Origin of the sequence: Pedobacter duraquae, assembly GCF_004362245.1 — a bacterium.
GTDB lineage: Bacteria > Bacteroidota > Bacteroidia > Sphingobacteriales > Sphingobacteriaceae > Pedobacter > Pedobacter duraquae.
Window position 1 is genome coordinate 230,687 of record NZ_SNWM01000006.1, and the last position, 57,671, is coordinate 288,357.

At 41.4% G+C, this 57,671-nt stretch carries 49 protein-coding genes and 1 tRNA gene (2 of these 50 running past the window's edge); 23 read left to right on the top strand and 27 right to left on the bottom strand.

What is annotated here, in order from left to right:
- On the bottom strand, positions 1–666 hold the 5' portion of the coding sequence (locus CLV32_RS20665; protein WP_133558859.1) for a TIGR01777 family oxidoreductase. The gene continues 240 nt to the left of window position 1, outside the view; only the first 666 of its 906 coding nucleotides appear in the window; the start codon lies at positions 664–666; its stop codon lies beyond the left edge, outside the window.
- 155 nt (positions 667–821) lie between these two features.
- Between CLV32_RS20665 and CLV32_RS20670 the strand changes: the two genes are divergently transcribed.
- The 5 genes from CLV32_RS20670 (at position 822) to CLV32_RS20690 (ending at position 8,175) form a co-directional block, all read left to right on the top strand.
- The gene (locus tag CLV32_RS20670; protein ID WP_166641998.1) at positions 822–2,096 is read left to right on the top strand and encodes a DASH family cryptochrome; all 1,275 of its coding nucleotides are present in this window, start codon (positions 822–824) and stop codon (positions 2,094–2,096) included.
- Positions 2,097–2,167: 71 nt separating this feature from the next.
- Positions 2,168–3,046, top strand: coding sequence for a MerR family transcriptional regulator (locus tag CLV32_RS20675; protein ID WP_243732377.1), 879 nt, complete (start codon positions 2,168–2,170; stop codon positions 3,044–3,046).
- A 64-nt stretch (positions 3,047–3,110) separates the two neighbouring features.
- Positions 3,111–5,906 (top strand): 2-oxoglutarate dehydrogenase E1 component, encoded by a 2,796-nt coding sequence (locus tag CLV32_RS20680; RefSeq protein WP_133558860.1) that lies wholly within the window; start codon positions 3,111–3,113, stop codon positions 5,904–5,906.
- A gap of 20 nt (positions 5,907–5,926) precedes the next feature.
- The gene (gene odhB, locus CLV32_RS20685; RefSeq protein ID WP_133558861.1) at positions 5,927–7,156 is read left to right on the top strand and encodes a 2-oxoglutarate dehydrogenase complex dihydrolipoyllysine-residue succinyltransferase; all 1,230 of its coding nucleotides are present in this window, start codon (positions 5,927–5,929) and stop codon (positions 7,154–7,156) included.
- 128 nt (positions 7,157–7,284) lie between these two features.
- Positions 7,285–8,175 carry a hypothetical protein gene (locus CLV32_RS20690; protein ID WP_133558862.1) on the top strand — a complete coding sequence of 297 codons (891 nt, stop codon included), beginning with the start codon at positions 7,285–7,287 and terminating at the stop codon, positions 8,173–8,175.
- On the opposite strand, the gene CLV32_RS20695 is transcribed toward CLV32_RS20690, so the two are convergent.
- Together CLV32_RS20695 and CLV32_RS20700 are read right to left on the bottom strand one after the other, a co-directional pair.
- Positions 8,172–9,827 (bottom strand): M1 family metallopeptidase, encoded by a 1,656-nt coding sequence (locus CLV32_RS20695; RefSeq protein WP_133558863.1) that lies wholly within the window; start codon positions 9,825–9,827, stop codon positions 8,172–8,174. The two genes, CLV32_RS20690 and CLV32_RS20695, sit on opposite strands and share 4 nt — an antisense overlap.
- Positions 9,828–9,831: 4 nt before the next feature.
- Positions 9,832–11,706, bottom strand: a complete 1,875-nt coding sequence (locus CLV32_RS20700; RefSeq protein ID WP_133558864.1) for a CocE/NonD family hydrolase — start codon at positions 11,704–11,706, stop codon at positions 9,832–9,834.
- Between the two features lie 131 nt (positions 11,707–11,837).
- On the opposite strand from CLV32_RS20700, the gene CLV32_RS20705 reads away from it, so the two are divergent.
- From CLV32_RS20705 to CLV32_RS20720, 4 genes are all read left to right on the top strand, one after another.
- A complete protein-coding gene (locus CLV32_RS20705; RefSeq protein WP_133558865.1) occupies positions 11,838–12,254 on the top strand; it encodes a GtrA family protein in 417 nt (138 codons plus the stop codon).
- 3 nt (positions 12,255–12,257) lie between these two features.
- Positions 12,258–13,913, top strand: coding sequence for an ArnT family glycosyltransferase (locus tag CLV32_RS20710; protein ID WP_133558866.1), 1,656 nt, complete (start codon positions 12,258–12,260; stop codon positions 13,911–13,913).
- A gap of 80 nt (positions 13,914–13,993) precedes the next feature.
- Complete coding sequence (gene lpdA / locus CLV32_RS20715; protein WP_133558867.1) at positions 13,994–15,400, top strand: dihydrolipoyl dehydrogenase; 1,407 nt, start codon at positions 13,994–13,996, stop codon at positions 15,398–15,400.
- Between the two features lie 88 nt (positions 15,401–15,488).
- Entirely contained in the window at positions 15,489–16,664 is a 1,176-nt protein-coding gene (locus CLV32_RS20720; protein ID WP_133558868.1) for an MFS transporter, read from the top strand.
- Positions 16,665–16,735: 71 nt separating this feature from the next.
- On the opposite strand, the gene CLV32_RS20725 is transcribed toward CLV32_RS20720, so the two are convergent.
- The 5 genes from CLV32_RS20725 to CLV32_RS20745 form a co-directional block, all read right to left on the bottom strand.
- On the bottom strand, positions 16,736–19,945 hold the full coding sequence (locus tag CLV32_RS20725) for an efflux RND transporter permease subunit (RefSeq protein WP_133558869.1): 3,210 nt from the start codon (positions 19,943–19,945) through the stop codon (positions 16,736–16,738).
- A 24-nt stretch (positions 19,946–19,969) separates the two neighbouring features.
- Positions 19,970–21,037 carry an efflux RND transporter periplasmic adaptor subunit gene (locus CLV32_RS20730; protein WP_133558870.1) on the bottom strand — a complete coding sequence of 356 codons (1,068 nt, stop codon included), beginning with the start codon at positions 21,035–21,037 and terminating at the stop codon, positions 19,970–19,972.
- A 2-nt stretch (positions 21,038–21,039) separates the two neighbouring features.
- Positions 21,040–22,374 carry a TolC family protein gene (locus tag CLV32_RS20735; RefSeq protein ID WP_133558871.1) on the bottom strand — a complete coding sequence of 445 codons (1,335 nt, stop codon included), beginning with the start codon at positions 22,372–22,374 and terminating at the stop codon, positions 21,040–21,042.
- A gap of 19 nt (positions 22,375–22,393) precedes the next feature.
- Positions 22,394–23,002 (bottom strand): TetR/AcrR family transcriptional regulator, encoded by a 609-nt coding sequence (locus tag CLV32_RS20740; RefSeq protein ID WP_133558872.1) that lies wholly within the window; start codon positions 23,000–23,002, stop codon positions 22,394–22,396.
- Between the two features lie 112 nt (positions 23,003–23,114).
- A complete protein-coding gene (locus CLV32_RS20745) occupies positions 23,115–23,723 on the bottom strand; it encodes a TetR/AcrR family transcriptional regulator (protein ID WP_133558873.1) in 609 nt (202 codons plus the stop codon).
- A 142-nt stretch (positions 23,724–23,865) separates the two neighbouring features.
- On the opposite strand from CLV32_RS20745, the gene murB reads away from it, so the two are divergent.
- The 3 genes from murB to CLV32_RS20760 all read left to right on the top strand — a co-directional run bounded on the left by murB (position 23,866) and on the right by CLV32_RS20760 (position 25,944).
- Positions 23,866–24,885: a UDP-N-acetylmuramate dehydrogenase gene (gene murB / locus CLV32_RS20750; RefSeq protein WP_133558874.1), complete on the top strand. Its 1,020-nt coding sequence runs from the start codon at positions 23,866–23,868 to the stop codon at positions 24,883–24,885.
- Between the two features lie 164 nt (positions 24,886–25,049).
- The gene (locus tag CLV32_RS20755) at positions 25,050–25,580 is read left to right on the top strand and encodes an RNA polymerase sigma factor (protein ID WP_133558875.1); all 531 of its coding nucleotides are present in this window, start codon (positions 25,050–25,052) and stop codon (positions 25,578–25,580) included.
- Between the two features lie 136 nt (positions 25,581–25,716).
- Positions 25,717–25,944, top strand: a complete 228-nt coding sequence (locus CLV32_RS20760) for a cytochrome b5 domain-containing protein (protein WP_133558876.1) — start codon at positions 25,717–25,719, stop codon at positions 25,942–25,944.
- A 33-nt stretch (positions 25,945–25,977) separates the two neighbouring features.
- Here CLV32_RS20760 and CLV32_RS20765 read toward each other — a convergent pair whose 3' ends face one another.
- Entirely contained in the window at positions 25,978–26,898 is a 921-nt protein-coding gene (locus tag CLV32_RS20765; RefSeq protein WP_133558877.1) for a PfkB family carbohydrate kinase, read from the bottom strand.
- Positions 26,899–27,040: 142 nt separating this feature from the next.
- On the opposite strand from CLV32_RS20765, the gene CLV32_RS20770 reads away from it, so the two are divergent.
- Positions 27,041–27,114, top strand: a tRNA-Asn gene (locus tag CLV32_RS20770).
- A 142-nt stretch (positions 27,115–27,256) separates the two neighbouring features.
- On the opposite strand, the gene CLV32_RS20775 is transcribed toward CLV32_RS20770, so the two are convergent.
- From CLV32_RS20775 to CLV32_RS20785, 3 genes are all read right to left on the bottom strand, one after another.
- Positions 27,257–28,348, bottom strand: a complete 1,092-nt coding sequence (locus CLV32_RS20775) for an acyltransferase family protein (protein WP_133558878.1) — start codon at positions 28,346–28,348, stop codon at positions 27,257–27,259.
- Positions 28,349–28,513: 165 nt separating this feature from the next.
- Complete coding sequence (locus tag CLV32_RS20780) at positions 28,514–29,836, bottom strand: hypothetical protein (RefSeq protein WP_133558879.1); 1,323 nt, start codon at positions 29,834–29,836, stop codon at positions 28,514–28,516.
- 19 nt (positions 29,837–29,855) lie between these two features.
- A complete protein-coding gene (locus CLV32_RS20785) occupies positions 29,856–32,255 on the bottom strand; it encodes a TonB-dependent receptor (RefSeq protein ID WP_133558880.1) in 2,400 nt (799 codons plus the stop codon).
- Positions 32,256–32,332: 77 nt separating this feature from the next.
- On the opposite strand from CLV32_RS20785, the gene CLV32_RS20790 reads away from it, so the two are divergent.
- Complete coding sequence (locus tag CLV32_RS20790) at positions 32,333–33,331, top strand: helix-turn-helix transcriptional regulator (protein ID WP_133558881.1); 999 nt, start codon at positions 32,333–32,335, stop codon at positions 33,329–33,331.
- 109 nt (positions 33,332–33,440) lie between these two features.
- Positions 33,441–34,346 carry a metallophosphoesterase family protein gene (locus tag CLV32_RS20795; RefSeq protein WP_133558882.1) on the top strand — a complete coding sequence of 302 codons (906 nt, stop codon included), beginning with the start codon at positions 33,441–33,443 and terminating at the stop codon, positions 34,344–34,346.
- Here the strand turns inward: CLV32_RS20795 and CLV32_RS20800 are convergent.
- From CLV32_RS20800 to CLV32_RS20810, 3 genes are read right to left on the bottom strand one after another with little or no spacing between them, the layout of a single operon-like run.
- Positions 34,343–35,071 (bottom strand): esterase family protein, encoded by a 729-nt coding sequence (locus CLV32_RS20800; protein ID WP_166641999.1) that lies wholly within the window; start codon positions 35,069–35,071, stop codon positions 34,343–34,345. The genes CLV32_RS20795 and CLV32_RS20800 overlap by 4 nt on opposite strands.
- Before the next feature lie 40 nt (positions 35,072–35,111).
- The gene (locus CLV32_RS20805) at positions 35,112–35,723 is read right to left on the bottom strand and encodes a GDSL-type esterase/lipase family protein (RefSeq protein WP_133558883.1); all 612 of its coding nucleotides are present in this window, start codon (positions 35,721–35,723) and stop codon (positions 35,112–35,114) included.
- Between the two features lie 56 nt (positions 35,724–35,779).
- The gene (locus CLV32_RS20810; RefSeq protein ID WP_133558884.1) at positions 35,780–36,202 is read right to left on the bottom strand and encodes a VOC family protein; all 423 of its coding nucleotides are present in this window, start codon (positions 36,200–36,202) and stop codon (positions 35,780–35,782) included.
- 139 nt (positions 36,203–36,341) lie between these two features.
- Here CLV32_RS20810 and CLV32_RS20815 point away from each other — a divergent pair, with 139 nt between their 5' ends.
- Entirely contained in the window at positions 36,342–37,286 is a 945-nt protein-coding gene (locus tag CLV32_RS20815; protein WP_133558885.1) for a M23 family metallopeptidase, read from the top strand.
- Positions 37,287–37,350: 64 nt separating this feature from the next.
- On the opposite strand, the gene CLV32_RS20820 is transcribed toward CLV32_RS20815, so the two are convergent.
- From CLV32_RS20820 to CLV32_RS20830, 3 genes are all read right to left on the bottom strand, one after another.
- A complete protein-coding gene (locus CLV32_RS20820) occupies positions 37,351–37,884 on the bottom strand; it encodes an OmpA family protein (protein ID WP_133558886.1) in 534 nt (177 codons plus the stop codon).
- 125 nt (positions 37,885–38,009) lie between these two features.
- Complete coding sequence (locus tag CLV32_RS20825) at positions 38,010–38,654, bottom strand: DUF6266 family protein (RefSeq protein ID WP_133558887.1); 645 nt, start codon at positions 38,652–38,654, stop codon at positions 38,010–38,012.
- A gap of 11 nt (positions 38,655–38,665) precedes the next feature.
- A complete protein-coding gene (locus CLV32_RS20830) occupies positions 38,666–39,304 on the bottom strand; it encodes a DUF6266 family protein (protein WP_133558888.1) in 639 nt (212 codons plus the stop codon).
- A gap of 501 nt (positions 39,305–39,805) precedes the next feature.
- Between CLV32_RS20830 and CLV32_RS20835 the strand changes: the two genes are divergently transcribed.
- The gene (locus CLV32_RS20835; protein ID WP_133558889.1) at positions 39,806–40,918 is read left to right on the top strand and encodes a S41 family peptidase; all 1,113 of its coding nucleotides are present in this window, start codon (positions 39,806–39,808) and stop codon (positions 40,916–40,918) included.
- Between the two features lie 2 nt (positions 40,919–40,920).
- On the opposite strand, the gene CLV32_RS20840 is transcribed toward CLV32_RS20835, so the two are convergent.
- From CLV32_RS20840 to recJ, 3 genes are read right to left on the bottom strand one after another with little or no spacing between them, the layout of a single operon-like run.
- Positions 40,921–42,429, bottom strand: a complete 1,509-nt coding sequence (locus CLV32_RS20840) for a GH3 auxin-responsive promoter family protein (protein WP_133558890.1) — start codon at positions 42,427–42,429, stop codon at positions 40,921–40,923.
- Between the two features lie 19 nt (positions 42,430–42,448).
- Positions 42,449–43,183 carry an LPS export ABC transporter ATP-binding protein gene (gene lptB, locus CLV32_RS20845; RefSeq protein WP_133558891.1) on the bottom strand — a complete coding sequence of 245 codons (735 nt, stop codon included), beginning with the start codon at positions 43,181–43,183 and terminating at the stop codon, positions 42,449–42,451.
- Positions 43,184–44,893, bottom strand: a complete 1,710-nt coding sequence (gene recJ / locus CLV32_RS20850; RefSeq protein ID WP_133558892.1) for a single-stranded-DNA-specific exonuclease RecJ — start codon at positions 44,891–44,893, stop codon at positions 43,184–43,186. It lies immediately after the preceding gene.
- 152 nt (positions 44,894–45,045) lie between these two features.
- Here recJ and CLV32_RS20855 point away from each other — a divergent pair, with 152 nt between their 5' ends.
- Positions 45,046–45,810 (top strand): MBL fold metallo-hydrolase, encoded by a 765-nt coding sequence (locus tag CLV32_RS20855; protein WP_133558893.1) that lies wholly within the window; start codon positions 45,046–45,048, stop codon positions 45,808–45,810.
- On the opposite strand, the gene CLV32_RS20860 is transcribed toward CLV32_RS20855, so the two are convergent.
- From CLV32_RS20860 to CLV32_RS20870, 3 genes are all read right to left on the bottom strand, one after another.
- The gene (locus tag CLV32_RS20860; protein ID WP_133558894.1) at positions 45,811–46,209 is read right to left on the bottom strand and encodes a response regulator; all 399 of its coding nucleotides are present in this window, start codon (positions 46,207–46,209) and stop codon (positions 45,811–45,813) included.
- A 162-nt stretch (positions 46,210–46,371) separates the two neighbouring features.
- The gene (gcvP, locus tag CLV32_RS20865) at positions 46,372–49,248 is read right to left on the bottom strand and encodes an aminomethyl-transferring glycine dehydrogenase (protein ID WP_133558895.1); all 2,877 of its coding nucleotides are present in this window, start codon (positions 49,246–49,248) and stop codon (positions 46,372–46,374) included.
- 60 nt (positions 49,249–49,308) lie between these two features.
- A complete protein-coding gene (locus CLV32_RS20870; RefSeq protein WP_133558896.1) occupies positions 49,309–50,031 on the bottom strand; it encodes a pyridoxine 5'-phosphate synthase in 723 nt (240 codons plus the stop codon).
- 24 nt (positions 50,032–50,055) lie between these two features.
- On the opposite strand from CLV32_RS20870, the gene CLV32_RS20875 reads away from it, so the two are divergent.
- On the top strand, positions 50,056–51,048 hold the full coding sequence (locus tag CLV32_RS20875) for a polysaccharide deacetylase family protein (RefSeq protein WP_133558897.1): 993 nt from the start codon (positions 50,056–50,058) through the stop codon (positions 51,046–51,048).
- A gap of 48 nt (positions 51,049–51,096) precedes the next feature.
- Here CLV32_RS20875 and ahcY read toward each other — a convergent pair whose 3' ends face one another.
- Positions 51,097–52,413 (bottom strand): adenosylhomocysteinase, encoded by a 1,317-nt coding sequence (gene ahcY, locus CLV32_RS20880; protein WP_133558898.1) that lies wholly within the window; start codon positions 52,411–52,413, stop codon positions 51,097–51,099.
- 432 nt (positions 52,414–52,845) lie between these two features.
- Between ahcY and CLV32_RS20885 the strand changes: the two genes are divergently transcribed.
- Positions 52,846–53,256 (top strand): BrxA/BrxB family bacilliredoxin, encoded by a 411-nt coding sequence (locus CLV32_RS20885; RefSeq protein WP_133558899.1) that lies wholly within the window; start codon positions 52,846–52,848, stop codon positions 53,254–53,256.
- 67 nt (positions 53,257–53,323) lie between these two features.
- Here the strand turns inward: CLV32_RS20885 and cdaA are convergent, their stop codons facing one another.
- Both cdaA and folP read right to left on the bottom strand, forming a co-directional pair.
- Complete coding sequence (cdaA, locus tag CLV32_RS20890; protein WP_133558900.1) at positions 53,324–54,115, bottom strand: diadenylate cyclase CdaA; 792 nt, start codon at positions 54,113–54,115, stop codon at positions 53,324–53,326.
- A gap of 24 nt (positions 54,116–54,139) precedes the next feature.
- Entirely contained in the window at positions 54,140–54,997 is an 858-nt protein-coding gene (gene folP, locus CLV32_RS20895) for a dihydropteroate synthase (protein WP_208111070.1), read from the bottom strand.
- Positions 54,998–55,053: 56 nt separating this feature from the next.
- Between folP and CLV32_RS20900 the strand changes: the two genes are divergently transcribed.
- The 3 genes in view from CLV32_RS20900 to CLV32_RS20910 are tightly spaced (at most 47 nt apart) and all read left to right on the top strand, a layout consistent with a single transcriptional unit that may run on beyond the window.
- A complete protein-coding gene (locus CLV32_RS20900) occupies positions 55,054–55,596 on the top strand; it encodes a DUF1599 domain-containing protein (RefSeq protein WP_133558902.1) in 543 nt (180 codons plus the stop codon).
- A gap of 47 nt (positions 55,597–55,643) precedes the next feature.
- The gene (locus CLV32_RS20905) at positions 55,644–56,795 is read left to right on the top strand and encodes a BT_3928 family protein (RefSeq protein WP_133558903.1); all 1,152 of its coding nucleotides are present in this window, start codon (positions 55,644–55,646) and stop codon (positions 56,793–56,795) included.
- A gap of 1 nt (position 56,796) precedes the next feature.
- On the top strand, positions 56,797–57,671 hold the 5' portion of the coding sequence (locus CLV32_RS20910) for an ABC transporter permease (RefSeq protein ID WP_133558904.1). Its footprint extends 181 nt past the window's final position; only the first 875 of its 1,056 coding nucleotides appear in the window; it begins with the start codon at positions 56,797–56,799; its stop codon lies beyond the right edge, outside the window.

Here is a 57,671-nt window from a genome sequence, read left to right on the forward strand (position 1 = left end):
CGTCCCCATGATGGTGATGTCTTTCAGGGCATACATGTACATGGAAACCATATCGTCCAGGTGTATCCAAGGTACCCACTGTGTTCCTGTGCCCAGAGGGGCGCCTGCAAAAAACTTAATTGGTTGCGCCATTGCTGGCAATGCGCCCTGTTTTTTACTGAGAACAACTCCAGTTCTGAGCTTTACAATCCGTAGCCCCAGCGTCTTTCCACGGTCTACCGATTTTTCCCAAGCTACACAACATTCAGGTAAAAATCCAAATCCGGCAGGCGTCTCTTCTGTTAAAATCTCGTCTCCGCAATCCCCGTAATAGCCTACGGCAGACGCCGAGATGAATGAACTGACGTCGTGTTTGATTTTGCCAAGAGTCTGGTATAGCAAAGCCGTTGATTCAACCCTGCTGTTAATAATCTCTTTTTTGCGTTTCTCCGTCCATTTGCCATCAGCTATATTCTCTCCCGCCAGATGGATAATCGTTGTTACTCCTTGAAATGCACTTTCGTCAATAGCTGCCTTTTGCACATCCCAGAGAAATACATTCACCCCCGAAATCTTTTGCTGATGTCTGCTAAGAATTGATACCTGATGTCCTTCTTGCAGTAATTTTTTGATCAGTGCGGTACCGACCATGCCCGTAGCCCCTGTGAGTAAAACATGATTTCTCATCTTACTATAACTTTTAACGTTCTCAATGGTTTTAGAAAGACCTGATTAAATGTTTTTATGCCGATTTGTTTTGGCTATGTAAATATTACTATAGGTATGCCTGCTATGCATAAATTTCGTATATTTTTGCGAATCTAGAAAGACTATCATACAATATGGTGAAATCAAGGAAAATACTGGTTTGGTTCAGAAACGATTTACGGCTGCACGACAACGAGATGCTCGTTGAGGCAATAGCGAAATCTGATAGTATCCTTCCTGTTTATTTTTTTGACCCCAGGCATTTTGAAGGCAATTCAGAGCACCAGAATAAATCTGGTTTGATCCGGACACAATTTTTAATTCAGAGCCTGTATGCTTTAAGGAAGTCTTTTGAAGCTTTAAATGGAAATATTCTGATTCTTCAGGGACGCCCGGAAGATCATATTCCAGCGCTTGTTCAGCAATATGACATCGCCGAAGTCTATCACCATCGTGAAGTTGCGCCCGCCGATACCGAGGTTTCTGCAAATGTAGAAGATCGGCTGTGGAAGCTTAAGATCAACCTCAAGCATTTTATTGGGCACACACTATATAATAAAGAAGACCTTCCTTTTCCAATCAAGGATATCCCTGATGTCTTTACTCTTTTTAAGAAAAAGACAGAAAGAGATGCTATTATCAAGGCTTGCTTCCCTGCTCCCCAGGAGATAATTTTCGCTGAATCTGAAAATTGGGGAGATATTCCAACATTAAACGTTCTATATCCGGATACTGTTATTGCAGATCTTCCTTCAGACCTTCACGGAGGGGAACAGGAGGGGCTGCAACACTTGGATGCAATTTTGGCAGCCGGATCATCTATTTATCTAAAAGGTAACAAGGGGCCTGATAAAACGATGTATGTTTCCAGACTTTCACCATGGTTGTCTGTGGGATGCCTCTCGCCCAGACAGGTGTATTGGTGTGTGAAATCTGCAGAAGAACGTAATGGCAGCAACCCGAACTTTAATCAGATCTTTTTGGGCTTATTATGGCGCGACTACTATCGGTTTATGTTTAAAAAACATGGTATCGGTTTTATCAAAACGGCACTTGATCAGCTCAATGAATTGTCAGAGGTTTCCGATGAGGAAATTCTACTTGATCAATGGAAATCGGGAATGACTGGTCATACGTTGGTCGACGCTCTGATGCTGGAACTCAATAGTTCTGGATTTATCTCTTACCAGGGGCGCACGCTCGTTGCTACATTCTTGATCCACGTGTTAAAACTGGACTGGACAAAGGGAGCAATCTATTTCGAAGAAAAGCTTGTTGATTATGCACCGGCAAGTAATTGGGGAAATTGGGGAAGGATTGCGGAATCAGCTAATGAACCAAAACCGAAGAATGCATTTGATATAGAAAAGACACTGAAATTTCTTGCCTCTTTCGATCTTGTAAATTAGTATTTGTAAAAAAAAAAGATAAACAGAACTTCTTTTGTAAACAAAGTTGTTTAACATTTGTTGTGTAAATCGTGAGGAAATATTCAATAAGTGACATCGAAGGCCTGATCGGTATCAAAGCGCACACTATCCGCGCATGGGAAGTCCGCTACAACATTGTTCCTCCCAGAAGAACTCCAACTAACATTCGCTATTACGATGAAGATGATCTGAAGTCTCTTCTGAATATTGTTGCCCTGAACGAAAATGGGTATAAGATCAGCAAGATTGCTCAAATGAGTAAAAAGAACATAGCTGATCTCGTTACACAACTTAAAACAGACTGGAATAACAATACAGTACAGGTGCTCAACCTTTCTGATGCAACGTTGAAGTATGATGAGATCGCTTTTTCTGAAATCCTTGCCGGTTGTATTAAGGAGATGGGTTTAACGAAAACCATGGATATCGTATTGTTTCCTTTTATGAAGCGCATCGGAATGCTTTGGCAAACGGGGACAATTGATCCCTCTCATGAACATTTTGCTTCCAATCTGATCCGTGACCGGATTATCGTCGAGATTGATAAATTAAAAAAACCGATACTTAAAGACCCAAAACGCTTTCTATTGTTTCTTCCTGAGGCGGAAATGCATGAAACAGGTCTGCTGTTTGCCAGATATCTACTTAAACGCTGTGGTCATGATACCCTTTATCTCGGACAGGAAATCCCATATACCGATGTCAAAAAGGTAGTCGAATCATATAAGCCTGATTATGCTTTTATCGTGCTTACTTCTTTAAATCTTGGGAAAGATATCAATAAAATACTCGGAAAAGTAATGGACAACCTAAATGTTCCGTTATTAGTTGCAGGAAGTTTAATCTCAGAATTCGATATTCTGGTTGATGATCATTTAAAGCCACTTAAGAATGTGTGCGATATCGTCGATTTCCTTGAAGAAATATAAAGAAATTTGCCTGTTTTGTGAGGTAAAATCCTAATTTTGCAACACTTATACCAATTACAACATAATGGATAATTTATCTTATCTCAGTGGCGAAAACGCCGAATATATCGATTCACAATATCAAGCGTATAGACAAGATCCTGATTCAGTAGAATTTGGATGGCGTAAATTTTTTGAAGGCTTTGATTTCGGAAGAGAAACTCCTCAAGCATCGGTGAGTGCAGCAGCACCGGAGCATTTTTTGAAAGAAGTAAATGTATTGAACCTCATTAACGGATACCGTACCAGAGGGCATTTATTTACAAAGACAAATCCTGTTCGTGAGCGTAGAAAACATACGCCAACGCTGGAACTGGTAAACTTTGGCTTGAGTGATGCCGATCTGAATACCGTTTTTAATTCAGGTGTTGAACTAGGTATCGGTGCAGCAAAGCTTTCTGATATCATTGCTTTCCTTGAAAAAACATATTGTGGTTCTGTTGGTGCCGAATACAAGTTTGTGCGCACACCAGAAGTGCTCAGCTGGATCGAACATAAAATGGAGTCGGTACGCAATACACCGAGCTTCTCTATTGATGAGAAAAGGAGAATCCTTAAAAAACTGAATGAAGCAGTAAGTTTCGAGAATTTTCTGGGTACTAAATTTTTAGGCCAAAAGCGTTTTTCTCTAGAGGGCGCTGAAGCATTAATTCCAGCGTTGGATTCAGTTATTGAAAAAGGTGCTGAGCTGGGTATTGAAGAGTTCGTAATTGGAATGGCTCACCGCGGCCGTCTTAATGTGCTCGCCAATATCATGCAAAAAACCTACATGGATATTTTTGCGGAGTTTGAAGGTAAAGGATACAGCGCAGAATCTCCTTTTGGAGGCGATGTAAAATATCACCTGGGTTACTCTACCGATGTAACAACAAACAATGGTAATAATGTGCATTTGAGTCTCTGCCCTAATCCTTCTCACCTGGAAACAGTGAATGGGGTGGTTGAGGGGATGACGAGATCTAAGATCGATTTTAAATATGATGGCGACAATGCCAGAATTGCGCCGATCTTAATTCATGGTGATGCATCTATTGCCGGACAAGGTATCGTGTATGAGGTTATTCAGATGGCTGGCCTTGATGGTTACAAGACAGGTGGAACAATTCACCTGGTGATTAATAACCAGATCGGTTTTACAACAAATTATAAAGACGGACGTACCAGTACATATTGTACAGATATTGCCAAAGTAACCTTATCTCCTGTATTCCATGTGAATGGTGATGACGTAGAAGCATTGGTATATGCGATTAATCTGGCTATGGAATATCGTCAGCGCTATAAAAATGATGTCTTCATTGATATTTTATGTTACAGACGTTTTGGTCATAATGAAGCGGATGAGCCTAAGTTCACACAGCCGTTATTATACAAGGCTATTGAGAAACACGCAAATCCGAGAGATATCTATATCCAGCAATTGATTGGTGAAGGTAAGATGGAAGCGAGCCTGGCAAAGGAAATGGAAAAAGACTTCCGTAATATCCTTCAGGAACGTCTTAATGACGCCAAAGAAATTACTTCTACATATAAAGATGTTAAATTTGGTGGGGCATGGGCCGAAATGCGTATCGCTACTGAAAAGGATTTTGAAGTATCTCCGGATACTACAGTTCCTGAGGCCGAATTGCTTGATATTGCAAAGAAAATAAGCACACTGCCAGCAGAAAAGAAATTCTTCAAAAAAATTGAAAAGCTTTTTGACGAGCGCAGTAAAATGGCGACTACATCTCACATCTTTGATTGGGCGATGGGCGAGCAGTTGGCTTACGGTACTTTACTTGATGAAGGCAAGCGTGTAAGACTAAGTGGGCAGGATGTTAAACGTGGTACGTTCTCTCATCGTCATGCTGTGCTTACACTTGAAGATTCAGAAGAGGAGTATACACCGTTAAATAATGTTTCTGAAAAACAGGCTGCATTTGATATTTTTAACTCACATTTATCTGAATACGGCGTTCTTGGTTTCGAATATGGTTATGCCATGGCCAATCCGAATGCCCTGACGATCTGGGAAGCTCAATTTGGAGATTTCTTTAACGGAGCGCAGATCGTAGTTGATCAATATATTGCCAGTGCAGAAACAAAATGGCAGAGAGAAAACGGTTTGGTTATGTTGCTGCCTCACGGGTACGAAGGCCAAGGTCCTGAACACTCTTCAGCACGTATCGAACGTTTCATGGAGCTTTGTGCAGACAACAATATGCAGGTTGTAAACTGTACTACACCGGCAAATTTCTTCCATGCGATCAGACGTCAGTTTGCACGCGACTTCAGAAAGCCTTTGGTAGTATTCTCTCCAAAAAGCTTATTACGTCACCCTAAATGTGTTTCTCCGCTTGCTGATTTCACATCTGCTAATTTTAAGGAAGTAATTACTGATGCGAATGTTAAACCGGCTGATGTTACACGGGTATTATTCTGCTCTGGAAAAATCTATTACGAATTGCTTGAGAAACAACAAACAGATCAGATTAAAAATGTAGCAATTGTTCGTGTAGAACAATTATACCCTACACCACTTGCTCAGATGGAAGCTGTATATGCATCCTTCAAAAATGCAAATGAAGCAGTGTGGGTACAGGAAGAACCAGAAAATATGGGCGCATGGCCTTACTTGTTGCGTAAAACAAGAAAGACTACCTTTAATGACATCGAAGTGATCTCAAGAAAAGAGAGCAGTAGTACGGCGTCTGGCTATGCTAAGCAGCACGCCGATCAGCAGGCGTACATCATCGCTAAATCTTTCGAGGTTCCGGTAACTGAATCTGTTAAAAAGATTGCAAAGAAGTCAGCTAATAAAGTGTATAACGAAGATTAAAAAAATATAATACATCAGTTATGAGTATAGAAATAAAAGTTCCGCCAGTAGGTGAGTCAATTACTGAAGTTGTTTTATCCCGTTGGGTGAAAAATGATGGTGATGTTGTAGAAATGGACGAGATTATTGCTGAATTGGAATCTGATAAAGCAACATTTGAGTTAACTGCAGAGCAGGCCGGAACTTTAAGAACAGTAGCTAGCGAAGGTGACACCCTGGCTATAGGCGCTGTTGTTTGCAAAATTGAAGATGGTGGCGCTGCGGCACCAAAAGCTACTGAAGCGGCTCCTGCAGAAAAAGCTGCCGTTGCTGAAGATAAAACTTCGGCGGCCCCTGTTGCTGAAAAATCTGGTGATAGCTACGCTACAGGAACTCCTTCGCCAAGTGCAGGAAAGATCCTTGCCGAAAAAGGAGTGGATGCTGCGGCAGTAAAAGGTACAGGTGTTGACGGACGTATTACTAAAGAAGATGCCTTGAAAGCGGAGAGAGCACAAGCAAAAGCTCCTGAAAAGGCGGCTCAAGCTCCAGCTGCCCCAGTTGTTGCTGGTGCTAGAAACGAAAGAAGACAGAAAATGACGCCTTTGCGTAAAACTGTCGCTAAGCGTCTTGTGGCGGTGAAAAATGAGACGGCAATGCTGACTACCTTTAACGAGGTAAATATGAAACCGATCATGGACCTGCGTGGAAAATATAAAGATCAGTTCAAAGAAAAATATGGCGTAGGTCTGGGCTTCATGAGTTTCTTCACAAAAGCAGTTTGTGAGGCTATGAAAGATTTCCCTGCTGTAAACGCGCGTATTGATGGTGAAGAATTGGTTTACAATGATTTTGTAGATGTTTCTATCGCTGTATCTGCACCTAAAGGTCTTGTTGTTCCGATTATCAGAAATGCAGAGAGCATGAGTCTTGCACAGATTGAAAAAACTGTTATCGAACTTGCTACAAAAGCACGTGATAGCAAATTGACGATTGAAGAAATGACTGGTGGAACGTTCACGATCACTAATGGTGGGGTATTCGGATCTATGATGTCTACTCCGATCATCAATGCTCCTCAGTCAGCAATCCTTGGTATGCACAATATCATTGAGCGCCCAATTGCTGAAAAAGGTGAAGTGGTGATCCGCCCAATGATGTATCTGGCTTTATCTTACGACCACAGAATCATTGACGGACGTGAGTCTGTAGGTTTCCTGGTTCGTGTTAAACAACTATTGGAAGATCCTGCACGTTTGCTGCTAGGTATCTAACATAAATAAATCACAGAAAGCGGCTTTCCTGAATAAGGAAAGCCGCTTTTTTATTGACTTTTTTAATTTTTTGGTCATATAAAAACGAGCAGGTGATTTTCTGGCATTTTTTAATCTACTTTTATGACTTGAAAAAATGCCATTTGCTATTCTTTTTACTCGTATTTGGTAAAAGACTAAGCGCCCAGGAAAACCTGACTGCCGCCCCTTCAACCGTAACAACCGGTAAAAGTATCTTCTCTCCAAAGAATTCTAGAAATTTTTCACGTAAAGGAGACTTCTTTGCTTCATGGGGCTATAACAGATCCTGGTTCGGAACCAGTGATATCAATTTCCGCGGACCGGGATATGATTTCACGTTACGTGATGTGGTGGCGCATGACAGGCAATCTAAATTTGGTTCAGACTATTTCAATCCTGCAAAGATTTCTATTCCACAATATGACCTCCGCATAGGCTATTACTTTAAGGATAATTATAGTATCTCCTTAGGCTGGGACCACATGAAATATGTGATGGATATTCCGCAACGCGTGCGTATCGACGGCTATATCGATCCATTAATTTCCAGTCCCGGACATCCCAGCGGAAATATGGCTGGTACTTATAATGGGCAGGAGATAGACGTGAAGGAGGCAATGCTAACTTATGAGCATACCGATGGCTTTAACTATGCGAGTCTTGAGATCCAACGCGATGACGATATTTGGGTGTCTGCATCACAACGCAGATCTTTTACACTTGAGACAGGTCTGGGTGGAGGTGTGTTTGTTCCAAGAAGTGATGTGCATCTTTTTGGCCTGGGCAGAAACAACCACTGGAATCTTGCTGGCTATGGATTTTCTGCAAAGGCCGGACTGAAGTATTACTTTACCCGGGGTCTATACCTTCAGAATAGTACAAAAATAGGTTATTCCAATTTAACAAATGTGCATACTACCGGACGCGATGATATTGACCGCGCAAGCCAGAAGATTAACTATCTAGAAAACTATACCATCTTGGGTTACCAGTTTTAATCGACCTTTTTGATCTGTATATAAAAATCAGGATCCTGTGCAAAATCTGCTGCATCAATACTGATCTTCATCTTTTTCCAGCTTTCAGTGGGATAGATAATTGTGAATTGATCTTTTGCCGTACTCACCTTCACGGGCATGTCAAAGCCTTTAACATCTGTAACCCATCGGTAGCTTAACTCCTGACCAACAATCTTGTATTCCAGGGTTGGAATTGCTGCATGCCGCAGGTACTGATCAAAAACCTTGCTTAGTTTTAAGCCACTTTGTTTGGAAAGAAATGTTTCTACTTCTGCCGTAGTTACAGTCTTATGGTAGAATTTCTGATTCAGACCTCGTAATATTGACCTGAATTTTGAATCATCATTGATGAGCTGTCTGATCAGGTGGATCATGTTTGCTCCTTTATAATACATATCACCAGAACCTTCTTTATTTACGTTATAAGGGCCGATAATTGGCACATCATTACGGATGTTTTTTCGTATCCCTCTAACATATTCAGCGCCGGCCTGCTTGTTGTCTATGCATTCGGTAAACAGGGCTTCTGAGTAATTGGTGAAGCTTTCATGGATCCACATGTCGGCGATATCTTTCGAGGTAATGCTGTTTCCGAACCACTCATGGCCACTTTCGTGAACAGTAATAAAGTCGAACTTCATACCGAGGCCGGTTTTTGAGAGATCTCTTCCGAGGTATCCTTTTTGAAACCCATTGCCATAAGCAACAGCACTCTGGTGCTCCATCCCTAAATGTGGAGCTTGTACCAGCTTGTAGCCATCTTCATAGAAAGGGTAGTGGCCAAACCAATTTTCAAAACAGGAAAGCATAGGCTTCACATCGGCATCCCAGTGTGGTCTTGCTACTGCAGAGTCTTGTTTCAATGACCAATAATCAATACTTAGATTTCCTTTCTCACCAGCAAATTGATCAGTCCAATGAGCATAGTCTCCTATGTAAAAAGTAACATCATAATTATTGATGGGGTTGCTCACAAACCAGTTAAATTGTGTTGTTCCGTTATTTTTCTGAACAATGCTACGCAGTCTGCCATTCGATATTTCCTTTAAATTCTGAGGTACGGTAATGCTTATCAAAATACTGTCCACCTCATCACTTTGATGATCTTTGTTCGGCCACCAACAGCTGGCGCCTAAACCCTGACAAGCTACAGATACCCATGGCTTGCCTGCTTTATCCTTGCTGAAAATAAAGCCGCCGTCCCAGGGCGGTCTTTTTCCTACGATCGGCTGACCGGAGTAATATACTGTGAAAGCATCTTTTGATCCCTTTTTAACCACTTTAGGGAAACTTACAAAGACAGCATTAAATTCCCGTTTAAAGGGTAGTTCCTTTCCTTGATAAATAACCTTGTCAACATTAAGGTTTGCGAAAAGATCAAACTGCAGCCTGCTGAAATCCTGCGTAGCAGTAAAAACAAACTCATTACTCCCCTGGATAGATTTCTCATCAATGTTAACTGCTACGTCCAGGTGGTAGTAATTAATATCATAGCAGCTTCTCAAAGGTGTTAGCATGCCGCGCAGACTATCTGCACGTGTGTAGCTTTCTTTGTGCTGGAGAAGTTGTGCCTTGCCTGTAAATTGGATGAATAAGATCAGCAATAAACTAAGGCCAGTATATTTAAACATCTTGTTATGGTTTTAAAATGGTAACGGTGAGGGCAGAGGCGTGTGTCGCGTCGTGATAAATTCGATGTGTTGCTTTTTTGAAATCAGCGTCGCTGGCTTGGTAGATGTCCATAAATTGCTGTGGGTTGCGGTCTACCAATGGAAACCATGAATTCTGTACCTGGATCATAATTTTGTGTCCTTTTTTAAAGGTATGTGCAACGTCTGGAAGGGTGTAGTTAACCGCGGTGACCTTTCCGGGGATGAATGCTTCTGGTTTTTCGAAGCTGTTTCTGAACTTCCCGCGCATTACCTCGCCTCTGACAAGCATTTCATAACCACCCATCAACAGCCCTTTAGGATTGGGTTGTGGATCAGCTGCATCTTCAGGATACACATCAATAAGTTTTACTACGTAATCAGCATCCGTTCCGGTGGTACTGACCTGTAGCTTTGCCATTAAAGGCCCAGTGAATGTCATGTCTTCAGTTAGTGTTTGTGTCTGATAAACTTTAACGTCTGGTCGGCGGGCAGCAAAACGTTGATCATCGATCATGTATTCGCGACTGCGTCTTGCCCGTACACCATCCTGATGCGGAACAGGATTGGCCGGATCACTAACATATTCATCCCAACTATCACTTGTAGACGGAGCTGAGAAAGTGAGCAGGCCGTTTGGTTGGAAATATAGCGTTTTTTGTTCTATGTCTTGCGGAGGCCATGTATTGAACTTTTTCCATTCATTGCTGCCGGTAACGAAGATAGTTGCCTCTGCAAGATTTGACACGGCACCATCTTTCAGGTACTGCAGAAAGAATGGAAGCTCTACATTCTTCTGATACCAGTCGCTGGTAGGTTGTCCAAATTGGATATCGCCAAAAAAAGCACCAGTACTTCTTACCCATCCGCCATGGAACCAGGGGCCCATAACCAGATTGTTGTGTGTTGCCGGGCTTTGTTTTTCGATAGCTTGATAAGTATTTAGGGCGCCAAATGCATCTTCAGCATCAAAGAATCCACCAACAACAAGCACCGCCGGTGTGATACCCTTTAAGTGTGGCCTGATGTTGCGGACTTTCCAGAACTCATCATAATTACCATGATCCATCATGTCGTTCCAAAATTTCATGCTGTCTGCAAAATATTTCAGCTTTACATTTTTCAAAGCACCGATGCTTAAAAAGAATCTGTAATCATCTTTAATCGGGAAGTTAAATGGCTTAGGGCCTTTATCGGGCGTAATAGGTTTAGGTCTTGGCACACCAAAGCTGCTGTAGAAGTTAAATCCGTCGGCCAGGAAAAATGCACCGTTATGGTGGAAATCGTCACCTTGAAACCAATCTGTTACAGGAGCCTGAGGCGATACTGCCTTTAGTCCGGGATGGGCACCAGGAAGGGCCGCGGTAGAATAAAATCCCGGGTACGAAATTCCATATAATCCGGCTTTACCATTATTCCCTGGAATATTTTTAATCAGCCAGTCGATCGTATCATAGGTGTCCGAGCTTTCGTCAATATCCTGCTTTCCTTTTTTTTGATCAATATGTGGACGCACGTCTACAAACTCGCCTTCGCTCATCCATTTTCCACGCACATCCTGATATACAAAGATGAACCCTTCACGAATAAAGCCTGGCGAAGGGCCCAGTGTAGTTTTGTATTTATCCGCGCCGTAAGGAGCAACGGTATACGGTGTCCGATTGATCATAAACGGGTATTTTTTCGTCTGATCTTTGGGGGTGTAAATCGCTGTGAATAAAGTTTTTCCATCACGCATGGGAATACTACGTTCAATTTTTGTGTAGTTGTCTCTCACGTAGGCAGAGTCTGTTTGTTGCGCAAACAAGGCTGTCGCCGATAGCAGCAGCACACAAATGCATATAAGTTTAATGCGGGTCATGGGTTTTGATTTAGCATGATAAACCTACAAATAATAGGTGTAAATTTATAACGGGCTGCGGATATGATAGAATTAATATCTTTAGGAGCTGGAATGATTATATCTTTGCAGGCTAGTATTGATCATGATATATGGGTTTTAAAAAGCTCCCCTTCAGCTTTCTTTCTTTAATTAAATTTGGACTAACCGGACTGTCGGGACTCCTGATCGATTTTTCTTTGACATGGTTACTCAAAGAGGAATTACGTGTTAATAAATTTATTGCCAATGCTGTTGGGTTTACGTTTGCCGTGCTCAGTAACTATTTCATCAATCGATTCTGGACATTCGGTAGTGTAGATAAACAGCAAGTGAGCAAACAGCTTAGCGCATTTGTTCTGGTGTCCCTTTTTGGCCTGGCACTCAACTCTGGATTTATATATCTGTTTACCACGGTATGGATGCTTGATTTTTACATTAGTAAAATAATCGCCGTTGTACTGGTTTTTTTCTGGAACTTCAGCGCTAACTATTTTCTGGTATTCAAAGCAGGCAAACAAAAACAATAACATATGGAGCATACGATGAAGGCAAATGAAAAATGGTTGTATCTCTGTATTGGGCTGGCTGTGTTTCTCAATTTTACCGGACTGTTTGTCACCGTGATGGGTCCGGATGGGGCGCTTTATGCCTCCATTGCTAAGACTATGGTTTGGCGCAATAATTTTATAGATATTTTCGTTGATGGACGTGACTGGCTGGATAAACCGCATTTCCCGTTTTGGGTAGCTGCTTTGTCATTTAAACTTTTTGGTATAACTACCTGGGCATACAAGCTCCCAGCTGTTTTGTTTGTGTTGATGGGTGCTGTGTATACCTATAAATTCGCGCTCGAGCTATATACCCGGCAAATTGCACTTTGGGCTGTTCTTATTTTGCTTACAGCACAACATATCCTGATTTCTAATACCGATGTTAGGGCAGAGCCTTACCTCACCGGACTAATCATCGGCAGCGTCTATTATTTTTATAAGGCACAACAGAAAGCATGGTTGATACCGCTCGTAACAGGCGCCTTATTTGCGGCCTGCGCAGTCATGACTAAAGGTGTTTTTGCCGTCATTCCGATAGGTGCCGCCATCATTGGTCAGTTGTTGATCCATAAGGATTGGAGGGCAATGTTCCATCTCAAATGGTTGTTAGCAGTTGTGCTGGTTGGCTTATTTATCCTTCCTGAACTTTGGTGTTTGTACCAGCAGTTTGATCTCCATCCCGAAAAGGTAGTGTTTGGCCAGACGCATGTATCGGGACTAAAATTCTTTTTCTGGGATAGTCAGTTTGGGCGTTTTTTCAACAATGGGCCGATCAAGAAATCTAATGGTGACTTATCTTTCTTTATACATACAACATTATGGGCTTTTCTCCCCTGGTCGCTATTATTATATATTGGTTTAGTTCAGTTTTTCCGGTCAAAAGTTAAAAGCACACAACAGAAGGAATGGTATTGCATGTGTGGAGCAGGACTTACGTTTCTGGTATTTTCTATTTCTAAATTTCAGCTACCCCATTACATTACCATTATCTTCCCATTCTTTGCTATCCTTACGGCTCAGTATATTGTGAACGAAGGTTACCGTTTCAAATGGGTTAGGGGTATTCAGATTTTTGTAATGTGCGCTATGGTACTGATCTTAGGTTTGCTTCAGTACTTTTTCCGTCCTGAACAAATTGGCATCTTCGCAATGATCTGTTTTCTGGGAGCGATATTACTATTCATTGCCTTGAGTTTAAAAGGAGAAGCGCAAAGTCGGGTTTTCTTTCAAACTTTTGCCGTAGCCCTGCTTGTTAATTTATATTTCAATCTTGCCTATTATCCGCAACTGCTCAGGTATCAGTCCGACAGCATGGCTGCGTTCTGGATTAACAAGCACAATCCATCACACTTACCATTAGTGCAGGTAAAGAATGGGTCTTCGTATGCGCTGGATCTATATGCCGATCAAAAGGTATATCCTTACCATCTTGGCGAAAAGACAATACTACCCAAAAGGCCCTACCTTCTTTTTGCCGAGCGCGCTGCGCTCGATGAGTTGCGGGCCAAAGGACTGAAAGCTGAAATAGTCCAGTCATTCGAACATTTTCATATCACTTTGGTCAAACAAAAGTTTCTGAACCACAGCACCCGCGCTAAGGAATTGGGGTACGCTGATGTTGTGCTCGTAAAATAACAGTATCCTGCAATAAAGCAGGATTGCATGCGGAATTTCTTTGGAGGTTTATTAACTTTGTGTTACAAAAAAAACTCATTATGCAATACGATGTTGTCGTTATAGGTTCTGGTCCCGGTGGTTATGTAGGCGCAATCAGATGTGCGCAGTTAGGCTTGAAAACAGCTGTTATAGAAAAGTATAAAACTTTTGGTGGTACGTGTCTGAATGTAGGCTGTATCCCTTCCAAAGCGTTACTTGATTCTTCTGAGCATTTTCATAATGCAGCACATACGTTTACAACGCATGGTATCGACTTGAAAGATCTGCAGGTAAATATGCCTCAGATGATCGCAAGGAAAAATGATGTGGTAGCTCAAAATACCGCAGGTATCACGTACTTGTTCAAAAAGAATAAAATTGACAACTTTGAAGGTGTTGGGTCTTTTGTAGATAAAAACACGATCAAGATTACCAAAGCTGATGGTACCACAGAAACAATCACAGCAAAAAACGTAATCATTGCATCAGGTTCTAAACCAACTGCTTTGCCATTTTTACCTATCGATAAAAAACGTATCATTACTTCAACTGAGGCATTAAATATTGCAGAAGTTCCTAAAAATATGATCGTTATAGGCGGTGGTGTTATTGGTCTTGAACTTGGATCTGTGTATGCAAGACTCGGTACCAAGGTTTCTGTTATTGAATTCCTTCCGTCATTGATCGCTACGATGGATGCTGGTTTAGGTAAAGAATTACAACGTGTGCTGAAAAAATCACTCGGTATGGATTTCTTTATGAACCATAAAGTTACCGGAGCAACAGTTAAAGGTGATGTTGTTACCGTTACGGCAGAGAATGCAAAAGGCGAGCAAGTGAGTTTTGAAGCCGACTACTGTATTGTTGCTGTAGGTCGTACTGCCTATACCGAAGGACTGGGTCTTGAAAATATTGGTATTAAGACAGAAGACAGAGGTAATAAAATCCCGGTAAACGAACATCTGGAAACGAGTGTTCCTGGAGTGTATGCAATTGGTGATGTGATTAAAGGTGCTATGCTTGCACATAAAGCAGAAGATGAGGGTATTTACGTTGCAGAGCGTATTGTGGGTCAAAAGCCGCATATCAACTATAATCTTATTCCAGGTGTAGTTTATACCTGGCCGGAGGTTGCTTCTGTAGGATTTACCGAAGAGCAGCTTAAAGCAAACGGAGTAACTTACAAAACAGGTTCATTTCCTTTCAAAGCTAGTGGAAGGGCTAAAGCAAGTATGGATACCGATGGTTTTGTTAAGGTATTGGCTGATGCCGCTACAGACGAAGTTCTTGGAGTGCATATGATTGGTCCAAGAGCGGCGGATATGATTGCTGAAGCTGTTGTTGCCATGGAATTCCGTGCTTCTGCAGAAGATATCGCACGCATCTGCCATGCGCATCCTACATACACTGAAGCCTTAAAAGAAGCTGCAATGGCTGCTACGGAGAACCGCGCGATACATATCTAGGCGCAGGTTCATCATAAAATATATTTAATATTCTAGATAAAGCCTGCGGACAACCGCAGGCTTTATCATTTAAAGACGATTACACCATATGGATATAGAAAATCCTCAGCCCGGTAAACTTCTTTCATCACGCAACCGCACCCGCCTGGCGGTTTCGTTATTTTATTTCGGTCAGGGCATTTGTTTCGCCTCATGGGCAAGCAGGATACCTGATCTAAAACATACCCTTAATTTATCCGATGCTCAATTGGGTTCTGTGCTGCTGGCACTGCCCCTGGGTCAGTTATTTACGATGCCGATCTCTGGTAAGCTGGTAACAGCTTTCGGCAGTCGGACAGTACTGATTGCTACAGCTCCTTTATACGGCCTTGCGCTTACAAATATCGGTTTGTCTACTTCGATATGGCATCTTGCATTTTTCTTGTTCCTGTTTGGAGTTGCTGGGAATATGTGTAATATTTCCCTTAATACGCAAGGCGTAGCAGCCGAGCAGATGTATGGTAAGCCAATTATGACGTCGTTCCATGGCGCTTGGAGCTTGGGCGGCTTTAGTGGTGCTTTATTTGGGTTATTGGCCGTAAATCTGCACCAGCCCCCATATATCCATTTCTGGATAATTACTGTTGCTGTGTGGGTGCATATCCTTATTAATTATAGGTTTCTGGTGCCAGGACAGAAGCCTGTGGCCTCTCCAGAACGTGGCAAATTATTCCGAATGCCTGAGGGCATTCTAATTCAGCTCGGTGTAATTGGTTTCTGCAGTATGGCTACCGAGGGGGCAATGTTTGACTGGAGCGGAGTGTATTTTAAGGAAATCGTAAAAGCTCCAGTTGCCTACGTTGTGCTTGGGTACGCTTCTTTTATGATCATGATGGCTACGGGACGTTTCCTGGGCGATAAAGCGATTGCCAGATTTGGACGTAAACGCTGGCTTCAGATTAGTGGTGTCTTAATTTCTGGGGGAATGTTTCTTTCAGTGTTTTTGCCTTACCTCGTTCCTGCAACAATTGGATTCATGCTTGTCGGAGTTGGGGTTTCTGGAATTGTGCCTATGGTATATACTATTGCGGGAAACAATAAGACGGTTGCACCGGGCATGGCACTGGCCATGGTATCTGGTGTAAGTTATTTTGGATTTTTGTTAGGCCCTCCGCTGATCGGTTATATTTCAGCATTGGCGAGTTTAAGGTATTCGTATGCAATAATAGGTTGCTTTGGTATCTTCATAACCTTTATTGTTGCCAAGATAAGTGCGATCAGATAAACTTGTCTGATACAAACAAGTTAAACAAAAAAGGAGCCTGGTAGGCTCCTTTTTTGTTTAAACTTACAAATCTAAGATTTCGATGTACTATGAGCTGCATCTATATCGTATTCCAATACATCTTTATGATCGTAATGTTCAACCATCAGTTCGTCGATAGTTTTACCTGGTTTATTAAAGCCAAGTTTATCCAACATAATATCGAATATTAAATATACCACCGGTACCACAATCAAGGTTAGGAACAATGAGCTTGTTAACCCACCAACAATAACCCAGGCTAATCCGTTTTTCCATTCTGCACCTGCGCCACTTGCTAAGGCAATAGGAAGCATACCGAAGATCATTGCAATGGTTGTCATCAGGATCGGACGTAAACGTGCATGGTTGGCTAAAACTAAGGCCTCAATTGTTGATTTACCTTCTGCTTTCATGTGATTCGTAAAGTCGACCAGAATGATCGCGTTTTTCGCTACCAGACCCATTAGCATAATCAAACCTAAGATTGTGAAAATACCGATCGAATTGTTTGTTAATGCTAAGGCAAGGAAGGCTCCGATAAATGCCAACGGCAGTGAGAACATAACCACCAGAGGATAAACAAAACTATCATAAAGCGCAACCATGATGAAATATACCAGGATGATTGAGGCAAGTAATGCGATGCCCAGGGTACCAAATCCTTCACTTTGATTTTCCTGATCACCTGCCCAGGTGTAACTTACACCAACTGGGGTTTTAAGCTTGCCGTTCTTCTGTAACTCCGCTAGTTTTTCCTGAAATTCAGCAACCACCGTTCCTGTTGGACGCCCTATAGATTGCGCTTTAACAGATACAGAAGTGGATTTGTCAAGACGTTCTAACTGACTTGGTCCGGAACTTTCGGTTATGGATGCAAATTGAGAAAGCTTGATTGACTCACCTGTAGCGTTTACAAAATTTAGGTTTCTTACGTCATCAATGTTTTTACGGTTAAAATCCTGGTATTGGATATTAATGTCGTACTCGTATTCTCCTTTTCGATATTTTCCGTCGGTATTACCGCTAAAAGCCGTCTGCATTGTAGTACCTACAGTTTGCAACGTTAGTCCCAACGCAGACATTTTATCACGATCTACCTGTACGTTAATCTCAGGAGTTCCTTTTTCTACAGATAATTTAATTTCAGTTGCACCTTCTATACTGCCAAGTACTTTTTGCGCACCTTCGGCATATTTTAAAGCACTGTCAAGGTCGGAACCCATTACAACCAATTGAATAGGTGCATTTTCAGCGATACCTAGAATACTAATTGGAACAGTTTTTACTTTAGCTCCGACAAGTTGTTTAGCCAGTGCGCGACTGATTTTTGTAGCATAAATATCTGAAGAGACTCCTTCACGCTTATCGCGTTCCACCAATTTGACATTGATTTCTGATTTATATGCTGTAGCTTGTGTTCCACCAAAATCGCCACTCGCCTGACCAACAGTTGTGATCAATTGTGTGATTTCCTTTTGTTTATGCAAAAACTCTTCCGCCCTTTGGGTAAACCCATTTGTTTGTTGTAAAGAGGCATCTTTTGGCAACTCAATTTGAATTAAGAATTCACCTTTATCTGATTTCGGGAAGAACTCAGATCCAATAAATCCACCTACAGCCAGATACATGGCAGCAAAAAATAGAATAATAACTGTAAATATTGTTCTTCTTTTATGATTCAGCGACCAGGTAAGGATTGCTGTAATCCAAAGTGTGAACTTTTTGAGTTGTTTTTCGAACCATAAAATAAAACGGCCAAATACGTTTTTGCCTTCTATATGCTCGAGTTTACCGAATCTCGAGAATAACAATGGAACAATAGTAAACGAAGCCACCAAAGATATTAGTGTTGCGATAATAACAACCACACAAAACTGGCGTAAGATATTAGACACCAGCCCAGAGCTGATCGCAATAGGGAAGAATACAACTACAATAACAAGTGTGATCGATACAACCGTGAAACCAATTTCTCTAGTTGCATCAGATGCCGCTCGCACTTTGTTTTTACCCATCTCCATGTGACGCTGGATATTCTCGAGCACCACGATGGCATCATCGACAAGAATCCCGACAACCAGTGATAGACCGAGTAGCGACATGAGGTTTAAGGTAAATCCGAAAAGGCTGATACCGATAAAGGTCGCAATTAATGAAGCCGGTATAGATACCATTACGATTAGCGCATTACGCAAACTGTGTAGGAAAAATAGCATCACAAAAGCAACAAGTACTACCGCAAGAATTAAGTCGTGGATTACAGCATCTGCAGATTCAAGTGTAAAAATTGAGCTGTCGTTTACAATTTTGATATCGAGTTTATTTCCTGCATACTCAGTTTTTAGCTTCGCAATAGCAGCATGAACACCCTTACTAACTTCTACTGCGTTTGCATCACTTTGTTTTATGATTTGAATCGCGATTGCACCTTTTCTGTCGATTCTGGCAAGTTTTTCAGTTTCTTTTTGTGCATCCTGTACATCGCCTACATCTGACAAACGAATTTGTGCACCATCTTTACCAGTTGTTAAAACTAGATTTCTCAACTCGTCTATATTCCTATATTTTCCTGATAAACGAATTAATACATCAGAATTTTCCGTTTTGACACTTCCTGTAGGGAAATCCAAATTCGAACTTAGGATCATTTGCTGTACCTGAGGCACAGAAAGATTATATCCTTGAAGTTTGTTTGCATCTAAGGCAACTTGGATTTCGCGTTCCGATCCACCAATTAAATTTACCTGAGCAATACCTGAAACTCTAGAAATTACAGGCGCAATCCGCTTGTCAATTAAATCATAAAACGTAATATCGTCCATGTTAGCCGACGCCGACATTGTGATTACTGGTAAATCATCCAAAGAGAATTTACTTAAGGAAGGTGTTTTAACATCTTCCGGTAAATCAGCCAGAATCGCATTCACTTTACGCTGTGCATCATTTAAGGAGATATCGATATTCGCGTTATTCGTTAGCGTAATCGTTACTGTCGATAAACTTTCAAATGATACTGAATTAATTTTCTTGATATTTTCCATCGAAGATACCGCATCTTCAATTTTTTTAGTTACCGTATTTTCTACTTCATTAGGAGACGCTCCAGGGTAGATGGTTGAAATAGAAACAACGTTGTTTGAGAATTTTGGAAGTAATTCGTAGCCCAACGAAAAGTAACTAAGTAGCCCCAGCAAGGTAAGTGCAGTGAAAACTACAATTACAAGCGATGGCCTTTTTATAGATATATCTGTTATCTTCATTTTATTTTATTATTTCGTAAGGTGTTATTTCACTACACTAACAGCCATGCCGTTTGCCAAATTGATTTGACCGCTTGTTATTACGGTTTCACCTTCTTTTAGTCCATCAAGGATTTCTACATTCTCGCCCAAAATACGACCTGAAACTACAGTTCGGGTTTTTGCAGTATTGTTTGTTTTATCCAGAATGTAAACTTGATTGCTGCTTACGCTACCTACAAATGAAGTGCGTGGAATAAGGATACTTGGTGCCTGTTGAGGGAAATTGAATACGGCAGTTCCGTACATCCCTGCTTTTAAGCTGCCTTTATTGTTGTTTGCTACCTCAATTTCTATAGGAAAGTTTAGGGTCTCGTCGGCTTTAGAAGCAATGAAAGTTATTTTTCCGGAGAATTTGTCACTTGGAAATACAGACGATTTGATGTTGATCTTATCTCCAACTTTAAGGTTGGCCACTTGTGATTCATTCACATTGACTCTCAACTTTAAGCTGGAAACATCAACTAATTCGAATAGTTTAGTGCCCTGGGTATTCACAAATGCACCGACCTCAATATATTTTTTGTTTACTATTCCGTTGATTGGAGATTTAATGTTTGCATCACTTAGCCTTCTCTGCGATGCCTGTAAGCGCAGTTTTGCGTTTCTGGTAGTTAATTTTGCTTGATCTAACTGTTGTTGTGTTACTCCACCAGTGCTGAAAGAACTTTGATACCTAGCTTCATCCTTCAATGCATTCTGATAGGTTGCTTCGGCAGTTTCTCTGTCGGTATTTATAATCTCGGCATCAACACGAGCTAATACCTGACCCTTGGTTACACGATCACCTTCTTCAACATAGATAGCTTTAACGCGGCCTGCATTTTCCGACAAGAAGTCGATCTCTTTTTTAGGAATGAAGTTACCGTTAGCGCTGAAATCTAAGTCGACAACTTTTTTCTCTACATCTGCTACACGAACGGAAATAGCACCACTTCCTTCAGCAATGAATGCAGTTTTCTCGGCATTTTTCTTTTTGTTGTTTGTAAGCACGAGATAAATCCCGCCAAGGGCAACAACTAAAACTACGATTATGATAATTACTCTTTTCATGTCTATTTTAATAGTGATTTTATATTTCCGTTTGATTTGATTAATTGTATTTCGGCGATGCGGTAATTAAGCAGTGCCTGGGTATAGCTGTTTTGCGCATCAGTTAATGCATTTTCGGTATCCAGAAGATCTGTCAATGCTGCCAATCCATTGTTGTAGTTGTTTTGTGTGCTCTTGTAAATTTCCTGAGCAAGCGTAACATTTTGACGTTGAGAATTGATGGTGTTGATGCTGTTCCTGATTTGGATCTTTGCATTTTCGTAAGCCAGATTCAACGAGTTTGATGTTTGTCTTCTGTCTTCATCAGCCTTCAGGATATCAACATTAGCCTGTCTTACTTTAGATCGGGTGATGAATCCGTTAAAAATAGGAACTTTTAACGTGATACCGATTGCCGAAGCATCATACCAGAATGCTGTGCTGTTTTTGCTTTTGAAAAGATCAAATTTATCGCTCTGCCCGGTATAAGAATAGTTTCCTGTCAGGGATAGATTTGGGTAGTATTCAGAAAGGTAGGCTTTTCTTTGCAATACCAATAGTTCTCTTTGAATATCCAATAACTGCATTTCAGTTCTGCCTTTCATGTTGAGACTGTCAGGGAAAATTTCCGATGACTGCACCTCGGTCAATTCTGTTGCGGGAAGAACGATCTCTGTTGCTACCGGCATGCCCATATAGAATTTCAATTGATTTTCCAGTTGATTAACGCCATTTATCGTTTGCTCGCGTTGCGTTTCCAGATTGGTTAGGTTTACTTTGATCCTGTCTACATCAATCTTCTTGGCTAATCCATTTTGATATTGATTGGAAATGATCTTTTGAATGATTTTGACATTTTTGATATTGGTATCAATCACATTGAGCTGCTGCCTGTTTACGAGTACCTGATAATAAGCGTTAGCTACTTGTTCTATTACCTGTTCTTCAGTCAGATTTGCCGAAAGGTTGTAATAGCTTTCGCTGGTTTTCGCAGCTTTCAGGCCTGTAAATACAGTCTGGTTAAACAGTTGCTGGCTCAACTGAACACCTGCGGAGGCATTCCAGTTACGTCCGAGCTGGAAACTCATGTCGCCAACTACCAACTGCCCGATGATCGGGTTATAAGTAAGTGAACCATTACCAGTTATTTGTGGTAGCGCCTGGCCTCTGATTTCTTCCGTTTTGTAACGGCCGCCATCAATATCAAGCTTAGCCTTACGCACATTCACGCTGTTTTGTACAGCGTAGGTTACGGCTTCTTTCAAAGTTAGCCTTTGCTGTGCCCAGGTTAGGTTTGATAGCAGTAACCCCAGAAGTATGAGCGAGGTTAGTCTTATCGATTTAGTGATTTGATTCATTCTTATTTGTTTTGGAGTATTATTTTTTTAAACCGTTAATGAAAATGCCGGATAAAGCGATCTGCTTATCCAACATGTCTTTCAAGTCCTTTTTGTTAGGGAAAAGTTCTTTATTGCCATGCATAATACATAGAGAGGTGATGCCTGACTGACTAGCCAAATACAGTTCAGTTACTTTAGGCACGTCAATAGCTTTAATTTCACCCTTGTCTATGGCATTTTGAAAAATCTGACCGTGAAATTCCAGGCTTTTTCCTTTCATAGCTACGATATGCTCGCGGAGTTCAGGAGAATTTAACGAAGAATCTGGGCTCCCGCCACTTAAATGCAGCATGTAATACCGCTGGAAGTAATGATGGCCAGTATTGATGAAATTAACCAATGTCTCTTCAAGTGCTGCGTCACGGTGATATACTTTGCTTAACGCTTCGAAATAGTCTTTGAAAATTTTATCTACAACACCAAGAATCAAGCTGCTCTTGTCGGGGAAATAATAATATAAGGACGGTTTTGAAACCGAGAGATCATCTGCGATCTCATTCATCGTTGTTTTATTAATGCCGAAATGAATGAAACGCTTTATAGCCCCCTCAATAATCAGCTCCCTCTTTTTATCTGTCTCTACCATTCTACTGTTTTACTTTCTGACTTTTTTATTTGTAAGGTCAAAAATACGACACAGAAAATTGGATCAGCAAATTTAACGAGCTAAATGATTAATATTACAATTTTATGACTGATTAATTTGGTTTTAATCCCGATAAAAAGATTTCTGCAAACTTTTTCTCTTTGAAGAAGATTTGCTTGAACTGATCTTTGGTAGGGAAAATCTTGCGTTCTTTATTTAAGATATTAAAATGAATGCCCGTCAATGCTTCAACGAAAATTTCCGCAGTGACTTGAATATCATCAATTTTAAGTTCTGACGATGAAACGCCGCGTTCGAATACGCCTACAATGATTTTCATTTCAAAATCTTTGGCCCTATTGAATTTCTCCAGTAAGTCTGCTGGTAATTCTGCCGGACCTGCCATTTTAGTGAATTCTATCAGATTGTAATATTTTTGGATATATCCCTGACGTTTCTGTAATAAAGTCAGGATTCCCTCGGTGCAAGTCGCAGTTTTCTCAACAGATTTTAACAGGTCTTTGCTAATGGTGTGCATCACATTTTCGATCACACTTACATACAAACTCAGTTTGTCAGGAAAATAATAATATAAAAGTGCTTTGGAGAATGAAATATCTTTCGCTATTTCAGTCATAGTAGTTTTTGCAAGTCCGTAATGCGCAAATCTTTTTAACGCAGCACTGATGATCAATAGTTTTTTCTTGTCGTGGTTTTCCATACTAATTATCCCCGAGTGTTCCCGCTTCCCTTCTTGTCTGGGTACAATCGACACGTAAATTATGAAAAAAATTAAACAAACTTTAAGATATTTATTGCCCTGCATAACATTTATCTTTGCTTAAAGTTTTAACGGAGTTACTATGAATCCTTTGATAAAAGAAAACCAATCACTTAAAAGTAGCAACACATTCGCTATTGATGTCAATGCCAGGTATTTTGCTGAGATCAATTCAATAGCTGATCTGCACGAATTGCTAAATAGCACTCAAATTCGTACTGAAGCATTGCTTATTGTTGGTGGTGGGAGTAATATTTTATTTACAAAGGATTTTGATGGGCTTGTAGTTAAAATGAATATCCATGGTATCGAGGTAAAAGAGAGCAGAGATGACGTGTTTGTTAACGCCGGAGCGGGTGTGAAGTGGCATGATCTGGTTTTGTTTTGTGTGAAGCACGATTTTGCAGGCATAGAAAACCTGAGTCTGATTCCTGGTACTGTTGGCGCGTCACCGATCCAGAACATCGGTGCCTATGGTGTTGAGCTGAAAGACGTTTTCTATTCTTGCGAAGCAATTGATATTGCTACAGGTGATATTCGTACTTTTTTTTATGAAGATTGCCGATTTGGTTATAGGGAGAGTGTTTTTAAAAATGAATATAAAGGCAAGTATGTCATAACAAGTGTGTGTTATCGCCTAAGTAAAGTTCCTAATCTCAATATCCAGTATGGAGCAATAGCTGCCGAACTAAAAGCACGTGGAATTCTCGAGCCTACAATAACTGATATCTCTACTGTTGTTTCAGCAATCAGGGTATCGAAATTGCCTGATCCATCCACCATTGGTAATGCGGGAAGTTTTTTTAAAAATCCAGTAATCGATGAGGCTAGTTTTGTCCCTGTGCTTGATGCTTTTCCAGATGTTGTACATTATCCTGCCGGGCAAGGGCTGGTTAAGCTGGCTGCAGGATGGCTGATTGAGGCGTGTGGTTTTAAGGGAATGGTATCCGGACATACCGGTACCTGGAAAAACCAGGCGCTGGTATTAGTCAATCATGGTGGGGCTACTGGTGCTGAAGTGTATAATTTCTCAGAAACAATTATTGAAACAGTACAGGCCAAATTTGGTATTCGCCTGGAACGGGAAGTAAATATTTTGTGACAATGGTCTCAAGTTGTTCATTATCAGTTTGATTTTGTTCGTTTTAGTCACGTCCCTTTTCTTTGGTACATATCTTGTATAAGGATTAACAGACAGATTTAAACATTTAAGGAGAGCCACTTTATTCCTTTCTTGTTAGTCTTAACCCTTAAAATTAAAACATTATGACCAAAAATGAATTTAATCTCCAGTTAAACAACCATTCGGGCTCCCTTCAGTCATTCGCTTTAAATTTTACTAAAGATATTGAAGATGCCAATGATTTGGTTCAAGATACGATGTTGAAAGCTGTAACTTATTATAGCAAATTTAAAGAAGGTACTAATTTAAAAGGGTGGTTGTTTACCATCATGAAGAACACTTTCATCAACAATTATAGACGTCTGGTTAAAACAAATTCATTGATCACGCAGTCAGACGAAATCTCTTCATCTAACTTAAGATATAGTGCTACAAAAAATGCCAGTGATAGTAAATTCATTATCGGCGATATCAACAAAGCATTGTCTACACTTCAGCCTGAATATTATGTGCCTTTCATGAAATATTTTGAAGGGTATAAATATCATGAAATTGCTGAAATGTTAGAGATACCTATTGGAACAGTAAAAACAAGGATTCATGTAGCACGTCAAATCCTTAAGAAATATTTAAAAACATATTCTAAAGATATTCTTGGTGCGGATATCGTTTAGAAATATACACATCTATCTGTTAAGAGCGTTTGCCTATAAGCAAGCGCTTTTTTTGTGCGAAAATGAAAGCTGATTAGTAAGGTCAAAAAGCTATTTTTGATCTTTATTCAATATACAATCACCATTATCCGCTTAAATGCTTAACTATACCAAACAGCAGCTCGCGCTTCGAAACGGGCAGGACAAACCAGAAATTTGGGTTGCCTATCTTGGCATAATCTACGATGTTACCGAAAGCAGGTTGTGGAGGAACGGTAAGCATTATGAGCATTGGGCAGGGCAGGACCTTACTGAAGAAATTGGTGATGCGCCACATACTGCCTCCGTATTTGAGAAATTTGTGGTAGTGGGAGCTCTAGTATAAGACAGCAGCTCATTGCTGAGCTGCTGTAAGTTTTTAGTTTTCGATTGTAAAAGAACTCAGGCTGACAAATTCCTTAATTCTTTCAGCAATTTCTGCTTCTGATAAATTCAAAATTCTTTCTGTACCAAATTTCTCCACGCAGAATGATGCCAGGGCTGAACCGTAAACAATTGCATTTTTCATATTGTTGAAGTTAATCGTTCCTACCTTTGCGAGGTATCCGATAAATCCACCGGCAAAAGTATCACCAGCACCAGTCGGATCAAAAACCTCTGCCAATGGCAATGCTGGCGTAGAGAATACTTTATCTTCATGAAATAGCAATGCACCATGCTCACCTTTTTTAATAATCAAGTATTTTGGACCCATCTCCAGTATTTTCTTAGCAGCCTTCACTAAAGAATACTCGCCAGATAATTGACGTGCCTCAGCATCGTTAATTGTTAAGACGTCAATTAGCTTAATGGTCTCCAATAAATCATCCATCGCTACATCCATCCAAAAGTTCATTGTATCCAGAACAATCAGCTTTGGTTTGTTTTTAAGCCTTTTGATAACGGTTTGCTGAATTTGAGGAGTAAGGTTACCCAACATTAGATATTCGCAATCCTGATAGCTTTCAGGGATCACAGGATCAAAGTCTGCAAGAACATTCAACTCGGTAACCAATGTATCGCGACTGTTCATGTCATTGTGATACTTACCAGACCAGAAAAATGATTTCTCTCCGGCTTTGATTTGTAATCCTTCGGTATCTATGCCGTGTGTGTCTAACAGGTCGATGTCCTTTTTTTGGAAGTCATCACCCACAACTCCGACAATTTTAACCTTATCGTAGAAGTAAGAAGCGGCTAAACTTGCATATGTTGCGGCTCCGCCGACTATTTTATCCGTTTTTCCGAAGGGAGTTTCAATAGCATCAAAAGCTACAGTTCCTATGATTATCAGGCTCATATAAATTAGTTAAAATTTTTTTTTATTTTTTTCACTGCAAATATTGCATAAATAAATTAAAACCCCTAATATTGCATTCCCAAAACGAACGAAGGATATCAACTTTAAAGACTTCCAGAAGCCGTTTTCGGATAACCAGTACTCCTTCTTAGCTCAGCTGGTTAGAGCATCTGACTGTTAATCAGAGGGTCGCTGGTTCGAGCCCAGCAGAGGGAGCAAAAATACAAGCCTTACCATGTCCGGTAAGGCTTTTTTGTTTTCTGGACTTTTTTTATCGCCTGGCCGAGGCGACTGATATTTTTAATCAAGCTAACCCTGACACATACTTTGATCCGCTGGCGTAGAATTTTTTACTAAGTCAGGGGTTGCTTTTCACCCGCATATTACTAAAATATTTCCTTACCGGGATATCGTAAAATACCATCACTAAATAAGCTATTCCGGTTAACAAAATCAGGCCAGTGATGACTATGGAAGCCAGTTGCATTAAACCCGGCTTATGACTGTTGTAATAGTTGCCAAACATCCATAACACTACATAATGTGTCATATACAGGGGATAGGAGATCTTTCCTGAAAATAGACAAAGCTTTTTCAAGTCAGGGGCTAAAATAGCGCCCGCGCCTAAAGCAATCAGCAATGGAAAGTAAAATAAAACTATGAAAGGTTCTGATAACCAGTTCCATTTCGAAAAGGGCATCACAAAAGCGAGGATCAATAGCACGCTAATACCTATAAACCCCAGTTTGTTTTTGATGATCCAGTTGGAACGGTAAATCAGCAGACCCGCTAAGAACGAATACGAAATCCGTGTACAACCGTCCCAGAAAGTTGGACCACTCCAGCCACCCAACAAATTACCGGATCGGTAACTTACATAGCAGATAGCAATAGCCGAAATTACCAGCAACAACAAGAGGTAGCTGCGGCGTATATTATAAAGTACAAACGCATAGGCGATATTGGCAATATACTCCCAAAATAATGACCAGGATGGCGCATTAAAGCTGAACAGGTTGAATCCGCGGTCGGCAATCACCGGCAATGGAATGAGTAAGACAGAACAGATAAATGTGAGTATAATTTTTCCAGTACTGTACAGTTCTGGATGACCACCAAATGGATCAAATAGAAAGGCCAGCAGGCCTAGCAATGAGCCGGCAATGACCAGCGGGTGTAGCCTGATGATTCTTGACTTGAAAAACTCGAGAATCCCGATTTTTGCCAACCTATCATCGTACGCATAACCAATCACAAATCCCGAAAGGCAGAAGAAAAAATCTACGGCCAGGAAACCATGACCGATAAAATTTTTACTGGCGTCAGTATAAATCCATTCCATAAAATGAAAAGTTACAACAGCCAGTGCAGCAACTCCCCGTAATCCATCAAGGATCTCGAAATGTTGCTTAGTTTTTAGATTCGTCGTGGTGCTTTCGTTTCTATCCATTCCATTTATATACCACCGTGATCAGCAGAATAAGCATCATCACTGAAAAGTTTGTAGGTGTTCAGCATCACAATTTTAGATAAAATAAATGATTTAATTTATGCGTAAAAAAAAACGGGCCCTCAAAAAAGGAACCCGCTCATTCAAAACAATAGCTTAAAGATTTTAGAATACACCGATATAGTGATTTCCAGCTTTGTTAACCAACTTGGCACCTTTGGTAAGCGTACCTGTTCTGCTGTTCATAATGTAGATGTTACCATCTTTACCAACAGGAGTTACTGCTACAAATACTTCGTCTCCGTTTACCACAAAGCCCTGATATTGGTTAAAGCTCAAATCGGCATCGTCAGGGATAGCTACTTTAGTTGCAGTGCGCGCATTAAGGTCCAGGCGGGCAATATAACCACCTTTGTCGGCTACACTATAAACGGCATAACCGATTCCGTTTCCTGCATATCTCCAGGCCTCAACATATGTTCCTGTTACACCCAGTGCTGCATCTAAACTGAATACATAAGAATTGTCATATTCATTGCTCTGGTTTATTTTAAGAATATGAGAACCTGCAGTTCCATTCTGTGTTGCCTGGTAAATGTTCCCGTCTTCACCTAAAAATGCGTTGAAGCTGCGGTAACCATTCGTGTTACCCTGACTAACTGTAGAATTGATCAGCTTTGGATTTTTCAACGAAGGATAATCAACAATTACAGATTTTGCACCGATTTTAACAGCACCTGTATTGTCAGTAAGGCCAGTTGCCGGGTTATATTTACTTTTTGAAGCGCCGATGATCAGTTTATCTCCTGCTTTATTCAATACTGGTGCATCTAAACGGCCGATATAAAAACCTTGTGCTTCTTCGGCAGTAGACAATGGAATCTCATACTGCTCATAGGTTTTGATGCCTGCAGCCTGTAAGTTTAACGATAAGACAGTCGATGTGCCCCGGGCATATCTGTAGGTTGTTCCATTTGCTTCAGTGGTGATCTTCACATTTGAAACATTTACAGCAATACCTGTTTGGTCATTGTCAAATAACTTTACCCATCTCGGAGATGCAGTAGCATAACTTGAAATATTTACTTTATCAGCCAATTCAGTGTAGCTGGCACCACCGTTCACTTTATATTTAGAAAATTCTCCTCCATTAGGACCAGTGTATGCAATATTGAATAAGGTGCTACCATCGATAGAAGATTGTAAACGAGCAGTACGTTGTGATCTTACCGGAAAACCATTGTCATATACACTGATTGATTTGTCAGGGTTTTTGGCATCAGTTACGCTTACCGAATAAACCATTGTGCCGCCATTACCATCACCAGGCGTAGTGCCCATCAACGCTCCGGAAACAGTAATCCAGCGATTTGCATCACCAAGATTTTCCTCCGGAGTAGTTGTTTCACTGTCTTTAGAACAGCCAGTAACGGTTACCGCTGTTGCAAACGCTCCAAACATCAGGAGTTTTAAGAATTGCTTTTTCATGTTATGTTTCGATTTGATTTTAGAAATTATTTATGTTGTAGGTGAATTTTAAATAAAATGCTCTTCCGGGTTTCTGGGCTGCGAAGTTATCGTAGGCTTCTTTGTCAAAAATGTTCTTGGCATCAAAGCTCAGGACCATCTTCTGGTTCGGGAATCTGTAGCTCGCTCCCAGGTCCTGGATAAATTGGGTAGGGGTAACATTAAACTCATCTCGTTTAAGCTGCCAGATTGTTTCAAACGGATGTACATAGCCAAAGTTGTAAAATACATTCAGCACCGATTTCTTCTGCAGCGCATTGTTGAAACGGTATTGAACATTGCCATTAGCAGTAAAGAAGGGTTCATTAGGAATTTGCTTGCCATCAAACAGAGACGCTTTGTCCTGAAGCAAAGCATTGAACTTCGACATATTCAGCACAACATTCAGCTTACGATAAATATAATTCAGCTCAGCCTCGAAGCCTATGGACCTCACGCCCGAAAGATTTACATTGTTGGTAGTCTCCATATTGGTTACACTTCTGTCGCTGGATAGTGCAACAATCTTATCCTGCGTGTTCCGTATAAAACCAGAACCCGAAATAGAGATGCTATGTGCATCAAACTGATATGCTCCGGCACGGAATCCGAGATTTAGATTATCGCTGATTTCAGGCTTGATGGAGGGGTTGGCCATAACGTTGTCAGACTGGTTACCAAATATCTCCTGCTCTCCGGGCATCCTTACGGCTTTCTCTGCCGAACCGATCAAAACGAAATTAGGTTTCAAAGAATATGACACCGCCAGCCCGTAGCCTGTAGTATTTCTGTTATCGCTGGTAACACGTTCTACCCGAGTGGGCTGGCCATTTACAACCTGCTGAACGGGATCCATCCTGTCAATTTTCTGCTGATAATATTTGGCAAATAAATTAGTCCTCAGCCGATGATCAAAAGCCTCCATTTCATAAGATAAAGCAGAAACGTTTTTTGTCAGATCGCTGGTAGATAAGTAATTTCGCTCCAATACAGTTCTCAGCTCATCAGAATCCTGACGATCAACAACATAAAACATATGGTTGAAAACCACTTTGTGGTTAGCTGCGATGTTATAACTCAGGCTGGCTCTTAGCGTAGCAATTTGCCTGCTGATGGTATTCATGGTGGGTGCTCCCTGCTGCGCTCCGGTTAATGTGCGCAATGGAATACCTCGGATTCCAATTACTTTTTCTCCATTCCAGTTATATCTATAGCTTACCGTATCCTGGATATATTGCTCTCTGTCGCTATAAACACCATTAAAAGTAAAGTTTAACCCCTCCAGTAGCAGGTTATTTTTCCTATAATCCACACCAAATACCTGGGCTTTTGATTTTGAAAACCTACCCATATAAGGACGACTCATGTACTGACCGTGCTGTACTTCATCATAAGTGTCTGAAATGTTGTAGTTCAACATCAGGTTATCTGCCCACTTAACGTCTGTATAACCCAATTCGAACCGGCTGCCATACGACTTATAGGCATCATTAAATCTTTTTCCGCGGGTCTCAACCATTTGCCCGTTAGGCAATTCATTTCTTACAAATTTCCCACGAACTTCGTAGTCGTTATCAGAGTAACTGTAAAAACCGGATCCCCGTAGCGTTAAACCGGTTTTCGGATCCCGGTATGTTCCACTTAAGTCCGTCTGTTGGGTGTTAAATGAGCCATAAGATGCCGAAGCAATCAAGTTGTTGCGCATCCCGCCTTTTTTGAGGATAACATTGATCCCCCCACCAAGGAAGTCTCCTGCCAGGTGTGCCGGTAATACACCTTTATAAACCTCTATTCGCTCTATAAGCGCCGGTGGAATATTATTCAGGTTAAAAGATGATCCGTATGTGGAAATCTCTATACCGTCTATAAAAACACCAATTGCCCGTCCCGACATGCCATTTAAGTTATAGGTAGCACTGGATCCCAGTCCCCCGCTTTGGCGTACCCTAACGCCAACTGTCCTGTTTAACAGTTCATTGGTCTGCAAATTTCTTAATGATGCTTCTTTGGTATCTATTACATTAACCGAAAAGCCCGAAGTTTCTATCTTTCTTTTTTCTGTCTTACCTTGAACAGTAACCTGGTCCAGTTCCCTATGACTTCTATCTTTAACACTGATGTTGATGCGTTCTGAAGATCCTGCGATCTTGATTTTCATGCTCTTAAATTCTGTCACGATTGAACTTATATTCAGCGTGTACGAGCCATATACCATCGATCTGATCTCATAATTTCCGTTATCATCGGTCATTGTCTTTCTGTTTAGCTCCTTCAATTCTACCGTAGCACCAGAAACTGGTTTCTGGTTGTGATCTGTCACCTTTCCAGATAGGTTGCCCAACTGGGCAGATGCTATTTTAGTTAAACAGAAAAATATAAAGAGGAGTAAACAGTGTTTCATTGATTAACAGTTTTTTAAATAATACTTTAGAATAAGTCTTAATAAGACTAACTTCGCTGCAAAGATAGAAGCTGAATATGACGCAATCGGGAGTAGAAATAACGCTAAAGGGAGAATCTGATCTGATGCCAGACAATGTATTCTCATTCCATAAAGCCACGGCAGTGAGCTACGCGGTCGATACTGAAGATAGAAGCAGAATAGAAATCCGTATGTCTTATCCGGGTGATCAAGAAGAAGAAACCTTTCAGATGATATTTGTTTTAAAAGGAGATATCAGTTTCACAAAACGAGGGGATGGGATGGTTTCCAGAAATATCGGCGCCCAGCAGCATAACCTATGTCGTTTGGAGTCAAAATCTACCAGGATGTTCATGAGTACCCCGGACGACGAAATCCTATGCATCAACCTAAGTGCAACTTTCTTAAAACGTTATATGCTAAATGATCATCCGGCATACCGTACGTTAATGATGCCTGGCGATGCAGAAATGCCGATAGCGCTTTTGCCAACCAATATGCATATCACACCCGAAATCAACGCAATCTTACAACGTCTTTCTCATGCTGCCGAAAGTGCATTCTGCGATCAATTGCTACTTGAATCAAAGGTGATAGAGCTATTGGCTTTGCAAATCTCCCAATTTGAGAAAATTCCTGATCATGCCAGTACCACAGCGCATCTGAAAAAAGAAGAAGTAGAAAGAATGGAATTAGTGAGAGGCATCTTGATCCGTCAAACCGGTGAGCTATTGTCATTGAGAGCCTTAGCCCACCTGGTGGGAACTAACGAATTTAACCTCAAACGTAATTTCAAGGCTGCTTTCGGTAAAACCGTATACGGATATCTAAATCAGTATAAAATGGAGCAAGCTAAGTCCATGCTGATTACGGAGGAAATGACGATCAGCGAGATTGCCGGCAGAGTAGGATATAAACATGCCACACATTTTACCAATGCATTCAAAAAATACTTCGGATATCTGCCAAATAAAATAAAAGCCGGAAAACTGGCGCTCCTCATTTTTGTTGAAGATTTTTCCTTTATTTCTGAGTACTTCGGACTGTTGTCCTAGCTAACTCATTCTTCAAATACATCAATCATTCCCATTTTATATAGGAGTAAATTAAAATTAATATTCAGGATATACTGTATTTGTAAATTGCGCGATATTCTTCTTAAAAATGGAAAGACGTTCCGTTATAAAAAACCTTGGAGGCTTGTTATTACTTCCTGCTGTTGGCTTTGGTGCTAATTCAAACGCTGCTACCCCAGTGCTGCGTCTTGCACATATAACCGACGTACACCTGAAAAATGACCTTGGTGCACCCGCTAAATTTTCAAAATGTCTGCATCATGTTCAGCAGCAGTCACCACGTGTCGATATGATCTTAAATGGTGGTGATGTGGTTTTCGATATGAATAAAGAAAGCCTGCAGACGATAAATGACCAGTGGAAATTACTTGATGATACCATGAAAAGCGAATGTAGCTTACCTGTTCACTATTGCTTGGGTAATCACGATATCTGGTGGAATGAAGACAGTAAAGCTGATGTTTTTTACGGCAAAAAATACGCTATTGATAAACTTCATTTAACAAAGCCATATTACAGCTTTATCAAAAGTGGATGGAAATTTATTATGCTAGATAGCACCCACCTTGATATTGATAATACCTGGTATATCGGTAAGCTCGGCGACGAACAGTTTCATTGGCTGGAAAATGAACTTCAAACAACAGATTCAAAAATGCCAGTCCTGGTCATGTCGCATATCCCTATACTGACTGCCTTGTTGATGATTGAAGATGATATCGTAAACAAATGGACAATGCTGGGCGGCGATATGCATACTGATACCTCAAAAATAATAAGCCTTTTTTATCGGCACCCTAATGTTAAGCTCTGTTTAAGCGGTCACCTGCACATGCGTGATCAGGTTGTTTATAACAATGTTACCTATCTATGTAACGGTGCGGTTTCTGGATCCTGGTGGAATGGGAATAGGAGGGAGACAGCTCCCGGTTATGGGCTGATTGATCTGTATGCCGACGGCAGTTTTAAGGAACGTTATGTGAACTACCTTTAAAGATATAAAGGAAGCATCTTTTTCCAGAAATATGGCCGGTGAGCGTTGCTCTCCCAGATATGAAATTCGTTGGCAACGCCTTTTTCCCACATCAGCCTGGTAAGGTGTTGATTGCCGGATAAAAATGGGTCTGTTTCTCCTACAGCGAGGATAATGGTCATTTGCCGCACTGCATCCAAAAGATTTCCTTCGCTGAGATTTGCAAGGTATTGTATAGGCATATTGAGGTAAACCTGCTCATCATGAAAGCCATTTAAAAGATCTTTAAAATCCCCGGGATTGTCGGTCAAATCGTATCTCCCGCTGATGCCTACAGATTTCTTAAATAACCATGGATATTTTAATGCAAGGTTGATGGCATGATATGCGCCCATGCTACAGCCCGCAGTTTCAATAAAATCGCCATCATTTTTTTGCCTTATCAAGGGCAATACTTCCCCAATAAGGTACTGCTCGTATTGAAGGTGCCTATCCATCCGAACCGAAGGGAAAACGTCCTCATTGTAAAAACTCTCCCGGTCGATGCTATCCACACAAAATAGCTGGAGCTCACCGTTGTCTATTCTTGACTTCAGCGCTTCGATAATTCCCCAAATCTCGTAATCAAAAAACCTCGCCATACGTGTCGGGAAAAAGAGAACCGCACGGCCACTATGCCCAAAAACGAGCAATTCCATGTCGCGCTGCAGACTAGTACTAAACCACTTGTGGTATTCTCTGTTCATTATGCTGAGATCTGGAAGAAAGATAGCCGCAATGTGTTACTTAGGTATTAACTAATGGTAATGATTTAACGAGTTCCTGCTCAATAATTTCCGTCCACAAGCGATACGCTTTGTCGGTCATGTGCAATCCGTCAGCCTGATAATTATCAACGATTGGCCTACCTGACTGATCCAGCATTCTGCTAAAAACATCTATAAAAATCCAGTTGCTGTTTGATTTTTCAATCTCGGCTGCTATGAGGTTATTGGTGTATTTAAACTGTTCAGCCAGATGCCACCGGGCAACACTGGGTTTCAATGATATAAAATAGCATGGGAGGTTGCCAAATCTGGATTTGGCCTGCACCATTAACTGCTGGAAAAATATAAATACTTCTTCAGGATGCCTGCCATCCCCAAGATCATTATCGCCGGCATAAAAAACCAATGCCTGTGGATTGTAGTCCACCATGATGCGTTCAAAAAACCATACGCAGGCAGCAAGAGTGGAACCTCCAAAACCAAGGTTGGTTACTTTCCTGTCTGCAAAATCATTTTTTAAAGTGCCCCATACACGGATAGACGAACTACCATAAAAAACAATTCCTGGATCAGTTTTATCGTTTATGTGTGCTTTTTCAAGTCCTGAGACTTCATCTTCGTACCAATTCATATCGCGCCAAAGGTATATACTTTTACACGGCAAGCGCCTTAAGTCTGGAATTTCTTTTAGGCATCCAATAAAGCCTGGATGTCAAATTTTGACATCTTCATAAACGCCGCCACTACCCGTGGTGCTTTTTCCGGGTCACCCATCAGCTGCTGCAATATCTTCGGGACAATTTGCCAGGATACACCAAACCGATCATCGAGCCAGCCACATTGCGAATATTTGCCCCCCTCGCCAAGCTGATCCCAATAATAATCGATCTCCTCCTGCGTGTCGCACTCCACCACAAAAGAAGTAGCGGGCGAAAACTTAAACATCGGACCGCCATTCAGGGCCATGAACGACTTGCCATTTAATTCAAAATGAACCACCATTGGGTTTTCAGAATTAATCCTGGAATTCTTGAAAATTGAACAATAATAATCTGCTGCAATTTTTGCCTGGCCATCAAACCATAAACAAGGGTAAATTGGATCTGCCATATTGATATTTGCTTTTGATATAAATATCGGTAAATCTGATGAGAAATAAACCCCAATAACCCATTCAAAAAGATTAGCTTATTAAATGTAAAATGTATAACTATTTGTGTAATTTAGAGTGAAGAAAATTAACTTCTAAATGATGACCTCTCTATTAAGAAAAATTGTAATGAGCGTTACTGCTTGTTTTACTTTCGTGAATGCCTTCACACAAGAGCCCGCTGTTATGGTAAATTATAAAGTCAACACCAACAAGAGCGTAACTTTTGATTATGTCAAAACCGATCCCGGAAATTATACCGTTGCCTTCAAATTAACTAACCTAAGCAATGCCTACGCTTCTGATAATACCAATCTGAATGCCGGTTTTTACAGCGGCAGACTGCTTAACCTGGAACCAACAAACAAAGATCAGGGCATTGGCTTTTCCTATAGCTATTCCTACATCCGGGGAAAACTCAAACCGAAATTCAATCCTGATTTTGTATACACGCTTCCCTGCAAAAATGGCACCAAGGTAAAGGTGTTGGAAGTGAGTTTCTTGAATGCAATGTATTTCGGTAATACAACACCGGAAGATTGGAAAGTGTATCGTTTTTGTACGGCTAAGGAAGATACCGTGACTGCAATGCGTAAGGGTATCGTGGTGGAGATCAAAGATACTCAGGAAACAAATTTAGGTGAAGGCGTTGAATATAGCAGCCGTATCAATGAGCTGACGATCGAACATGCGGACGGAACCATTGCGACTTATAAGCACTTTAAGAGAGGAAGCTTTACTGTTAAAGTAGGCGAAACAGTGTACCCGGGAACTCCTTTAGGTATCAATGTGAAATATAATGCAAACAGCATGTATGGCGCCACGGTGATGATCATGTACCTTAAATCAGCCGATTTCGAAGCTGCCAAGAATCAGAACGTCCAGAATTCGAAAAGCATGTACGGTTTTGTTACCCCGCATTTCTATACCGCTGAGGGAGCGGATCTTATTCTTATTCCACAAAAGGATTACACTGCTGCAAGCACACCCGAACTTGTTAAAAAGGAAATGTCTAAAAAAGAGCAGAAGCTTGCTGCGCTATAAGTTTTGAAAGCACGATACTGAACCTTGTATGTTTAACAGGGCTCAGTATCATAGTCTTTATGTTTTACGGATTTACCGTTAGTTCTACTCTTCTGTTCAGGGCTCTGCCTGCTTCTGTATCATTTGATGTAATTGGCTTGGTTGCACCAAAGCCGGTTACTGTAAATCGGGAGCCATCAATACCGGCATTCACCAGGTAAGATTTTACAGCATTTGCGCGGTCAACTGACAAAGACATGTTGTGTTCAACAGTACCTTCAGCAGATGAATGTCCATTCAGGCTAAATTTCACTGATGGATCCTTTTTGATCTCTCTTGCTGCTTTATCAAGAATCTGGAAAGATGAAGTTTTTAAAACGTCTGAGTTAAACTCAAACTGTACATTGGAGAAATTATAATCCGGTTTTTGTACAGGTGCTGGTTTTTCTTCTTCCTGTACCGGTGGTTTTTCAGGTGCTTTCTCTACGGCGGTAACTTTCTGTTCTACAACAGGATCTGGTGCTGGTTTAGCGGCAAGTTTTTTTGTTTTGCAGGAGTACAAAGTTAAAGATAGTAAGCCTGCAAGGGCTGGAGCTAGGAAAAATCTGTTCAGTCTCATATCTGATTTGGTTTGTATTAATAATAATATCTTGTAAGTAGATATTATTGCAATAATACATTATAACGTTAAGAATCTCTTTAAAGTGCCCTGTATTTCTTTTAATTCATCTTAATAACCTCCGTTTATTCAAGATTGATCAGTTGAGCAACATGTTGGCTGTCACTTCGCAATTTTCCGTCTGTATTAGTAAAATGCATATAGCATTCTAATTGTGCATCGGGCCGAAAATTGATTTTAACACTGTAACCCAGTTCTGCTCTGCCTGCGCTGTTTACACTCTTGTAGACGATTTCATTTTTGCTATCGTAGATCAGAAAGCTGGCCAGGTCAGTATCCTGGCTATATAATGATTCTGGCCTGCTCAGCCAACTGAACATGATTCCCGACTTATCCGCTTCAAGCACGGCGGTAGGACAGCATGGCTTCAACAGGTCGCCTTTACTATACAGGATCCTACTGTAATTTAATTCCAGCCCGTCTCCAGTTTCCATAAAGGCATGGGGATAATTATAATGGTAAGCTGCCTTAACAGGATGTATTTTCTTCGCTTTTTTCTTAAAACCCGGAATGACGAAAGTATCAATGCTTTGCAGGAACTTGTTTAGCAATGCAAACTTCGATTGCGCAGACTGTTGCTCGGGTGTGCGCAATGCGTTGTTGAGTTTAGGTCGGCCAGATAGTACAAATTTTCCTTTAGCCCGTTTGCCTACAAGGTTTCCTAACCTTTTGTAAAAGCCATCGAGTGGCCCGTATGGTAAAATTGCCATGTGTTTATCTTTTAACGGCTAAATTGGCCGGTGTAAATACTATCAGAAACATTTTTGCGGTCGGCAGAAATAAATGCCATATACGTTTCTATGCTTCCGCTTTCAAAATCGGGACTGATGGCTAATTCACAATTACCGGTTCTGCGTTCATTCCCGTACAAAGTGTATGTTGCTATATTTATTTCAGGATAATAGGCCAATAGCATGACCTGATCCCTGCTTTCCGCAAATGTCATATCGGATCTGTTTGTCCAACTAAACAGGAGTTGGTCATCTTCATAAGTTACTGATGTCGACTGCGCGGTACGCAAATTTCCAGTAGAAAATTGAAGCTGTGAAAAGTCAAGGTACTGCTCAGGGTAGGTACCACGGATTGCACTATTTTTATGAACAGACGTAGCCAGTACGTAAGGATGCCTATTTGCAGCGATAGCCACCGAGTTATAGCCAATTTTCACTAATTCCTTGATCGGATTGAGCAGTTCCGCAACTAATGCAATCTGCTGCCGACAAGATAATTGCTTCTGCGTTGGAGGATTTAGGTTTTCACCAATTCTCCGGCCTACGTTCTTGCCGTTAAGCATGTAGAACACCATGTTTCCACTTTTTCCAATAAAGTTTCCACCAATCCCATTGTTTAAAATTCCCATGATACAATTCTTAAGAGGTTTAAATGCCGATATGATTAAATATACTGATTATTAGGTTGTTAAGCAAATTTATTTCTATTGGGGATGGCTGAATATAAACTGAGTTTGAGCTGTTTTTAAGCGTAAATTAAATTGACAGGGCTATATAGTGCGTTCGATCAACCACCATAGTGCAACCGTTTTGATCCCAAGATTGCGTCGGTGCTGCTTCGGTGTTGGGTCGGGGTTGGTTCGGTGTTGCGTCGGTCTATAACCGTGTCAACACCGTCGTAATACCGAAGCAACTCCTTGTTAATCCCGACGCAATCACGGACTTACTACGTTAGCAGAACGGACGCACATTGGGCACACTGTATGCTGTTGTCATTGCGTTGGTAAACTGTATTTATGACGATTATATGATAATTTAAAACCCGTTGGGATAATATTTTGAGCGGTTGGGATCAAAAAATAGCTGAAAGCAAGCACATGTCACATCTTCGTAGCATAAGTTAAAACGTTATGAAAAAGTCCAGCTATACATCCATTATTCTTGCCTTAATTATATTTTCTTTGTCTCCGTTTTCTCTATCCGCACAAGGGAGCAAACCGGGGGCGGATAGTGTTGCCCGACTCATTGATACTGTACTTCAGTTTGGTCAAAAAGCATCCTTGTACAGAGCTAATGTAGATTGGAAAAGGGTTGGCGACAGTGTCAGAAAGGCTGCGGCAAATGCGGGATCAATTAAAGAGGCAATGCCTGCCATGAAGCTTTTCTATACCTTACTTAAGGATCACCATGGTTTTGCGCTGTACGAACGTAAATATTATGGATGGAACCCACCACGGCCGAAGCTTGACACGGTAGTTTACCGTGCACTCATCAAACAACTGAAGCAAACAAATAAAACTTTTGCCAGAGTTTTTAACAACGATTATGGGTATTTGTCGATTCCCGACAATAACCCAACCGAGCGGGGCGACAATGAGAAAATCGCCGCTGAAATTCAACAGGCTTTGACTGGGATCCATCCGGAAAAATTAAAAGGTCTGATTATTGACCTCCGACTTAATCCTGGAGGTAGTATGTTCCCGATGCTTGGTGGTATCATGAATGTTTTTGCAGAAGGCAAGTTAGGGACATTTGTTGACCCGGTAAGCAAAAAGGGCGAGGAATGGGGTAAACGCGGTAATACGTTATATGATGGTGCAGAAACCGGTTACACATTAACTAAAACATTGCCCGATCTGCATAATCTGAGTATCGTAGTGCTTATCGGTCCTAGAACAGCTAGTTCTGGAGAAGCGACTGCCATTTCATTAAAAGGACGTAAAAACACCTATTTTATTGGAGAAAACACTAATGGATACACAACAGGAAATAGTTCCATTCAATTTAGCTACAACACCGGGATCTTTCTGGCTACTTCAGTAGAGGCAGATCGCAATGGAAACATATACCTTGATCATGTTAACCCAGATCTACAAATTGCCGGAGGAGATAACTTCAGTTCACTTAGCAGCGATAAAAAAGTTGTTGCAGCGTTAAAATGGCTGAAAGCGAACAACCGCTCCTGGTTATCTAAAGTCAAAAGCATTGTTGATGGGCTGGTATTTAATGCTGCCGACCGGTAAACTTAAAGCGTATTCAGGATCTCGTCTACGTACTTTCTGTCATTGGCTAATCGGGGTACTTTATGCTGACCGCCTAATTTACCTTTGCCCTTAAGCCAGTTGTAAAACGTATCACATGGCGCGTTGTGCACCTTGGGCCTTTTTAACGCCATATCCTTGAAACGCTTTGCATCATAGTCAGAGTTCACGTCCCTTAAAGTCTGATCCAGTACATCTACAAACTTCTCAAAGTTGTCTGGTTGCTGGTCAAATTCAACAATCCACTCATGGCCGCCAACATCCTGACCTTTAAAATAGATCGGGCATGCGGTGTAATCTTTAAACACGGCACCGGTACTGCGACAAGCATTACTAATGGCTTGCTCTGCATTGTCTATGATAACTTCTTCGCCAAAGGCATTGATAAAGTGTTTAGTGCGTCCGGTAATCTTAATCCGAAAAGGGTAAAGCGAAGTGAATTGCACCGTATCTCCGATCATATAACGCCATAAGCCGCCATTGGTAGAGATGATGATCGCATAATTTTTGCCAAGTTCTACCTGATCTAAAGATAGCGTATCTGGATTTTCATCTTCAATACGATCCAGCGGCAGGAATTCATAATAGATCCCATAATCTAGCATCAAAAGCATCTCTTCTGAATTAACCTGATCCTGTATACCAAAGAAGCCCTCTGAGGCATTATATGTTTCCAGATAATACATGTCGTCAGAAGGTATCAGTTCTTTGAACTGCTGTCTGTAAGGCTTGAAGTTAACAGCACCATGGAAATAAAGCTCCAGGTTTGGCCACACCTCCAGTAGGTTGCTTTTGCCTGTCATTTCCAGTACCTTTTTTGCCAGGATAATGGTCCAGGTAGGAACTCCAGATATGTTTGTTACATTTTCTTTAATTGTAGCCTCCGCCATGCGGTCCATTTTCTCTTCATAGTTGTCCATTAAAGCAATGGAAATGGCTGGCGTACGGTAGTATTCTGCCCACATCGGCAGGTTTTTGATCAGGACGGCTGACAAATCCCCATAAAATGATGCCTCACTCAATTGGTTAATCTGATGGCTGCCACCCAGTACAAGTGCTTTGCCGGTCAGGATCTGGTTATTGGGACGGTTGGTGCAAAATATGGAGAGTAAATCTTTTCCGCCTTTAAAATGGCATTCCTGCAAAGATTCTTCTGATACAGGGATAAATTTACTGCGGTCGTTTGTTGTTCCTGACGACTTAGCAAACCATTTGATCTCTGATGGCCAGAGGATATTTTGTTCGCCTTTGAGCATGCGCTCTATGTAGGGCTTTAAGGTGTCGTAATTCTGTATAGGAACACGTTGTTTAAACTGTTCGGGAGTTTCTATTGACTTATAATCAAACTTCTTTCCCCATTCCGTATGCTCCGCACTGGAAATCAACGTATGAAACCATTCTTCCTGTACATCCAGGGGATATTTCATGAAAAGCTCAATCTGATGAACACGCTTTTTCATGTACCAGGTAAAAATCGAATTTACAAATGCCATATTTGGTTAGCTAGTCAGATTATAAAGTTTTTTTACGCAAGACAAAATTAGAACCAAGATAAACTTTTTTTACCATTTCGTTAGCAGCAAGAACTTCTGGTGTTCCAGATTCCAGGATTTTCCCCTCAAATAGTAAATAAGCCCTGTCTGTGATAGACAAAGTTTCTTGTACGTTATGGTCGGTAATCAAAATACCGATATTTTTCTCCTTTAAGCGGGCAACAATAGTTTGAATTTCTTCTACTGCAATTGGATCGACACCAGCGAAAGGTTCGTCCAACAGGATGAAATTTGGATTCGCTGCTAGCGCACGCGCGATCTCCGTTCTGCGACGTTCACCACCAGATAACAGGTCTCCACGGTTTTTGCGTACCTTATGTAAGCTGAATTCATTAATCAGTTCTTCAAGTCGGGCAAAACGTTGCTCACGATCGGGAATGTGCATTTCAAGAATAGCAAGGATATTGTCTTCAACAGATAATTTTCTAAATACTGAAGCCTCCTGAGCAAGGTATCCGATTCCTTTTTGCGCCCTGCGGTACATAGGATCGGTAGTAATATCTTCATCGTCCAGAAAAATCGTTCCCTGATTCGGTTTGATCAGACCAACAATCATGTAAAAGGAGGTAGTTTTACCTGCGCCGTTAGGACCGAGCAGACCTACGATCTCGCCCTGACTAACGCTAAAGGACACGTCGTTTACTACTGTTCTTTGCTTGTACTTCTTGATTAGGTTCTCAGCTCTTAATATCATTTAACTTTCCCGATCTGTTTTGATCGCTTTTATATTTAATTGTAAACGCTTTTGATCTTTCCAAACGTTTTCTTCTATCGTATAACAAATAGAAAACGGTTTGTTTGGCATTATAATATTTTCATATGCGCCAAGGCCAAAACCAATGCTCTCAAAAATAGCTGAATTTTGTTGCTTTACATTTAATTTTAAATGTTTGTCGCCAACAATATAGGGCCTTCCCGTAAAATATACATCATGCGTAACAAATACCGGTGCTGTATTTCCCGGGCCAAAAGGAGCCATCTGCGCAATGATTCGTTGAAATTTACCATCAATCTGGTTCAATGAAATCTCGGTATCTATTTGTATTTCGGGACAGAGCAGGTCATCAGTAATAGTGGATGCTACCGCCTGTTCGAAGCGCTCAGAAAAAAGATCATAGTTTTCTGGCGACATAGTTAATCCTGCGGCAAATTTATGTCCACCAAATTGAACCAAAAGATCCGCACAGGTTAATAAAGCTTCATAAAGATCGTACCCCGCCACAGAACGTGCAGATCCTGTAAGGAGTCCGTTGGAATGGGTAAGCACAATAGTCGGGCGGTAATATGTTTCGGTAAGCCGCGATGCAACGATCCCAATTACGCCCTTGTTCCAGTTTTCATTATAAACTACCGTTGTTTTTCTGTTGATCATGGATTCGCTGTTCTGGATGAGCGATAGTGCTTCGGCGGTAATATTCTGATCTGATGTTTTACGGTCGGTATTCTGCAGGTTGATAAAGATGCTCTGTGTTTCTGCCATCTCCTTTTCATCACACAATAACATCTTTACGGCTTGCTTGGCATGATCCATCCGCCCTGCAGCATTGATTCTTGGCGCAAGGCTAAAAATAACGTCAGTTAGCGTAAATATTTTTGCTCTTCCGGTACTGTCCATTAAACTTTTAAGCCCCATGCAAGGATTGTTATTTAATTTGATCAGTCCGTGGTAGGCAAGGATCCTGTTTTCATCTACCACAGGAACCACGTCGGCGGCAATACTTACCATAACCAGATCCAGGTACTGTTCGTATTGATCGGCATCCAGTCCATGGGCCATACAATAGGCCTGCGCCAGCTTAAATCCAATACCACAGCCTGCAAGTTCCTTAAATGGGTACAGGCAATCGGCACGCTTAGGGTCAAGTACGGCTGCTGCATCAGGGAGCGTATCTCCCGGCAAATGGTGATCACAGATGATAAAATCTACACCAAGGCTGGTTGCGTAAGCAACCTGTGCGATCGACTTTATGCCACAATCAAGGGCAATGATCAGTGTAAATTGATTGGCTGCGGCATATTCAATACCGGTATTTGAAATTCCATAACCTTCTTTATGTCGGTCTGGGATGTAATATTCTATTCGGTCGGTAAACTTGCTGAAAAAACTATAGGCCAACGCCACCGCCGTGGTTCCGTCAACATCATAATCCCCATAGATCATGATTTTTTCGTCGTTGTCAAGCGCTAGCCCAATTCTGGTAATAGCCTTATCCATATCCTTCATCAGAAAGGGATCATGAATATCGGCCAGGTTTGGTCTGAAAAAGAATTTGGCCTCATCGAAGGTATGGATGCCCCTTTGTACCAGTATTTGCGCCAGGCTTTCGTCAATCTGAAGCTGTTGTGCTAATAAAGTTGTACTTGTTTGGTCCGAATTCCCATGCTGCACCCATCTTTTTTCCATTTGGCTAACGTTGTGTATTGTCAGGTTTATTACGTTGTCGTGTTTAAGCTCATCATGGTTTCGCGTGTATATTTTCTATCTTTGCCATGTGACCTGTAAAGGTATCACTAAATAAATTTATTAGTCATATTTGTTTTTTAACACTTTCTGCATTGCAAGTTTTCACACTCAACGAAGGTACTTATTCTGTTAACGCGACAAAGAAATTTGTGCCCTTTAACCCCGAGACAGACCAGTTTAAAGACCGGCCTGGTTCTTTGTTTGTTAACGTACAGCCTTTTCTTGTTCAGCTAAAGGATAGCCTGGTTTTAATTGATACTGGCCTTGGTTATAGTGATGCTGAAGGGAATCTGATCCTCCATAACAATATACGTAAGGCGGGTTTCGATCCTGACGATATTGATTATGTATTGATGTCTCATTTGCATTTCGATCATTCCGGAGGCATGGTTCATCATGTTGGTGATTCCATGGAGCTGAGTTTTCCGCATGCAACCTATGTGATTCAGCGTGGGGAATGGGAGGGGGCTTTTACCAATACCTCATCTTCTTACCATACGGATATTTTCGACTTCCTGCAGCGTAATGCGCAGCTTCTTTTTGTGGAAGATTCCGGTGATTTCACCCCTGAGATCAGCTATGAGTTGACAGGTGCACATACGCCTTTCCATCAGACTTTCCTCCTTACCGAAGGTAGCGAAAAGGTGTTTTTTGGGGGGGATGTTTTGCCTGAGCCCGAGGAACTCGTGAAAAAATTTATTGCGAAGTATGATTTCGACGGACGTAAGGCAATGGAGCTGCGTGAAGAATATGGCATTAAAGCAGCTGCAGAAAACTGGACTTGTTTATTTTATCACGGCAAAAGCAAGTCGACAGGTAAGGTTGAGCGTATTGATGGAGCGTTTAAAGTAATTTAGTTAATTGCTGATGCCATCAAACAGTTCAATGAGGCGATTGATCGAAAGTGGCTTAGAAATAAATCCTTTGACAGTCTTGTAGGTCTTGGCTTTTTCAATATCATTCTCGTACACAGAACTGGACAACATATACATGTCTATTTTTTGCCCGGCATTCATTTTTTCGTAGGCTTCGAGGAATTCCCAGCCGTTTAAAACCGGCATATTGATGTCTATTAAAATCAAATCAGGAAAGTCCTGTTGTTGGCTCTGCAGTTCTGTTAAGTAGTCCACGGCAAGCTGACCATTGGTTTTTGCTACCATATTTACTTGGTATCCAGTCTTTTCGACAATTTTCTTTATGATGAAAATATTGATATCGTCATCATCAATTACTAGGAGGTCAATTTTGGGAATCATCGTTTTTTTTAAAGACAGGAAAAAAATCTTGTACAATTATAGCTTAAAGATATAAAATATTAGCTTAAAGAGATAATTTAGATTTTCAACTTAGCTATAACAACAAAAATAAGGCCATCCGGATATCCAGATGGCCTTATTTAATTGGGTGTATATTTTAGTCTATACTGTCTCTTCAGCGTAGCTTTCGATTGGCGGGCAAGCGCAAACCAATGAGCGGTCACCAAAAGAATCGTTAACACGACCTACTGAAGGCCAGAATTTATAGGCAGCAACATAAGGAAGTGGGAAAGCCGCAGTTTTTCTGCTATAGCTATGGTTCCATTCGTCGCCAGTAACAACCGATGCTGTATGCGGTGCATTTTTCAATGGATTGTCGAGCTTGTCAGACTCACCGCTTTGTACTGCAGAAATTTCATGTCTGATTGCGATCAAGGCATCACAGAATCTATCCAGTTCATGTTTCGGCTCGCTTTCTGTTGGCTCAACCATGAGCGTACCTGCTACCGGGAAAGAAACTGTCGGCGCGTGAAATCCATAATCCATCAAACGCTTAGCGATATCAACTACCTCGATACCGAAGTTTTTGAACTCCCTGCAATCCAGGATCATTTCATGTGCGCAACGTCCTTGAACACCTGAGTACAATACCGGGAAGTGTTCTTCCAGTCTTGCTTTCATATAGTTCGCGTTCAGGATTGCATATTTTGTAGCAGCAGTTAATCCTTCACCGCCCATCATTGCAATATAGGCATGTGAGATGATCAGGATGGATGCCGATCCCCATGGTGCTGAAGATACAGCAGGGATAGATTTTGTATTGTTGATATCTACAACAGCATGGCCTGGCAGGTAATTTACCAGATGCTTAGCCACACCAATAGGACCCATACCAGGGCCACCACCACCATGAGGGATGCAGAATGTTTTGTGCAGGTTGAGGTGACATACGTCGGCACCAATATTTGCAGGGCTGGTTAAACCAACCTGAGCGTTCATATTTGCACCATCCATATAAACCTGTCCGCCATTCTGGTGGATCACGTCGCAAATTTCAATGATACTTTCTTCAAACACACCGTGTGTTGAAGGATAAGTAACCATCAGGCAAGATAAGACATCTTTATGTTGTTCTGCTTTCGCTTTTAAATCATCAACATCAATATTTCCGTTCTCAAGTGATTTGACAACAACGATTTTCATTCCTGCCATTGCAGCCGAAGCCGGGTTTGTACCGTGCGCTGAAGAAGGGATCAGGGCCACATTACGGTGGTGATCACCACGATCCTGATGATAAGCTCTGATCACCATTAAGCCTGCATACTCACCCTGAGCACCAGCATTTGGCTGTAAGCTCATTGCAGCAAAACCAGTGATCTCGCTCAACCACTTGTCAAGTTCGTTAAATACAGTATAGTAACCAGCAACCTGATCAGCAGGTGCAAATGGATGCACTTTACCGAATTCGGCCCAGGTTACAGGGATCATTTCAGTAGTGGCATTGAGCTTCATCGTACATGAACCTAAAGCAATCATGGAATGACATAAAGAAAGATCTTTGCTTTCTAAAGATTTGATATAACGCAGCATTTCATGCTCAGAATGGTGTGCATTGAATACCGGGTGTTGCAGGTAAGGAGAAGTTCTTTGTAAAGCTTCAGGAATGGTAGTTTCGATGTTGTCTTCAACCACCTCAACGCTGTCGGCAGCGATGCCTTTAACTTTTGAGAATATTTTGGTTAATAATTTAACATCTTCCAGAGCTGTAGTCTCATCCAAAGAAATCGTAACAACAGATCCTGAGTAGTTCAGATTGATTTCGTTATCGATACATTCTCTGTGGATAGAATCCTTAAGCGAACCTAAGTCAACCTGAATGGTGTCAAAATAAGCTGAATTCAATTGTTTGAATCCCGCTTTTTCAATTGATTCAGCAAGTGAAACAGCTAAACCATGTGTGCGTTCAGCGATCAACTTTAAGCCTTTAGGACCATGGTAAACCGCATAAAAGCCAGCCATGATAGCCAATAAAGCTTGTGCTGTACAAATGTTTGATGTTGCTTTATCTCTGCGGATGTGCTGCTCTCTGGTTTGCAGTGCCATACGTAGCGCATAGTTGTTGTTGCTGTCAATAGTTACACCAATGATACGTCCGGGAATAGAACGTTTGTATTCATCTTTTGTAGCGAAGTAAGCCGCGTGTGGGCCACCGAAGCCCATTGGCACACCAAAACGTTGCGTTGTACCGACAACGATGTCTGCCCCCCATTCACCCGGAGGGGTTAGTAAGGTTAAACTTAACAGATCGGCAATAACAGTAACTTTTACGTTTTGTGTATGTGCTTTTTGTGCAAAGCCAGTATAGTCAAATACCTGACCATTTCCGGCAGGGTATTGAATGATGGCGCCAAAAAATTCAGACGTCAGGTCAACTTCTTCGTGGTTTCCGATCACCAGCTCAATGCCAAAAGGATTGGCGCGGGTTTTCAGGATGTCTATAGTTTGTGGAAATATCAGTTCTGATACGAAGTATTTTTTTGCCTGCTGATCTTTGCGCAGACTATATTGCATAAACATGGCTTCAGCTGCCGCTGTGCCTTCGTCAAGCAGGGAAGCATTGGCAATCTCCATACCGGTAAGGTCGATAACCATGGTTTGGAAGTTTAACAATGCCTGCAACCGACCTTGCGCAATCTCCGCCTGGTAGGGCGTATATTGCGTGTACCATCCTGGATTTTCCATTACGTTACGCAAGATTACACCTGGAGTAATGGTATCATAATACCCCTGTCCGATGTAAGATTTGAAAACCTTATTCAGCGAAGCTGTTTGCTTCAGGCTGGCCAGATAATCTTTCTCAGATTTTGCTGCAGGAAGGTTTAAGGGTTGTTTCAGCCTGATTTTCTCAGGGACCGTTTGTCCGATCAGCTCATCTACAGAATTTAGCCCAAGTGTGTGTAACATCGCCTCAGTATCATCACCATTAGGTGCGATATGACGGTCTTTGAAATCTTCTTTGTAATTAATGTTTAAGCTCATGGATATGGCAATAATAAGTCGCCGCAAAGGTAAATATTTTCCAGCCCATAAGCAACGTAATTATTGATGTACCAGTTGATGCAGATAGCGTTGAATTGTATTTTCCAGACCAAGGTAAAGTGCATCGCTGATCAGGGCATGACCGATGCTTACTTCGAGTAAACCGGGGATGCTTTCAGAAAAATAGCGCAGGTTGTGCAGGTCAAGGTCGTGGCCTGCATTAAGTCCTAAGCCAAGTTCGTGTGCGCGTTTTGCGGCAACAGCGTAAGGCAGCACGGCTTTTTCTTTATTGTCGTAAAAATTATGTGCATAAGCTTCGGTATAAAGCTCTACGCGATCGGTGCCTGTAGTTGCTGCGGCGTTAATCATTGCTGTTACCGGATCCACAAAAATAGATACGCGGATTCCTGCATTTTGAAAAAGACTCACCATTTCTTTAAGGTAATCCTGATGCTTAACGGTATCCCAACCGTGGTTGGAAGTGATTTGTCCCTCTGTGTCGGGTACCAGCGTTACCTGTGCAGGACTGTTTGCCAGTACTAAATCGACAAACTTTTGTTCGCGACAATTACCTTCTATATTAAATTCTGTCTTGATTTTTGCTTTAAGGTCAAATACATCCTGATAGCGGATATGTCTTTCGTCTGGGCGCGGATGTACCGTGATCCCCTGTGCACCAAAACGCTCGCAGTCTAATGCTACTTGAACTAAATCAGGATTATTACCACCTCTGCTGTTGCGGAGGGTAGCAATTTTATTGATATTTACAGATAGGTTTGCCATACACAAAGATAATTTTTTAACAGGATGATTAACTACAAATTGATATTCGGGAGAGTTTTTTACGTTTTGCTGTTGCTGACTGCCTTTTTACCTGCATCATATGCCCAACAATCGGTGAAGCAATACAGTAGTTACTTTTCAGTAGTCCAGTATCAGGGTAAAAAGCTATTTACGCTGAGAAATTTTATGCGTGGCGGCAAGCCGCAGTTTTTGGTAGTTGATCCGGTTACGTTGCTTACATCGGTAATTCCTGCTGGTAATTTGCATGCGCGGGCCCTAACCTGGGCAGAGGCGCTTAACGAATTTAAACAGGACCCTTATCCAAAGGCTTCAGAAGCGGCAAGGCAGCAGTCTATAGCCCTGCAGGATGCCGGAATCACACATGGTTTTCCAAAAGAACGGGGTGTGACCTTAACGATAGATCTCTGCCCATCGCATAAACCTTTAGACAGGATTATTTTTACAGCGCTGATCTCAGCATTTAAACAGATTGAGAAGCCTGTTCCTGTAGCGCTTTCTGTTACCGGCAGATGGATGCTTACGCATGAAGAAGATTTGGAATGGCTAAAAGGGCTGGTGAAAAGTGGAGATCTGGAAATCACCTGGACCAATCATACCTACAATCATCATTTTAGTCCCACTGCGCCCTTAAAAACCAACTTTTTGCTGGAGCCTGGTACAGATCTCAATTTTGAGATTTTGGGTACTGAGGTAGCGATGTTGCAGCATGGGCTTACGCCATCTGTGTTTTTCAGGTTCCCAGGTCTGGTTTCAGACCAGCAGGTTGTGGATGAAGTGTTGAGTTACGGTTTAATCCCTGTGGGGAGCGATGCCTGGCTGGCAAAGGGGCAGCAGCCTAATTCTGGGAGCATTGTACTGATTCATGGAAACGGTAACGAGCCGGTAGGGGTTAAGGACTTTATCAGTCTGTTGAAAAGCAAACAATCCTTTATTACCGGTAAACAATGGCTGATGTATGATTTGAGCGAGAGTGTGGAAGACGAATTTGGTCAATAAAAAAGGGGAATATTTTCATATCCCCCTTTTTGGTATTTTAATTAAAGACTAGTAGCGGTAAGCCTCACCTTTGAAAGGACCTTCAACGGTAACACCGATATAATCTGCCTGCTCCTGATCAAGTACATCCAATTCAACACCAATTTTAGCAAGGTGTAAACGGGCAACTTTTTCGTCAAGGAATTTAGGTAGGGTATAAACTTTGTTTTCGTACTGATCTGGGTTAGTCCAAAGTTCTAACTGCGCTAACGTCTGGTTAGTAAATGAAGCAGACATTACAAAGCTAGGGTGTCCTGTAGCACAACCCAAGTTTACTAAACGACCCTCAGCTAATAAAATAACATCTTTACCATCGATAGTATATTTATCTACCTGAGGTTTGATTTCTATTTTAGTATCACCGTAGTTATCATTTAACCAGGCAACATCGATCTCATTGTCGAAGTGACCAATATTACAAACGATAACTTTATCTTTCATCACTCTGAAATGCTCAGGACGAACGATGTTACAGTTACCTGTAGTAGTTACAACGATATCAGCTTCTTTAACGGCGTTAGCAAATTTCTTCACTTCATAACCTTCCATAGCTGCCTGTAAAGCACAGATAGGGTCAATTTCTGAAATGATTACACGAACACCTTGTGAGCTTAACGATTCTGCAGAACCTTTACCCACATCACCGTAACCTGCAACAACAGCAACTTTACCTGCCATCATCACGTCAGTAGCACGACGAATCGCATCAACTAATGACTCACGACATCCGTATTTGTTATCGAATTTAGATTTAGTTACTGAGTCATTTACGTTGATTGCAGGTAAGTGCAATGTTCCGTTTTTCATGCGCTCATATAGGCGGTGAACACCTGTAGTAGTTTCTTCTGATAAACCTTTAATGTCTGCGATTAATTCAGGGAATCTGTCGAATACCATGTTGGTTAAATCACCTCCATCATCAAGGATCATGTTCAATGGTTTTTGCTCAGGACCGAAATGTAAAGTCTGCTCTATGCACCAATCGAAATCTGCCTCATTCAATCCTTTCCAGGCGTAAACCTGAATACCTGCAGCAGCAATAGCAGCAGCAGCGTGATCCTGAGTAGAAAAGATGTTGCATGATGACCAGGTTACTTCAGCACCAAGGGCAACTAAAGTTTCGATCAAAACTGCAGTTTGGATGGTCATGTGCAGACAGCCTGCAATGCGCGCACCTTTTAAGGGTTGTGAAGGACCGAATTCTTCACGTAATGACATTAGGCCAGGCATCTCAGCCTCAGCTAAACCAATCTCTTTACGGCCCCATTCTGCCAGTGAAATGTCCTTAACTTTGTAAGGAAGGAATGTTGTCTCTACTGATGACATATTTTTTTGTTTTGTGAACTGCAAATTTAAGATATTTAGTAATCAGTTGTGTTGATTTTGCGTAACAAAAAACCTTGGTGGTACAGTAACATCATGTGTGTCAAGTTTTCTGATAATTTTCTGAGAATGTCTTTCCTGATTAACGACTAAGCTCACGACCAAGCTGGGCGACCAAACTAACGACCAAGTTAACAGTAAGAACTTGATGGAACATTTGAAAAAAACTCTAACTACACTGGACAGGCTATCATCTTTTGCTTATTCTTGATTATAAAAAGCAATCTTGAACTATTAATGTGATTTTTTGATTTGCCTTTGCAAAGTAATTTGAAGGTCAAAACTAAAGCCCTGTTGTTCCGCTATTTTGATGCTATGCGGCAGTACAGTACCTTTGTTAAAAATAAGCTTTAAAATAATTTAAAAATATATACTATGTATCCTGAATATTTAGTGGAACCTATGCGTGCTGAGCTCACCAATGTAGGTTTTGAAGAAATGAAAACGGCAGATGATGTGGCTAATGCGATCACTTCAGAAGGTACCGTATTTGTTGTAGTTAATTCGGTATGTGGTTGCGCAGCAGCCAATGCACGTCCTGCAGCAAGAATGGCGGCCGCAAATGAGAAACATCCTGATAAAATGATCACTGTATTTGCAGGTATGGAAAAAGAAGCGGTAGATAAAGCAAGAGGCTTTATGGTTCCTTTCCCTCCATCATCTCCTTCTATGGCATTGTTCAAAGATGGTAAATTGGTTCATATGATTGAGCGTCACCAGATTGAAGGTCGCCCGGCACAAATGATTGCTGAAAACCTGATTGGTGCTTTCGAGCAATATTGCTAAGCAATACCAATAAAGATTAAGAGATCCGGCCCTGGTGCCGGATTTTTTGTTTTAACGGAGTTCGCTATTAGAAATCTTTATTCAATAGTTTCTCCAGTTCCCCGAAGGATACATTCATCCTTACACGCCCTTGTTTGGCGTAGGCAATCTCACCTGTTTCTTCCGAAACAATAACGGCTACAGCATCGGTGTTTTCAGAAACACCAATACCCGCGCGGTGGCGCAGACCAAACTGCGGTGGCAACTTATCGTTATCCGTTAACGGCAGAATACAACTGGCACTTTTAATTTTATTTTCGGCTATGACTACAGCACCATCATGCAGGGGGCTGTTTTTTTGAAAAATGCTTTCCAATAATCGCTTGGAGATTTTAGAATCAATCACCTCACAGCTGTTTGCAAAAAGCTGGTCATCATAAAATTTTACAAAAACAATCAAGGCTCCGGTTCTGGATTTCTTCATGCTTTTGCAGGCATCAATCACCGGTTTAATCCGGGCCAGGTTATCGCGTTCTATATTTTTACTACCGAAAAGGTAGCCCCACCATGCTTTGTTCTTCTGCAGAAAGGTGTTTTTTCCAATCAATAGCAGGAAGCGCCGGATCTCGGGTTGGAAAATCACAATCAGGGCAATGATACCCACGCTCATGAATTTATTGATGATCGCAGAAAGTAGTTCCATGTGGAGGGCATCCACAGCAAACTGGATAACAAGGATGATAAACATGCCCAGCAAAAGGTTGACTGCCAAGGTGTTTTTGATCAGGTTATACACATAATAGATCAAGATCGCGACAAACAGAATGTCGAGAATAGCGATTGGCGTTACCTTCAGGAAATCAAAATCAAAACCTTTCATCAGGACTAAGTTAGGGAAAATATATTAGCTGCGTTGCGTAAGTTCCACGAGTTTGATACACTCCATAGCTTCTTTAACATCATGAACCCTCAGGATAGAGGCCCCTTTTAGCAGGGCAATGGTATTGAGCACTGAAGTTCCGTTGAGTGCATCTGCTGCAGTGGTGCCAAGTTCTTGATAAATCATGGATTTGCGCGAAACACCGGCCAGCATGCTGAGTCCGAAGATCTTCAGGTCTTCCATATGGTTTAACAATTCATAGCTATGGTGCCTTTTCTTCGCAAAGCCGAAGCCAGGGTCAAGAATGATATCCTTTACACCAAGAGCGCGCAGCTGGGCTACTTTTTTAGAAAAATAATCAACAACCTCAAGTAATAGATTGTCGTAGGCAATGTCAAGATGCATATTTTGCGGATTGCCCTTCATGTGCATCAGGATATATGGAACATCCAGGTCCGCAACGGTCTGGAACATGGCTTCATCCAATGTTCCGCCGGAGATATCGTTGATGATATGGGCGCCAGCCTCAATGCTGTTTTTTGCTACAACTGCTCTAAAGGTATCGATCGATAAGATTGCTTCAGGAAAATGTTGGTGGATAGCTTCAACCGCAGGAATGATCCTGCTGAGTTCTTCCTCCAGACTTACATCTGCAGCGCCGGGCCTTGATGAGTAGGCTCCGATGTCAATAAATCTGGCACCCGCCTCAAGAAATTTCTCTGCCTGGCTCAACACCGCATCTTTACCGCTCATGCGGCTGGAATCGTAGAATGAATCTGGCGTTACATTGAGAATGCCCATTACTGCCGGACGCTCCAGATCTATCAGTTTACCCTTCAGGTTTAGTGTGGTCTTTCGGTTTAAAAATGTATCTTTAGCCATCATTTAATGCAAAAATACAGTATTAAAATAGCTTTAAACTAAATATTTTAATTGTTTTGGCCAATAACACCACACAGGAATTCGATTCAGTTATAGCGGTTTGCAAATCGCTTTTTTTAAAAAAAACCAATGATTATGGTACGGCCTGGCGCATCTTGCGACTGACCTCTATCACCGATCAGCTTTTCATCAAAGCACAAAGAATCCGCACGCTGGAAGAGAAAAAAGTCTCCATGGTGGACGAAGGAATTGTTCCGGAATACATTGCGATCGTGAACTATTGCATCATCGCACTAATGCAGCATAAATTGACTGCCGAAGACCCTACGGAGCTTCCGGTTGCACAGGTAGAATCGCTATTCGATCAGGAGGTTCAGCAAACAAAGGAACTCATGTTTGCCAAGAATCATGATTACGGCGAAGCGTGGCGGGATATGCGCATCAGTTCGCTTACCGACCTGATCCTGATGAAAATCCTGAGGGTGAAACAGATTGAAGATAATGCCGGACAAACGCTGGCATCTGAAGGTGTAGCTGCTAATTATCAGGATATGCTGAACTATGCGGTTTTTGCACTGATCAAACTTGACGTGAAATAGAGTAGTCTAACGTAAACAGTCTTATTATTATATCTAATGATGAATATATGAAACGTACCGCGCTAACTTTTTCCAGAATATTTGTAGGTGTACTCTTCATTTTATCAGGTTTGATCAAGGCGAATGATCCCCTTGGTTTTGGCTATAAGTTGCAGGAATATTTTGAAGTGTTTCATATTCCGGTATTGGGTGATTATGCAACGGCCATTGCGATGCTTTTATGCGCTATGGAGATTGTTCTTGGGGCCTTACTTTTATTTGGCTTCTGGAGTAAAAAGGTTACCGTAGCACTGTTGGGGACGATCATATTCTTTACCTTTCTCACATTTGTATCTGCCGCCTTTAAGGTGGTTACTTCGTGTGGATGTTTTGGTGATGCCATCCCTTTAACACCATGGCAATCGTTTTCTAAAGATCTGGTCTTGTTGCTGATGATCGTGTATTTATTCCTGCACAGGGATCTGATTAGGCCACTTTATACAAGTCCTGGTGTGCAGACAGGTGTTTTTTCTGCTGTGCTTGCCTTTTCTTTGTTGTTTTCGCAATACACATACCATGCCTTACCAATTGTAGACTTTCTACCGTATAAAGTCGGGGCAAATATCCCTGAACTGATGAAGATCCCGGCGGGAGCGAAGCCTGATGAGTTTGAGATCATGTATCAGTTGGTTAACAAAAAAACTGGAGAGAAGAAAACGCTAAGTGATAAAGCATATCTGAAAACAGGGATTTGGAAAGATGCAAACTGGGAAATCAAAGGAACGCCAGAAAAGCGCCTGGTGAAGAAAGGTTATGACGTAAAGATAAAAGACCTGAACATTACCGATGCTTCAGGTACGGCTTATACAACGGAGCTTATTGAAAACCCTTACTACAGCATCGTAATTGTAGCATACGACCTCGGACATACTAACGAAGATGCTATTGCCAAGCTAAATGCGGTAGCACTAAATGCTGCGGAACAGTTTAACATCAGAACGGTATTGTTAACATCCAACTCAGCACAGGATGCCGAAGCATTCAGTAAAAAAATGAAGCTTTTTGCAGAGGTATTTTATGCTGATGCAGTGCCGCTGAAAAGCATGGTTCGCGCAAATCCAGGTGTTTTACTGCTTAAAAATGGTGTGGTAGTCAATAAATGGCATTATTCGCTGATGCCTACGGTTGATGAACTCAGTGCTAAATATTTCAGTAAATAACATGTTTATCTATATCCTCAAAAAGCTTTTGTATGGCTTTGCAGTACTTGCAGGGGTAGTTAGCGTTGTTTTTATCTTATTTAATGTGTTACCTGGAGACCCCGCAAGGATGACTATGGGACAACGGGCCGATGTACAGTCGCTGGAAGCCGTACGTAAAGAATTTGGACTGGACAGATCGAAACCTGCACAATTTTTTCTGTATCTAAATGATTTGTCTCCCATCGGAATACACGGCGCATCAGCAGATCAACAGGAAAAATACCACTATCAGAAACTATTTGGCTTTGGCGATGATGTTGTTGCCCTAAAGTATCCATACCTCAGAAGGTCTTACCAAACCAAAAGGGATGTCACCACGATCTTGTCGGAAACTGTACCCAATACTTTTATTTTGGCCTTAACCGCGATGATCTTCGCAACAATAATTGGCGTATTCTTAGGTGTTGTATCTGCAGTGCATAAGGACAGCTGGGTAGATAAAGCAGCGAATGGGTTTGCGATCCTGGGGATTTCGGCACCTTCTTTTTTCGCCGGCATTATCATTGCATGGATTTTTGGTTTTGTATTGAGCGATTATACCGGACTGAATATGTCTGGCAGCCTGTACAGTTACGATCCCTTTAAAGGGGAAATCATGACCTGGAAAAACCTGTGGCTTCCCATGGTCACGCTGGGTTTAAGGCCACTCGCCATTATTGTGCAGCTTACAAGAAGTGCGATGCTGGATGTTTTATCACAGGATTACATCCGCACAGCGAGGGCTAAAGGATTAGGCAGAAATGCGATCATCTACAAGCATGCTTTAAAAAACGCCATGAACCCGGTTATCACTGCGATTTCTGGGTGGTTTGCCTCTTTGCTAGCCGGTTCCTT

Coding starts and splice junctions, on each gene's coding strand:
- CLV32_RS20670 (WP_166641998.1), top strand. CDS start 822: ATGGTGAAATCAAGGAAAATACTGGTTTGGTTCAGAAACGATTTACGG.
- CLV32_RS20680 (WP_133558860.1), top strand. CDS start 3,111: ATGGATAATTTATCTTATCTCAGTGGCGAAAACGCCGAATATATCGAT.
- odhB (WP_133558861.1), top strand. CDS start 5,927: ATGAGTATAGAAATAAAAGTTCCGCCAGTAGGTGAGTCAATTACTGAA.
- CLV32_RS20695 (WP_133558863.1), bottom strand. CDS start 9,827: ATGTTTAAATATACTGGCCTTAGTTTATTGCTGATCTTATTCATCCAA.
- CLV32_RS20700 (WP_133558864.1), bottom strand. CDS start 11,706: ATGACCCGCATTAAACTTATATGCATTTGTGTGCTGCTGCTATCGGCG.
- CLV32_RS20705 (WP_133558865.1), top strand. CDS start 11,838: ATGGGTTTTAAAAAGCTCCCCTTCAGCTTTCTTTCTTTAATTAAATTT.
- CLV32_RS20710 (WP_133558866.1), top strand. CDS start 12,258: ATGGAGCATACGATGAAGGCAAATGAAAAATGGTTGTATCTCTGTATT.
- lpdA (WP_133558867.1), top strand. CDS start 13,994: ATGCAATACGATGTTGTCGTTATAGGTTCTGGTCCCGGTGGTTATGTA.
- CLV32_RS20720 (WP_133558868.1), top strand. CDS start 15,489: ATGGATATAGAAAATCCTCAGCCCGGTAAACTTCTTTCATCACGCAAC.
- CLV32_RS20725 (WP_133558869.1), bottom strand. CDS start 19,945: ATGAAGATAACAGATATATCTATAAAAAGGCCATCGCTTGTAATTGTA.
- CLV32_RS20730 (WP_133558870.1), bottom strand. CDS start 21,037: ATGAAAAGAGTAATTATCATAATCGTAGTTTTAGTTGTTGCCCTTGGC.
- CLV32_RS20735 (WP_133558871.1), bottom strand. CDS start 22,374: ATGAATCAAATCACTAAATCGATAAGACTAACCTCGCTCATACTTCTG.
- CLV32_RS20740 (WP_133558872.1), bottom strand. CDS start 23,002: ATGGTAGAGACAGATAAAAAGAGGGAGCTGATTATTGAGGGGGCTATA.
- CLV32_RS20745 (WP_133558873.1), bottom strand. CDS start 23,723: ATGGAAAACCACGACAAGAAAAAACTATTGATCATCAGTGCTGCGTTA.
- murB (WP_133558874.1), top strand. CDS start 23,866: ATGAATCCTTTGATAAAAGAAAACCAATCACTTAAAAGTAGCAACACA.
- CLV32_RS20755 (WP_133558875.1), top strand. CDS start 25,050: ATGACCAAAAATGAATTTAATCTCCAGTTAAACAACCATTCGGGCTCC.
- CLV32_RS20760 (WP_133558876.1), top strand. CDS start 25,717: ATGCTTAACTATACCAAACAGCAGCTCGCGCTTCGAAACGGGCAGGAC.
- CLV32_RS20765 (WP_133558877.1), bottom strand. CDS start 26,898: ATGAGCCTGATAATCATAGGAACTGTAGCTTTTGATGCTATTGAAACT.
- CLV32_RS20775 (WP_133558878.1), bottom strand. CDS start 28,348: ATGGATAGAAACGAAAGCACCACGACGAATCTAAAAACTAAGCAACAT.
- CLV32_RS20780 (WP_133558879.1), bottom strand. CDS start 29,836: ATGAAAAAGCAATTCTTAAAACTCCTGATGTTTGGAGCGTTTGCAACA.
- CLV32_RS20785 (WP_133558880.1), bottom strand. CDS start 32,255: ATGAAACACTGTTTACTCCTCTTTATATTTTTCTGTTTAACTAAAATA.
- CLV32_RS20790 (WP_133558881.1), top strand. CDS start 32,333: ATGACGCAATCGGGAGTAGAAATAACGCTAAAGGGAGAATCTGATCTG.
- CLV32_RS20795 (WP_133558882.1), top strand. CDS start 33,441: ATGGAAAGACGTTCCGTTATAAAAAACCTTGGAGGCTTGTTATTACTT.
- CLV32_RS20800 (WP_166641999.1), bottom strand. CDS start 35,071: ATGAACAGAGAATACCACAAGTGGTTTAGTACTAGTCTGCAGCGCGAC.
- CLV32_RS20805 (WP_133558883.1), bottom strand. CDS start 35,723: ATGAATTGGTACGAAGATGAAGTCTCAGGACTTGAAAAAGCACACATA.
- CLV32_RS20810 (WP_133558884.1), bottom strand. CDS start 36,202: ATGGCAGATCCAATTTACCCTTGTTTATGGTTTGATGGCCAGGCAAAA.
- CLV32_RS20815 (WP_133558885.1), top strand. CDS start 36,342: ATGATGACCTCTCTATTAAGAAAAATTGTAATGAGCGTTACTGCTTGT.
- CLV32_RS20820 (WP_133558886.1), bottom strand. CDS start 37,884: ATGAGACTGAACAGATTTTTCCTAGCTCCAGCCCTTGCAGGCTTACTA.
- CLV32_RS20825 (WP_133558887.1), bottom strand. CDS start 38,654: ATGGCAATTTTACCATACGGGCCACTCGATGGCTTTTACAAAAGGTTA.
- CLV32_RS20830 (WP_133558888.1), bottom strand. CDS start 39,304: ATGGGAATTTTAAACAATGGGATTGGTGGAAACTTTATTGGAAAAAGT.
- CLV32_RS20835 (WP_133558889.1), top strand. CDS start 39,806: ATGAAAAAGTCCAGCTATACATCCATTATTCTTGCCTTAATTATATTT.
- CLV32_RS20840 (WP_133558890.1), bottom strand. CDS start 42,429: ATGGCATTTGTAAATTCGATTTTTACCTGGTACATGAAAAAGCGTGTT.
- lptB (WP_133558891.1), bottom strand. CDS start 43,183: ATGATATTAAGAGCTGAGAACCTAATCAAGAAGTACAAGCAAAGAACA.
- recJ (WP_133558892.1), bottom strand. CDS start 44,893: ATGGAAAAAAGATGGGTGCAGCATGGGAATTCGGACCAAACAAGTACA.
- CLV32_RS20860 (WP_133558894.1), bottom strand. CDS start 46,209: ATGATTCCCAAAATTGACCTCCTAGTAATTGATGATGACGATATCAAT.
- gcvP (WP_133558895.1), bottom strand. CDS start 49,248: ATGAGCTTAAACATTAATTACAAAGAAGATTTCAAAGACCGTCATATC.
- CLV32_RS20870 (WP_133558896.1), bottom strand. CDS start 50,031: ATGGCAAACCTATCTGTAAATATCAATAAAATTGCTACCCTCCGCAAC.
- CLV32_RS20875 (WP_133558897.1), top strand. CDS start 50,056: ATGATTAACTACAAATTGATATTCGGGAGAGTTTTTTACGTTTTGCTG.
- ahcY (WP_133558898.1), bottom strand. CDS start 52,413: ATGTCATCAGTAGAGACAACATTCCTTCCTTACAAAGTTAAGGACATT.
- CLV32_RS20885 (WP_133558899.1), top strand. CDS start 52,846: ATGTATCCTGAATATTTAGTGGAACCTATGCGTGCTGAGCTCACCAAT.
- cdaA (WP_133558900.1), bottom strand. CDS start 54,115: ATGAAAGGTTTTGATTTTGATTTCCTGAAGGTAACGCCAATCGCTATT.
- folP (WP_208111070.1), bottom strand. CDS start 54,997: ATGGCTAAAGATACATTTTTAAACCGAAAGACCACACTAAACCTGAAG.
- CLV32_RS20905 (WP_133558903.1), top strand. CDS start 55,644: ATGAAACGTACCGCGCTAACTTTTTCCAGAATATTTGTAGGTGTACTC.